This is a genomic window from Mangrovicoccus sp. HB161399 (genome assembly GCF_013184745.1).
Lineage (GTDB): Bacteria > Pseudomonadota > Alphaproteobacteria > Rhodobacterales > Rhodobacteraceae > Mangrovicoccus.
The window spans coordinates 1-55084 of the sequence record NZ_JAATVU010000023.1 but is presented as its reverse complement, the minus strand read 5'-3'; the positions used below and the strand labels follow the sequence as shown (position 1 = coordinate 55084).

The window sequence follows — 55084 nt, the reverse complement described above, 5'->3', positions numbered from 1 at the left end:
GCCGGAAGGCCGTTTCCGCCGAAAGCACGGGTTGATGGATGATCATGGCGCCCTCCCGAAGCCGTTGCCCCTGTTAGCCTTAACAGGAGCACAGCTTGCCCGAAGATGCCAGATCAGCGCAGGCCGGCCTCAGCCGCCGTGGATCAGCGAGCCGAAGAGCCGCGGCTCCAGCGAGACCTGCGCGAAGGTCGGCCCCTCGGTCAGCACCGAGACGGCATCATGGCTGTGCAGGCTTTCCTGATGGCTGGCCACGACGCGGAAATCGCCGACCCGCGGTTCCGCCAGCAGCATCCCGGCGAAGCTGCGCGCGGCATCCTCGACGAAGATCGGATTGGCTGCGTTGAGCTCGGCAAAGGCCTGCTCGTCCTCGCGCTTGACCATGACCTGGGTCTCGGTCGGCACGGCGCGGCGGCAGAGCTCCACAAGATCCTCGAACCACAGCACCCCGGCAGAGTCGTCCAGTTCAACCGATATGCGCGCGACCGAACGCTGCGAATGCGGGGTGGCCAGCTGGCCGCGCTCGCGGCGGGCATGCTCGCTGAGTTCCAGCGAGCACGGGCAGGTCGAGCTGTAGACGTAGTCGAGATGGACTATCTTCTGCCGGACGCCGTCCTGTTCGACGACTTCCAGGGCGATGTCGTAATACTGCCAGCCGGTCAGGCCCGAACGCAGGCTTTCCACCTGCATCGGGAAGCTCAGCCGCATCTGGATGCGGGCGTCGAAGCTGCCCAGGTCGGCCTTGTAGCTGTCAAGCACCGCCTCGATCACCTCGATCGAGAACGCCTCCTCCGCGCGCTTGTAGAAGCTGCGCATGATCCGAGACATGTTTATGCCCTTCTTGTCCGCCTCCAGGCTGACCGTGCCGGTGACCGACGTCTCCAGCACCATGTCACCCGAATCGCGGGTGCGGAAGCGGATCGGCAGGCGGAAATTCGAGATGCCGACATGCTGGATCCGGGCATTGGCGCCGCGGATCAGGCTGGACGGCCCGTTCTGCAGGTCGGGCAGCGTCGCGCGATACGCCTCGTCGGCGGCAAAATGGGCGGGAAACTGGCGCGACAGAACGGGATAGGCGTCGTTGCGGCCCGGCATCAGCCCCTCTAGCGCGGGATCGAGCGTCTCGATCTCGGCCGGGGTCGCATCCCCTGCCCAGCGGCGCAGGAGCGCCAGCGCCTCGGCGGCGTCCTCTCGGGTCGGTTCCCGTTCGGGCTTGGGCGTGTGGATGTTCATGACCTCCGGTCTCCGCTCTTTCGTCAACGCGGCTTTATGTGGGCTGCCGGCTGCCGTTGTCCAGTGAAGTTTCCGCGCTCTCACGACATGGCGACAAGGCGGAAACAAGTGATCCGGAAGGGCCGGAGCAACGTAAATGCCAATCCGGTGCCGCAGGATGCCGCCTTGCGCCGGACGCCCGCGCGCCTGCAGGGTGCCGTAGAGGCAGAACGGCAAGGGAAGGTCCGGCACGCATGGTCAAGGCTCCGCCCGGCAGGACGGCGCCCCGCGGGGCGCTGGGGCAGATCGCGGCGCGGCTGGGCGCGGCGCCCGCGCAGCTCGACTACCTCGTCAATCCCGATCCCCTCCGCCGCATCGCCTATGTCGAGACGCCGAAGGTCGCCTGCACCGCGGTGAAGGCCTTCATGCAGGACCGCGCCGGCGGGCGGAAGGACGGCGACGTGCATGACCGGGCGACCTCGCCCCTGCCGGTGCTGTCCGCGATGCCCCCCTCGACGCGCCGCGCCACGCTGTCGGGCCGCTGGCAGCGGTTCTCCTTCACCCGCAATCCGTATTCCCGGCTGCTCTCGGGCTATCTCGACAAGATCGTCGCAAATGACTGGGAGCGCGCGCGCCACTTGCCCCGGCTGGGCTTCGCCCCCGATGCCCGCCCTTCGCTGGCCGAGTTCCTCGGGGCGCTGGCGCGCATCCCCGAGCCGCAGCGCGACATCCATTTCGCGCTGCAGTCGCGCCTGCTCTGCCTCGGCGACATCGGCTACGGCTTCCTCGGCGCCTTCGAGAGCTTCGAGACGGATTTCGCGGAGATGAAGCGGCGGCTCTACGGCGATGCCTCGGGCGGCAGCTATGCCGCGATCGGCAAGCGCCACGCGACCGGCGCCGCGGAGAAGCTGGCGGCGCAGTTCGGCCCGCGGGAAACGGCGCTGGCCGCAGAGCTCTATGCGGCGGATTTCGAGCTGCTGGGCTATCCGCGCAAGCTGGCCGATGCCGCCCTGCCGCCCGAACGCTCCGCGCCGCCGGGCGTGTCCGCGCATCTCGCGGCGCGGCGCGAGGGCCTGCCGTCGCCCGTGGCAGGCCCCAAGGCATTTGCGGATGCGCTGGAAGACAGGGTCCGGGCGGGCAGCCTGCATCCCCTGCGCGCTGCGGAACTCGCGGCGCGGGCCGGAGCAGAGGTTCAGGCCGGCGCCGGAAGGTCCAGCCGCATCACGGAATAGCCCAGCAGGACGCCGCCCCGTTCGGCCTCGCCCTCCGATTCCACGGTCCAGCCGAAGCGGGCGAAGACCGGGCGGGAGACGTGGCTGGCATGGGTGACGAGACCGGCGAGGCCGCGGTTGCGCGCCTCGGCAACCACGGCATCGTGCAGCTGGCGCGAATGGCCCTGCCCGGCATGGTCGGGATGGACGAAGAGCAGGTCGAAGCAGTCGCCGTCCAGCGCGGCGAAGCCGATCGCCCCGACGCCGCTTTCGAGGATCCAGAGGTCCAGCCCCCCGATCCGACCGCGCCACTCCTGCGGCGTGCGGCGGGACTGCGCCCAGGCCAGGCGCTGTTCCGCCGAATAGGCGCCCTTGGTGCCGCGCAGGATCGCCGCGCGGAAGATCCGCGCCAGGGCGGGAGCGTCCTCCGCCCCGCCCCGGCGCAGCGTCACGGTCACGCCTGGTCCAGCGCCGCCAGCATGTCGGCCACCAGGTCGCCGCTGTCCTCGAGCCCGCAGGAGATGCGGATCAGCCCGGGCGCGATGCCAAGCTCCGCCTTCTGCTCGTCGGAGAGCCGCGAATGCGTGGTGGTCGCCGGATGGGTCACGATGGATTTCGCGTCGCCCAGGTTGTTCGAGATGATGAAGACCTCGAGCGCGTTCAGCACGCGGAAGGCCGCCTCCTGCCCGCCCTTGACCTCGATCGACAGCATCGTGCCCGGACGGCTCATCTGCGACTTCGCCAGCTCGTGCTGGGCATGTGAGGCCAGTCCCGGGAAAATCACCTTCTCCAGCTTCGGATGCCCGTCGAGCGCGGCGGCCAGCGCCTCTGCCGTGTCCGCCTGCGCGTCGCAGCGCAGCGCCATGGTCTCCAGCCCCTTGAGCAGCACCCAGGCGTTGAAGGGCGACATCGAGCCGCCGGTATGCTTCATGTAGGGTTCGAGCGTGCCGCGGATGAACTCCTTGGTGCCCAGCACGATGCCGCCCAGGACCCGGCCCTGCCCGTCCATGTGCTTGGTCGCGGAATAGATCACGACATCGGCGCCCAGCTCCAGCGAGCGCTGGAAGACCGGGGTGGCGAAGACGTTGTCGACGAGGACCAGCGCGCCGTTGTCATGCGCGATCTTCGAGATGCCGCGAAGGTCGGCAACTTCCAGCGTCGGGTTGGAGATGGCCTCGAGGAACACCGCCTTGGTATCGGGGCGCACGGCGGCCTTCCAGGCCTCCAGGTCGGTGCCGTCGACGAAGGTCACCTCGACGCCGTAGCGCGACAGGATGTTCTCCACCACGTAGAGGCAGGAGCCGAACAGCGCCTTGGCAGAGACGATATGGTCGCCCGCCTGCAGCATGGAGGTCAGCGCGCCCGACACCGCGGCCATGCCGGAGGCGCAGGCAAAGGCGTCTTCCGCGCCTTCCAGCAGCGCGGCGCGCTCCTCGAACATCGCGACGGTCGGGTTGCCGTAGCGGGCGTAGATGAACTCGTCGGGGCCGACGGTCTTGAACCGCGCCTCGGCCTGTTCGGCGGTCTCGTAGACGAAGCCCTGGGTCAGGAACATCGCTTCGCTGACCTCGTTGTACTGGCTGCGGCGGGTGCCGCCATGGACCAGCTTGGTCCGGGGCTGCCAGCCTGCCTTCCCGGAAACTTTCAGATCGTCCGCCATTGAGCGTCTCCTTGTCATGGCCCGGGAAGAGTGGGGAGGGCCCCGCCCTCGACCTCTTTAGCGGAATCTTTAACGTGGCCCGCAATCCGGTAACAAAGCGCCACGGGGCATGCCATTAGGACTCCGGCAGCCGGAGGTCAAGCGCGGCGCGTGCCAGCCCCGCCGCGGGCGGCACGGACGGGACCCGGCCGGCTATTTCAGCTGGCTGTCCTTCGAGCCCCGGCGGTTGAAGCCGCCTCGCTGCACCGGACGGCGGTCGCGGTCCGACTGGCACTCGATGCAGAGCTTCACGCCCGGGATCGCGGTCCGCCGCTTCTCGGGAATCGGCTCGCCGCATTCCGCGCATTCGGCCAGGCTGTCGCCGACCGGCTGGCGGCGCGCCTGCATGCGGCGCAGCTCGTCCTCGATCGAGGCCTCGATCTGTTCGTTCACCGCGCCGTCCTGCGCCCAGCCGCCTGCCATTGCCCGCTCTCCTTCTGCGGAATGCAGCGTAGCGCCGCCCCGGGCCGGCGGTCAATCTCCGGGACGCGGGACCGCGGGACTGCAACAAAGCTCGCGCCATTGCGCAGCGCCGGGGGTTGCGGCGCGCCCCCGCCGGTGCAGGATGGGCGCGACGCCAAGAGGAGACCCCAATGGCCCCGATCGACCTCTACTACTGGCCCACCCCCAACGGCTGGAAGATCTCCATCGCGCTGGAGGAGATGGAGCTGCCCTACGAGACCCATCTGGTGAATATCGGCGCGGGCGACCAGTTCGACCCGGCTTTCCTGGAAATCGCGCCCAACAACCGCATGCCCGCCATCGTCGATCCGGACGGACCGGACGGGGCGCCGGTCCCGATCTTCGAGTCGGGCGCGATCCTGCAGTATCTCGCCCGCAAGACCGGGCGCTTCTGCGGCCGCACCGAGCGCGAGCGCATCGCCGTCGACCAGTGGCTGATGTGGCAGATGGGCGGCGTCGGCCCCATGGCGGGCCAGGCGCACCACTTCCTGAAATACGCGCCCGATCTCGATCCGCCGCAGGTGCTGCCCTATGCGCAGGACCGCTACCGCGCCGAGGTCGGGCGGCTCTACCGCGTGCTCGACACCCAGCTGGGCAAGACCGAATACGCCGCCACCGGCGAGTTCACCATCGCCGACATGGCGATCTGGCCCTGGGCCTCGCTCTGGGAAGGCCAGCAGCAGACCCTGGAGGACAAGCCGAACCTCGCCCGCTGGCTGGACACGGTGGCCGCCCGCCCCGGCGTCGCCAGGGGCCGCGCGCTGCATGCCGATCTGCGTTCCGGCAGCAACGACCGCAAGGCGCAGGAGATCCTGTTCCGGACCAGGTGATCCGGCGGAGGGCGGGGCCGGTCCCGCCCGCCCAACCTTGACACGACTCGGGCAAATGCCGCTCCCTTTCCGCGGGAAACCGGAGGAAGACCATGCCCGACATTGACGACATGGGGTTCGTGAACCGGACTCAGGGAGTCTGCGGCTTCGCGGCCGCGCTCTACGCGCTCTACGCGCACAGCCCGACCCTGAAGGACCAGCAGGCACTTTCGGACGCCGCCCGCTGGGACACCCGCATCGCGGCCGAGATCAAGACCTATCTGATGATCCTAAAGGCAGAGCGGAACGAGCGCCTGCTGGGCATGATCCAGACTTTCTGCGCGGGGTATCCGGGTCTCGGCGGCTTCACGATGAGCGGCTACATCGAGAAGATCAATTCCATCCCGGAGAACGTGCCTGTCGGCGCGTCGATGGCCGACAAGGAGATTTCCGTCACCATCGCGCTGCCCCCGCCGGTGCTGGCCGACTACCTGCGGCGGGTCTGCGGGTTCCGCAATGCGACGGAGGTGGCCGCCGACAACGGCCGCAACGAGCTGATCGTCGGCGTGCAGAAGGGCGACCCCGCCTATACGATGTACGGTGGACTGTGCCACTACATCTACCGGCTCGGCGGGACTTGGTACACCTGGGGCGGCCGAGCCGGCTCGCTGGAACAGCTCAACCGCGACTACGACCGCCGCTATGTCCCCTGCTGCTACGTGTCGCCGGTCGGCTGAGGACTCCGGCCGCTCAGGCGCTGCCGCCGTCCTCTGTGCTGTGCCGCTTGAGAAGTCCCGCCTGCGAGACGAAGAAGGCCATCATCGCCGCCATCTGCCCGAACGTGTCCCAGGCGACGAAGACATCCGTCGAGAAGCCGCGCCAGATGATCTCGTTGGCGGCGGCGACGCCGGCGAAGAAGATCGCCAGCCGCTTCGTGAGGATCATCCAGCCTTCGTGGGTGATCGGCAGTGCGCCGTCCATGATGAATTCCAGCCAGGACTGGCCGCGGGCGATTCCCACCCAGAGCAGGCCGGAGAAGATGCCGAAGGCGAGCGTCGACTTCATCTTGAAGAACCGCTCGTCGTTCAGCCCGACGGTGAGTCCGCCGAAGACGACGGCGAGCACCAGGGTGAAGATCTGCATCCGGCTGACCTTGCCGGAGATCTTGTAGAGCAGCCAGTTGGTGAGCATCAGCAGCGGGATGAAGCAGGCAGTCACGATGACGAAGCCCTCGTATTCGCGGCCGCCGATCAGGAAGCTCTTCTCCCTCACCAGCAGGTAACCCGCCACGAAGAGCAGCACCGGGCCCAAGTCCAGCGCCTGCTTCCGCCAGTCGTTCTGATCGCTCATGCTCAGCCTCCAAGGATGGTCAGGGCACCGGTTAGGACAGTGGCGCGCCGGAATCCAGCAATCTTGCAGCCTGCAGGCGAATTCGTGACCTCGCGGTTACCGTCGGCGCGCTAACCGCCTGCCTCGACAATCACCGCGCCGAGGGCGATCAGCGCCATCAGCGCGACGCGGCGCGGGCCGGTCGACTCGCCCAGCAGCACCCAGCCGATCAGCGCGGCGAAGACCGTCGACGTCTCGCGCAGAACCGCTGCCTCGCCGACGCTGTCGAGCCGCGTCGCCAGCATCACCGTGCCGAAGCTGCCATAGGCGATGATCCCGCCGACCAGCCCGCGCAGCATCAAGGGGCCCGGCGCGGGCGGGTCGGCCATGCGGCGCCAGCGGATCAGGGCCACCACCGGGAAGACCGCCCCGTCGATGAAGAAGAACCAGGCGAGGAAGGTGAACGGGTCCGCCGTCGCGCGGATGCCGTAGGCGTCCACCGTCGTGTAGAGCGCCACGAAGACCCCCGTCGCCACCGCGAAGAGCAGCGCCGGCACCAGCGTGTGGCGGTTCACCGTGACATGGACGAGGTTGTAGGCGGCCAGCCCGTAGATGCCCGCGAGCAGCACGCCGAGTCCGCCCCATTGCACCCAGGTGAAGCGCTCGCCGAAGATCAGGACCGCGCCGATCATCGCGAAGAGCGGCCCGGTGCCGCGCACCACCGGATAGACGACCGTGTAGGCGCCCTTGGTGTAGGCCATGCCCTGCAGGATCTTGTAGACCACATGCACCGCGAAGCAGAGCGCGAAGATCGGCCACATGTGCGGCTCGGGCCGGGGCACCAGGAACAGCGCCACCGGCATCGCCATGATCCCGTAGCAGAAATCGATTGCGCCGCGGCTCAGCCAGGGATCGTGCCGCCCTTTCTGGAGCGCGCCGAAGATCGCGTGCAGCAGCGCCGCGGACAGAGCGAGAAGCATTGCCAGGGTGCGCCCCTGGTCGGTACCTTCGAGCGACAGGAGCCAGCCGGACATGATCACCTCGGAAAAGACACCCCAAGCCTATGCAGGCAACGCGCCCGGGCGCGCAACCCCGCAGGGCCGGCCGTGACCGGCCAGGGCCTCTGGCAGATGCTGCGCCACGAGCTGGGCGGCGGATTCTCGGCGACGCCATTGCCGGTGGCGGCGCTGAGGCTCTGCGCCGCGCTGGTGCTGGGAGGCGCGCTCGGCATCGAGCGGCAGGTCCGGCACAAGGCGGCCGGGCTGCGCACCCACATGCTGATCGCGATCGCCGCCTGCCTGTTCACGCTGATCGCGCTCGACCTGATGGCGCTGCCCGGCGACACCGCCACGCTGCGCACCGATCCGCTGCGGCTGATCGCGGCGGTGACCTCGGGCGTGGCCTTCCTGGCCGCCGGGACGATCATTTTCCAGGGCGACCGGGTGCACGGGCTGACCACCGGGGCCAGCATGTGGATGGCCGGCGCCGCCGGGCTGGCCTGCGGGATCGGCAACATCCCGATGGGCGCGCTGGCCACCGCCCTGGCGCTAGTGGTGCTGGAGGCCGTGCGGCGGCTGGAACACCGCGGCTGACGCCGCGGCGGCCGGGGTCAGACCTCGAGGCCGGTCAGCGCGGCGGCGAATTCCTCCGGATCGAAGGGCGCGAGGTCGTCGATCTGCTCGCCCACCCCGATGGCGTGGATCGGCAGGCCGAAGCGGTCGGCCAGCGCCACCAGCACGCCGCCCTTGGCGGTGCCGTCGAGCTTGGTCATCACCAACCCCGAGACATCGGCCAGCCGCTGGAACTCCTGCACCTGGGTCACCGCGTTCTGGCCGGTGGTCGCGTCGAGCACCAGCAGCGTGTTGTGCGGCGCCTCCGGGTCCTTCTTGCGGATCACCCGGACGATCTTGGCCAGCTCCTCCATCAGGTCGGCGCGGTTCTGCAGCCGCCCGGCGGTGTCGATCATCAGCAGGTCCGCGCCGTCGCGCTGCGCCTTTTCCATCGCCTCGTAGGCAAGGCTCGCCGGGTCCGAGCCCTCGGGCGCGGTCAGCACCGGCACGCCTGCGCGGCTGCCCCAGACCTGCAGCTGCTCGACGGCCGCGGCGCGGAAGGTGTCGCCCGCGGCAATCACCACGTTCTTGCCGGCCGCACGGAACTGCGAGGCGAGCTTGCCGATCGTGGTGGTCTTGCCCGAGCCGTTGACGCCGACGACCAGCACCACCTGCGGGGTCTTCGGATAGAGCGGCAGCGGCCGCGCCACGGGCTCCATGATCCGGGCAATTTCCTGCGCCATGACCTGCTTCAGCTCGGCGGTCGACAGCCGCTGCCCCATCCGGCCCTCGGCCATGTTCGCGGTCACGCGGGCAGCGGTTTCGACCCCCATGTCGGCGGTGATCAGCAGATCCTCGATCTGCTCCAGCATGTCGTCGTCGAGCGCGCGGCGCATCGCGCTGGACTTGTCGGCACGGCCCAGCATCCGGGCGAAGAGGCCGCCCTTCTTCTCCGGCCCTGCCTCCGCGGCGGGCTGCGGCACGGGATCCGGGACCGGCATTGGAGCAGGCGCGGGCGGCACCGGCGCTGCGGGCGCCGCGGCAGGAGCCGCGGGCGCGGGGGCCGGTGCCGGTGCAGGCGGCTCCGGCGCGGGCGGCGGCGCGGGCGCGTCGACCGAGCCTTCCTCCTCGACGATGGCCTCGAGCCCGTCCTCGATCTTCGAGGAAGACTTGAACATCCGGTCTTTCATTTTCTTGAAGAACGACATGGAAACGGCTCCGTCTGGGTCCGGGCCTGCCTAAACGTCCTTGCGGGCCAAGGGAAGACCCCGGCGCCGAAACCGCGCCTTGCGGCGGGTCTGCCTGCCGGAACGGCATCCCCCGGGGCCCCCGCCTGCCGGAGCGACGGAAGGCAAACCGCGGGGGCGGGACGGATTTGAGAATGCACCGTTTCTTGGCGGCCCCCGCTTGCGCGTCAGGCTTCTCCATGCAGCCACGATCAGCCTGACGGTCGACGTGCAGGGAGCGCGGCGCGGGCCATCCGCAGCGTCACCCATGCGGCAAGGAGCGATTTCGGCCCCGGCGCACCGGCGCCGGAGTTCGGCGTCCGGCTGGGCACAGGCCCCTCCACCTGTCCGAAGGCCTCCGCCTCGGGCACCGCCTCAGGCATGGCGGCCCCGTCACCTCAGGAGGCAGCTGGGGTCCGTCCCGCTCCCGCGTCTGCGCGGTCGGCTGCGTCGGCCCGGTGCTGCCCGCCGAGACCAGCTTCTCGAACCCGTCCGGCGGCGCGGCGCCTCTGCGAGACCGTCGATCCGGACATGGGCAGCGCAGCGGCCTTCAACGCCATGATTGCGGTGGAAGGCCGACCCGCCAACCTGGCCACGGCAAGTCCCGGCAGCTCCAGCATGGCGGCGGCACGGACAAGGGGCGGCCAGCGACGGCCAGCGGCTTCGCCCTCCGCTGCGGCACTGGACTGAAAGGCTGCCTCGCAGACCCCGTCGACCCCGGACGGCGCACGGCCCGATGCAAGCCACGCCATCGGGCTCGACCTGGAGGCCGCCGCAGGTGGGAGCCGCCGGCCGTCGCGGGCCGCAATTCCGCCGGCCAGCCCCGGCACCGCAACTTCCGCCTTTTCCGCCGCAAGCGGAACCGCCCGGGCCAAGGTGCCCCTGCCCGCGGCGCTGCCGCTGTGGCTGGCTGCGATCCCGTGCCCCGCGGGCGCGGTGCGGCTGCACAGGCGGCAGCGATGAACGCCGCCCGGCCTACGGGCCGGACCCGCCGTTGCCGAGGACCGCCATCTGCGGGTCCGCAGCGTTCCCGCAGGCGTCCGGACGGCAACTTTCCGTGATGGAAACCATCACCATTTGGCGTTTGACGGAACGGGAAAACGGCGCCATTGCATGGCAATGACCCGTGCCCCCCTTGTGACCCCCGTCCTGATTTCCGGCTGCATCATCATGCTGGTGAGCTTCGCCATCCGCGCGAGCTTCGGCGTGTTCCAGATCCCCGTCGCCGAGGAATTCGGCTGGATGCGCAGCGAATTTTCCCTGGCCATCGCCATCCAGAACCTCGCCTGGGGCATCGGCCAGCCGATCTTCGGCGCGCTGGCCGAGAAGATCGGCGACCGCAAGGCGATCGTCATGGGGGCCGTGCTCTATGCCGCGGGCCTGGTGCTGTCCTCGGTCTCGACCCTGCCGCTGCAGCACCAGCTGCTGGAGGTCGCGGTCGGATTCGGCATCGCCGGGACCGGCTTCGGCGTCATTCTCGCCGTTGTGGGACGCGCCTCCGCGCCAGAGCACCGCTCCATGTCGCTGGCCATCGCCACCGCGGCGGGCAGCGCGGGCCAGGTCGTCGGCGCGCCGGTCGCCGAATGGCTGCTGTCGATGATGGCCTGGCAGCAGGTCTTCGTGGTCTTCGCCGCCGCGATCCTGCTGGTGCTGTTCGCCCTGCCGATGATGCGCGCGCCGGTCGCGCCGCGTGCGGAGCTGGAGGAAACCCTCGGCCAGATCCTCAAGCGGGCGCTGCGCGATCCCTCCTATGCGCTGATCTTCATCGGCTTCTTCTCCTGCGGCTACCAGCTGGCCTTCGTCACCGCGCATTTCCCGGCGCTGGTGACCGAGATGTGCGGCCCGATCGCGGATGGCTCGCTGCTGGCCGGGCTGGGCATCAACAGCACCTCGGCGCTCGGCGCGGTTTCCATCGCGGTGATCGGCATGGCCAACATCGCGGGCACGCTGACCGCGGGCTGGCTCGGCAACCGCTTCCAGAAGAAGTACCTGCTCTCCGGCATCTATGTCGGCCGGACGCTGATTTCGGCCTGGTTCATCCTCACGCCGATCACGCCGGCGACCGTGCTGGTCTTCTCGGTGGTGATGGGCGCGCTGTGGCTGGCCACCGTGCCGCTGACCTCCGGCCTCGTCGCGCATCTCTACGGGCTGCGCTACATGGGCACGCTCTACGGCATCGTGTTCTTCTCCCACCAGCTGGGCAGCTTCCTCGGCGTCTGGCTGGGCGGGCGGATGTATGACCTGACCGGGGACTACACCGCCGTCTGGTGGGTGGGCGTGGGCGTCGGCGCGCTCAGCGCCGTGGTGCACCTGCCGGTGCGCGAACGCCCGCTGCCCGTGGCGGCCTAGGCCGCCTCCTCCGCGCTCAGGAGCCCCTTGGCAACGAGGGTCTCCGCCCAGCCCTCGGGCCCGGTGAACTGGTGCACCTGCCAGCCGCGCGCCGCCGCCGCCGCGATGTTGTCCGCGCGGTCATCGGCGAAGAGCAGCGCCGACGGCGCGATGCCGCAATCCTCCTCCACCATCTCGTAGATCCTCGGGTCCGGCTTGATCACCTGCATGTGCCCCGAGATGTAGCGGCGGTCGAATTCGGCCAGGAACGGATACTTGGTCTCGGCATAGGCGAAGCTGCCGATGCCGAAATTCGACAGCGCGAAAACCGGCACGCCCTTGGCGCGCAGCGCCCGCAGGAGCCGGATCGAGCGCGGAATCTCGGGGCTCGCCAGCTCGATCCAGTTGTCGTGCCATTGCCGGATCTCGCCGCGGAATTCCGGATACTTCTCGGCAGCGGCATAGATCGTCGCGGTAAAATCGCCGCCCCGGTCCACCTCGTCGTTCATGCCGTGCAGATCGACGCTGGCGAACATCTCGCGGCGGCGCGCCTCGCCCACCACCCGGTCGTAGTACCGTTCGGGCTGCCACTCGATCAGCACGTTGCCGATGTCGAAAATCACTGCTTCCACTGTCATCGCCGTCTCCTGCACCGCTCGCGACCGCCCCGTGATAGCGCAGCGCGCCCGCCGCGGCATCGGGCATCGGGTCGCGGCCCGGCGCAGTGAACCACATGGTTCACTTCCCGCGGCGGACCCGGCATACTATCTGATGGACAGGGGCCGGAGGGGATGCCGCGCCCGCCAGCAGTCACGGTTGCCCAGGAGGACCGAGCTTGAACGATCTCAGCCACGACGTGAAACGCGGCCGGAAATACGACCAGGTGGTCGCGGGCGCCCGCGAGATCTTCATGCAGGAAGGCTACGAAGGCGCCAGCGTCGATGCCATCGCCAAGGCCGCCGGGGTGTCGAAGGCGACGCTCTACAGCTATTTCGCCGACAAGCGGCAGCTGTTCCTGGAAGTCGCCCGCTGCGAATGCCAGCGCCAGAGCGAGCAGGCCCGCGCCCTGGCCCAGACCGGGCGCACCGTGCGCGAGACCCTGACCGACATCGCCCAGCGGCTGACCGCCTTCGTGCTGTCGGAATTCGGCCAGAGCGTGTTCCGGCTCTGCGTCGCCGAGGCGGAACGCTTTCCCGAGCTCGGCCGCGCCTTCTACCGCTCGGGTCCCGAGCAGGCCCGCCGCAGCATCGCCGATTTCTTCCGCAAGGCGGTGGAGGCCGGCGAGCTCGACATCGAGGATTGCGACTTTGCCGCCGAGCAGTTCACCGAGCTCTGCAAGGCGCATCTGTGGTCGCGGCTGATGTTCAACATGATCTCGGAGGTCACAGAGGAGGATGTCGAGCGGATCATCACCTCCGCCGTCGACATGTTCCTCGCCCGCTACGGCACCGGGACGACGCGCTGAGCCGCGCGCGGCCCGGAGGCCTCACTCCAGGCTGGAGAAATACGCCCAGAGGTCGCGGGCATCCTGCTCCTCGCGCAGCCGGAAGGTCATCTTGCTGCGCGACTTGTGTTCCAGCATGTCCGACAGGTAGGCGTTGGGGTCCTGCACGTAGGTGACGAAGGCCTCCTCGTCCCAGGACCTGCCGGTGGCCTGCGCCTCCTCGAAGGCGTCCGAATAGGCGAAGCCCTCTTCCGAGCCCATCACCCGCCCGGGCAGCCCGTAGAGATTCGGTCCGGTCTTCGCCGTCTTGCCCGCCAGCACTTCGCCTGCGCCGTTGCGCACGACGTGGCAGGCCTGGCATTGCCGGAATGCCTTCTCGCCGGCGGCCGGATCTCCTCCGGCCAGGGCCGGGGCGGCCAGCAGGAACGCGGCAAGGGCGGAAACTGTGCGGTACGGCATGGCAAGGCAACCTTTCCTGTCTGCGCGGTGCCGGAACATCGCGGGCTGTCTGCGGCCAGAGTTAGCGGGGATTGCCCCCCGAGGCCAATGCAAATGCCGCGCGATCGGGCAAAAGCCGACGAAAGCAGCACCGGCCGACGGTCCGCCGCCACCTTGGTCGCGCTGCCGCCTGCCGCCGGGTTCCCCTGCGGCGGCAGGGGCTTGGCCTGTGTCATGATGTCGGCGTGCAAAGCCGGGGCAACCCCGCTTAGATTGCTCCCAAGCCGCCTGAGGCTCCCGCAAGATACCCCGCGCTCCGCGGATTTCCGGGCCGAAAGCCCTCCGACCAGTACCAGAGTCCCGCAACCAAGACCGACGCATGACAGACAAGATCCCGGCATGGGTCAATGGCAAGCTGACGCCTCTCGACAAGCTGGAGGTGCACCGCAACGGGCTGAAGCACCCTGCGGTGTCCGTCTTCGTGATGGACGGCCAGAACGTCCTGATCCAGCGCCGGGCGATGTCGAAATACCATACGCCGGGGCTCTGGGCGAACACGGTCTGCACCCATCCGAAGTGGAACGAGAAATCCTCGGACTGCGCGGTCCGGCGGCTGCGCGAGGAACTGGGCATCACCGGGCTGTATCCCGCGCTGCGCGACACGGTGGAATACCGCGCCGACGTGGGCAACGGCATGGTCGAGCACGAGGTCGTGGACATCTTCCTGGCCCATGCCAACAAGCAGATCCCGGTCAAGCCGAACCCGGAAGAGGTGATGCAGGTCGAATGGATCGGCATCTACGATCTCGCCGCCGAGGTTGCCCGCCGCCCGGCGCGGTTCACGCCCTGGCTGCGCATCTACATGGACGAGCACAAGGACCGGATCTTCGGCACGCTCGTGAAAGTCTGACATGTCCAGGGAGGGCGCCCGGGTGGAGGAGCACCAGGCAATCCACGATCTCTACCACGCGCATCACCGCGATGGCTGGGGCTCGGTAGCGGTCGACGAGCTGGAATTCTTCCGCTCGGTGATCGCCGCGGAGCGGCCGGAGAGCTTCATCGAGATCGGCACCGCCTCCGGGCTTTCCGGGGGCTTCATCGCCCGATTCCTCGCCGCCAACGGCGGCAGGCGGCTGGTGACGCTGGATGCCGAGGAATGGTTCTTCGGCGACCGCACGAAGCCCACGGGATTCCAGATCGACCCGGTGAAGGGCGACGCGGCCGTCGAGGTGCAGCGCTTCGCCGGGATCACCCTGCTCGGCCTGCCGGAGGACGTCACCGGCTTCGACATGGGATTCGTCGATGCCAACCACCAGCATCCCTGGCCGCTGCTCGACACGCTGCTTCTGCATCCGCGGATGCCGTCGGGGGGCAAGGTCTTCCATCACGACCTGAAGCTCTACCGCGACGACGGGCATTTCAACTCGATCGGGCCGAAGCACTGCTTCGACCAGTTCCCCGACAGCCGCCGCTACGTCTCGCCCGCCCGGGACGGCAACAGCTACTGGCTGGACCTGGCGATGCCGCGGGAGGAGCTGGGACGGATCGGCGCGGCCGGTCTCCTGATCCCGTGGACTCTGATGGAGCCGCTGGAAGACGCGCAGATCGAGGACGCCGCCGCCCAGCTCGGACGGCATTACGGCCCTGCCCTGCGCGACACCTTCCTGACGGCGGCGCAGCGCTTCAACTGGATCCGGATCTCGCGCCCGAAGCGCGCCATCGACAAGCTGAAGCGGCGGTTGCGGCGGGAGTGAGCCCGCCGCACGGCGGTCACTGGCCGCAGCGGCGCTCCGCGTCCTCGTAGGCGGCGGTGAAGCCCATCAGCGAGAACGTGTCCTGCGTGGTCGTGCCCGAGCGCTGCGACAGGCCGGTCACCTTGGCCTCCGCCCCGGCCTTCATAGCCGAGGCGATCTGGCGGTCCTGCTCGCCCGAAGTCGCCCAGGCGACGTTGCCCTCGGCGAAGAGGTCGAACTTGGAGTCGCCGATTTCCAGCGTGACGGGCTCGCCTTCCGCGAAGTCATAGCCGCCCATGAAGGACACCTCGCCCATGCCGCCGCCGCCATTGGCGTCCTTCGGCCAGAAGGAGACGAAGAGGAAGATGTCGCCGCGCTTCACCGCGACAGGGCGGCCGCCGCGCGTGGCGGTGGACTTGCCTGCCTGCGGCGCCGCCACGACCCAGCACTGCTTGGGATCGTCCTCGACATAGATCGTCCAGTCGGTCTTCGCCCCGACCGGATTGTTGGCAACCTGCGCCACGGCGGGGGTCAGCCACATGCCGAGCCCCATCCCCAGTCCGAGAACCAGCCGGTTGATCAATTCCGCCTCCTAAACCTCTTCGTTCCGGAACGGCCCGCTCTTGGCGGGGGCCTGCCCGGCACATGCCTCAGTCGCCGCGACGATAGCGCAGCTTTCCGCTGATTCCAAATGCAGCCCCCGCGATGTGACCCCGGGCAGCAGCCTTCACGCCACGAAATCCGCCTTCGCGTAGCCCTGCAGGTACAGCAGCGCCGTCAAATCTCCGTGATTCACCCGGATGCCGGCCTGGGCCGCGACCGAGGGCTTGGCATGGAGCGCAACCCCTGCCCCCGCTTCGTGCAGCATGCCCAAATCATTGGCGCCGTCGCCCACGGCGATCACCTCGGCCGGGGTGAATCCCAGCCGTGCGCTGATCTGGTGCAGCGCCTCGACCTTGGCCTCGCGCCCGAGGATCGGCCGCCCGACATCGCCGGTCAGCACGCCGTCCTCGGCAAGCAGCGTGTTGGCGCGGTGCTCGTCGAAGCCCAGTTCCGCCGCGACGCGCTCGGTGAAGGCGGTGAAGCCGCCCGAGACCAGCGCGGCATGGCCGCCATTGGCCTTCATCGTCGCGATCAGGACCTTGCCGCCCGGCGCCATGGTGATGCGCGCGTCGTAGACCTCGGCGATCACGCTTTCCGGCAGGCCCTTCAGCAGCCCGACCCGCTCGGTCAGGGCGCCCTCGAAATCCAGCTCGCCGTTCATCGCCCGGGCTGTGATGTCCTTCACACGCTCGCCCACGCCCGCCATGTCGGCGAGCTCGTCGATGCATTCCTGGCCGATCATCGTGCTGTCCATGTCGGCGAGCAGCATGCGGCGGCGGCGTCCGGCAGTTTCCTGCACGGCGAGGTCGATGCCCCGGGCCTGCAGTTCCTCCCAGCGGGCCCAGAGATCCTCCGGCACCGCGTCCAGCGCGAATTCCGCGGCCTCGCCCTCGGCCAGCCAGCCGAGCGGCCCGCCGCCCCAGGCCTCGGCCAGCGCCCCGGCCGTGGCGGCATCGAGGCAGGGCGCGGCGGGATTGGTCAGGAGCGTGGCGGTGTACATGGGAGGCCTCCGGATCGGTTCGGCGCCCCTATCCCATGGCTGCGGCGGAAAAACCAGTCCCGGCGTGAGGCGGCCCAGCAGCCCCGCAAATTCAACAGCTTGGCACCGTAGTGGTCCGGAATCCTCACCGGAATCGGGACCGGAAATCCCCACGTGATTTACCAAAGCAACTTTAGTATTATTGACTGCGATTACATCGCAACATTATTTCTTGCTGACCGTTAACAAAATGATAACGACGGTACACGTGACCAAGGAGGTTCCCATGCCCGTGCCCCGCATTACCTACGACGCCCTCGTCCGGATCTTCGGCGAAGAGCTGACCGCCCGGTTCTACACGCCCATCTCGATGGTGAGGCGCTGAGCGCCGTCCGGCGGCGTTTCTGACTCCTCCAGGAGCGCCGCCCCGAGCGACAGTTCGAACGCATAGGATTCGCGGTCGAACACCGCCCAGACGAAGAACATGACGGCCGCCGCCACGGCAAAGCAGGCCGCCAGGACCGCGGCATTGACCGCAACGGGCGCCTGCCCGCCGGTGCCCGGCGCGGCCAGGCCGGCCAACACGGCCGCCAGCAGGAAATTCACCGCGAAGCCCCGCGCCACCCGGTCCCGCGACCTGCGGCCCGTCAGTTCCGCAGCAAGGTCGCCATGCTTCCCGTAGAGAATGCCGAGAACCCGCGCGCGGGCCAGCATCTGCGCGCTCCGCTGCTCCGGCGTGGCGGCGGGGCCGCGGTAGAACGGATTGCGCTCGACCGGCAAGGCATCGAACCGGTGCGCCCGGTGTTCGGGCCGGAGGCTGGCCAGCCATTGCAGGCTGAGGGTCTGGGCGGGCACCTTCCCGGTCAGGAGCTTGGCAAGCCGGTCCACCACCATGCCGAGGCCGTAGACCAGCGGAAGCAGCATCAGCACCGCCCCCGCCGCATTGCCGTCCGGCAGGACCAGTTCCAGCCCCGAGATCCGCCGCAGCAGCGGCAGCAGCCAGATCAGCGCGACGGCGCCGTTCACCAGGTATTCGATCAGCAGTCCCGGCAATGCAGGCATGGTCACCTCCCCCGTCGGGCAAGTCGCTTTTGCACGCCGAAATGCCGCTTGCCGCGATTTTCGATCTTGCCCGACTCCCCTGCCTCGCGTAAAGGCGGCGGCGGGACACGCTGCCCCAACGCAGCGCGTATATCTGGAAGGGTACTACAGATGGCTATCTCCGCCCCGGCAACGCGTCCGGCCAATCCGCGTTTTTCGTCTGGCCCCTGCGCCAAGATTCCCGGCTTCGAGCTGAGCATGCTCGCCGATGCAGCTCTCGGCCGTTCGCACCGCGCGAAGATCGGCAAGGACAAGCTGAAAGCCGCGATCGAAACCACCCGCGAAATTCTGGGCGTGCCTGCGGATTACCGCATCGGCATCGTGCCCGCCTCCGATACCGGCGCCGTCGAGATGGCGCTGTGGTCGCTGCTCGGCGCCCGCAAGGCCACCATGGTCGCCTGGGAATCCTTCGGCGCCGGCTGGGTCACCGACGTGGTCAAGCAGCTGAAGATCGACGCCGAAGTGAAGACCGCCGAATACGGCGAGATCGTCGACTTCGCGACGCTCGATTTCGACACCGATGTCGTCTTCACCTGGAACGGCACCACCTCGGGCGTGCGCCTGCCGAATGGCGACGCGATCCCCGCCGACCGCGCCGGTCTGACCATCTGCGACGCGACCTCCGCGGCCTTCGCGCAGGACCTGCCCTTCGACAAGCTCGACGTCGTCACCTTCTCCTGGCAGAAAGTGCTGGGCGGCGAAGCGGCGCACGGCATCCTGATCCTCAGCCCCCGCGCCGTCGAGCGGCTGGAGACCTACACCCCCGCCTGGCCCCTGCCGAAGATCTTCCGCATGACCAAGGGCGGCAAGCTGATCGAGGGCATCTTCGTCGGCGAGACCATCAACACCCCGTCGATGCTTTGCGTCGAGGACTACCTGGTGGCGCTCGACTGGGCGAAATCCGTCGGCGGGCTGAAGGGCCTGCAGGACCGCGCCAACGCCAACGCCCAGGCGATCTGGGACTTCTGCGCAGCGCGCGACTGGATCGACAACCTGGCCGTCGACCCGGCGACCCGCTCGAACACCTCGGTCTGCCTGAAATTCACCGATCCGCGGATCACCGACGGCGCTGCCTTCGCCAAGGCCGTGCAGAAGCGGCTGGAAGCCGAGGGCGTCGCCCTTGACGTCGGCGCCTACCGCGATGCGCCGGCAGGCCTGCGCATCTGGTGCGGCGGCACGATCGAGACCTTGGACATCGAGGCGATGCTGCCCTGGCTGGAATACGCCTTCGAGGCGGAAATCGCCGCTCTGGCCGAAACCGCGTAACCGGTTCCCGGGGCCCCGCGCCCCGGTTCTTTTCCCCGAGATACCGCTCCCCGCCGCTTCCGGCGGGGTCCCGCTCCGCAAGCCGGACGGCGGCCCGATGCCCCGTTCCCGGCCCCCGCTTTGAAGGACAAAGACCATGCCCAAGGTTCTCGTCTCCGACGCCCTCTCCGAAACCGCCGTCCAGATCTTCCGCGACCGCGGCGTCGAGGTCGACTTCATGCCGAAGCTCGGCAAGGACAAGGCCAAGCTGCTGGAAATCATCGGCGAGTATGACGGCCTGGCGATCCGCTCGGCCACCAAGGTGACCGCCGACGTGCTGGAAGCCGCGACCAACCTGAAGGTCATCGGCCGCGCCGGCATCGGCGTCGACAACGTCGACATCCCGCTCGCCTCCAAGAAGGGCGTGATCGTGATGAACACGCCGTTCGGCAACTCGATCACCACTGCCGAGCATGCCATCGCGATGATGTTCGCCGTCGCCCGCCAGATCCCCGCCGCCGACGCCTCCACCCAGGCCGGCAAGTGGGAGAAGTCGCGCTTCATGGGCGTCGAGATCACCGGCAAGACCCTGGGCCTGATCGGCTGCGGCAACATCGGCTCGATCGTCGCCTCCCGCGCGCTCGGCCTGAAGATGAAGGTCCTGGCCTACGACCCCTTCCTGTCCGAAGAGCGCGCCGACGAGCTGGGCGTGACCAAGGTCGAGCTGGCCGACCTGCTGCCGAAGGCCGACTTCATCACGCTGCACGTGCCGAAGACCGAGAAGACCGCCAACATCCTGTCGGCCGAGAACCTCGCCAAGACCAAGAAGGGCGTGCGGATCATCAACTGCGCCCGCGGCGGCCTCGTCGACGAAGCCGCGCTGGCCGAACTGCTGAAATCCGGCCATGTCGCGGGCGCAGGCTTCGACGTGTTCTCCGTGGAACCGGCGACCGAGAACCCGCTCTTCGGCCTCGACAACGTGGTCTGCACCCCGCACCTGGGCGCCGCCACCACCGAGGCGCAGGAAAACGTCGCCCTGCAGGTCGCCGAGCAGATGTCGGACTACCTGATGACCGGCGCCGTCACCAACTCGCTGAACATGCCCGCGGTCACCGCCGAGGAAGCCAAGGTCATGGGCCCCTGGATCAAGCTCGCCGAGCACCTGGGCAGCTTCGTCGGCCAGCTGACCGACGAGCCGGTGAAGTCGATCAACATCACCTATGACGGCGTCGCCTCCGAGATGAACCTCAAGGCGCTGGACTGCGCCGTGCTGGCAGGCTTCCTGAAGCCGACCACGCCGGACGTGAACCTGGTCTCCGCGCCGGTGATGTTCCGCGAGAAGGGCGTCCAGATCAGCCAGACCAAGCAGGACAAGTCGGGCTCCTTCGAAGGCTACATCAAGCTGACCGTCGAGCTGGAAAGCCGCACCCGCACCGTCGCCGGGACCGTGTTCTCCGACGGCAAGCCGCGCTTCATCCAGATCAAGGGCATCAACATCGACGCCGAAGTCGCGCCCTACATGCTCTACACGACCAACAAGGACGTGCCGGGCGTGATCGGCTCGCTGGGCATGACCGTCGGCGAGGCAGGCTACAACATCGCCAACTTCACCCTCGGCCGCACCGGCAACGGCGCCGACGCGATCGCGCTGATCCACCTCGACGAGGAAGTGAAGCCCGACCTGGTGCAGAAGCTCGAAAGCCTCGGCAAGTTCCAGCTGGTCAAGCCGCTGGCCTTCGACCTGGCCTGATCCCGAGGCGCCCGCCCCGCGCGGGCGGGAGCGAACATGCAGGGCCCTGGCGGCACGCGGGACATCCCACCGCGCGCGGCCGGGGCCCTCTTGTGTCCGGAGCCGGGAACGGGGACAGTCGGCGGGGACGCAGCCTCCGGAGGTTCCGCCTTGTTCCGCTCCCATAGACCCGCGCGCGGCTGGGGTGCCATCCGGCGCCTGCCCCGCATCGTCCGGCACCGCGTGACCGACCCGCGCTGGACGCTGCCCCCGCTGCGGGCGGCAATTCTGTCGGACCTGCATGTCGGCGCGCCCTGGGTTTCGCTCGGCCTGCTCGAGCGCATCGTCGCGCAGGTCAATGCGCTGGAGCCCGACATCGTCCTGCTGCCCGGCGACCTCCTGCTTGACCGCAACATGTGGCGCTTCTCCCGCTTCGTCCCGGCCGGGCAGATCGCCGAACGGCTGGCGGCGCTGCGCGCGCCCTTGGGCACGTGGTCGATCCTCGGCAACCATGACTGGGTCGATTGCGACCTTGCGCGCGATACGGACCACCTGCGCAACTCGGTGATCGAAGCGCACGCCGCCCACGGCCTGCCGCTGCTGCGCAACGAGGCCCGGCACATCCCGCATGGCGCAGGCGGCTTCTGGCTGGTCGGCACCGACAGCCAGCGGGCGCGGAAGTCCCGCGAGGGCGGACAGCGCCGCTACACCAGCTATCTCGATGCCGGGGCCGCCTTTGCCGGCGTTCCGGATGGCGCCCCCGCCATCCACATGGCGCATGAGCCGGACTATTTCGCCAGCGCGGATCCCCGCGCATTCCTCCAGATCAGCGGCCATACCCATGGCGGGCAGATCAAGCTGTTCGGCCGCTACCCGAAAGTGCCCTCGGACTACGGCAGCCGCTACGCCGGCGGGCACATATGCGAAAACGGCAATCATTTGATCGTCTGCCGCGGCATCGGCTATTCCGGCATCCCTTTGAGGATTGGCGTGCCCCCCGAAATCGCTATCGTCGCGCTGGGGTAGAAACAGGAGGGAATCCCATGGAGGAAGTCGTCATCCTGGACGGCGCGCGCACGGCGATCGGCGGCTTCGGCGGCAGCCTGGCCGGGACCGCGCCGATCGCGCTCGGCGCCATTGCGGCCAAGGCAGCGCTGGAGCGTTCGGGGGTGGAGCCGGGCCAGATCGGCCATGTCGCCATGGGCCACGTGATCAACACCGAGGCCCGCGACATGTATCTTTCGCGCGCATCGGCCATGGAGGCGGGCATCCCCGACGGCACGCCCGCGATGAACGTCAACCGGCTCTGCGGCTCGGGGCTGCAGGCGACCGTGTCGGTGATCCAGTCGATCGCCATGGGCGACGCCGAATTCGGCCTTGCCGGCGGCGCCGAGAACATGAGCCGCGCGCCCTATTCCAGCCAGGCCGTGCGCTGGGGCCAGAAGATGGGCGACATGGGCATGCAGGACATGATGGTCGGCGCGCTCACCTGCCCCTTCGGCACCGGACACATGGGCATCACCGCCGAGAATGTCGCGGCCGAGCACCAGATCAGCCGCGAGGACCAGGACGCCTTCGCGGCGGAAAGCCAGGACCGGGCCGCCAAGGCCATCGCCGCGGGCCGCTTCAAGGACCAGATCGTGCCGGTCATGGTCCGGGTGAAGCGCGACGAGGTCGCCTTCGACACTGACGAGCATCCCAAGGCGACCACGCTGGAGAAGCTCGCCGGGCTGCGCCCCGCCTTCCGCAAGGACGGCTCGGTCACGGCCGGCAATGCCTCGGGCCTCAATGACGGCGCGGGCGCGCTGGTGCTGGCCTCGGCGGAGGCGGCGGCGAAGGCCGGGCTGAAGCCGAAGGCGCGGATCCTCGGCTATGCCCATGCGGGCGTGCGCCCCGAGGTGATGGGCATCGGCCCGATTCCCGCGGTCGAGAAGCTGCTGGCGCGGACCGGCCTGACGGCGGCGGATTTCGACGTGATCGAGTCGAACGAGGCCTTTGCCGCGCAGGCGCTGGCAGTCAGCCGCGGACTGGGGCTCGACCCGGCCAAGGTGAACCCGAACGGCGGCGCCATCGCGCTCGGCCATCCGATCGGAGCGACCGGCGCGATCATCCTGATCAAGGCGCTCTACGAGCTCGAGCGTACCGGCGGCAAGCGCGGGCTGGCCACGATGTGCATCGGCGGCGGCCAGGGCATCGCGCTGGCCTTCGAACTGCTCTGATCCCGGACCGCGGGCGGGGGCAGCCCGCCGCCCGCGTTCAGCCTCTGTTCATCCCCCTCGATTAAGCATTTCCGCGGAGAGCCCCCGAGGATGCGGATGACGAAGGAGCAAAGCCCCAGCTTGCAGGAATTGCTGGCTGCCGAACGGCGCGCCCGGCTTGCTGCGGAGCAGCTCCTCGAAACCAAGCATGCCGAACTGACCCGCGCGAACCGGCGCCTCGGGCTGCATGCCCGCCAGCTGACCGAGGAAGTCATCCAGCAGCGTCGCGAGGTGCGCGAGGTGCGCACCGAGGCCGAAGTGCTGAAGGGCCAGGCAAGCAAGGCGCAGAAGGACCTGGAACGCGCCCACCGCCAGGCCACCGTGGCCGAAAGGCGGCTGTGGGACGCGCTGGAGACGATCCAGGACGGGTTCGCCGTGTTCAACCGCCGCGACCAGCTGCTGATCGCCAACCGCTCCTACCTGTCGATCTTCGACGGGCTCGACGGCATCCGCCCCGGCATCACCTATGGCGAGCTGCTGCAGCTGCTGCTCGACGAGGGCATCGTCGACATCGGCGCCGAGACGCCCGGCGCCTGGCATGACGCGATGCTGGAGCGCTGGACCGGCGAGCAGATCGAACCGATCGTGCTGCGGCTGTGGAACGACACCTATGTGAAGCTGATGGACCGGCGCGGCCAGGACGGCGACCTGGTCAGCCTGGTGCTCGATATCACCGACACGATCCGCTATGAGCGCGACATCGAGGATGCCCGCCAGCGCGCCGAGGCCGCGGCCCGCGCCAAGGCCGCCTTCCTCGCCAACATGAGCCACGAGATCCGCACGCCGATGAACGGCGTGGTCGGCATGTCGGAACTGCTGATCGAGAGCGAGCTCGACGAGGAGCAGCGGCTCTATGCCGAGACGATCAAGAACTCGGCCGAGGCCCTGCTGGTGATCATCAACGACGTGCTCGACTATTCCAAGATCGAGGCGGAGAAGCTGGTCCTGCATCCCGAGCCTTTCGACCTGGAGCGGGCGATCCACGAGATCCTGGTGCTGCTGCAGTCCAGCGCCGCCGACAAGGGCATCGACCTGCTGGTCGATTACGACATGTTCCTGCCGACGCGCTTCGTCGCCGATCCCGGCCGCATCCGCCAGATCCTGACGAACCTGATCGGCAACGCGGTGAAGTTCACCCCGGCGGGCCATGTCCTGGTGCGGGTCACCGGCTATCCCCAGGACCACGGCAGCAGCTTCAACCTGCATGTCACGGTGGAGGATACCGGCATCGGCATTGCCGCCGACAAGCTGGAGCTGATCTTCGGCGAATTCAGCCAGGTCGAGGACGAGCGCAACCGCAAGTTCGAGGGCACCGGGCTGGGGCTCGCCATCACCCAGCAGCTGGTCGGCATGATGGGCGGCGAGATCTGGGTCGACTCGGTCCCGGGCGAAGGCTCCTGCTTCGGCTTCCAGCTGACCATCGAGGCGGTGGAGCCGCCGCTGCCGCAGGATTTCTCCCTGCCCGAGGGGCTGCGCTCGGCGATGGTGGTCGACGACCTGCCGATCAACCGGATGATCCTGGAGAAGCAGCTCTCGACCATGGGCCTGCGCGTGGCGACCTACCGCTCCGCCGGGGCGGCGCTGAACGACGATCCCGGCCGGTTCGACCTGGTGCTGTTCGACAACGACATGCCGGAGATGGACGGCCTGGCCTTCGCCGAGCGGCTGCGCGCGCGCAGCTGCAACAACCCGGTGATCCTGATGACGGCCAATCCCTCGCATCTGGCCGCACAGGAGCAGGAGAGCCGGGCAATCTTCGCGGTGGTGCAGAAGCCGATGCTGCGGCGCGACCTGCACATGCGGCTGCGCGAGCTCGCCGTGGCGATGGAGGCCGCGGCCGCCCAGGCGGTCCTGGTGCCTCGCGAACGGATGCGCATCCTGGCGGCGGAGGACAACAAGACCAACCAGCTGGTCTTCTCGAAGATGCTCAAGCAGCTGGAGCTGGAGATCACCTTCGCCAATGACGGAATCGAGGCGGTCGAGAAATTCCAGACCCTGCGGCCGCACCTGGTCTTCATGGACATCTCGATGCCGCGGATGGACGGCAAGGAGGCAACCCAGAAGATCCGCGGCATCGAGAGGGCCGAGGGCCTGCCGCGCACGCCGATCTGCGCGCTGACCGCCCATGCGCTGGACGGCGACGACCAGGGCATTCTGGAGGCCGGGCTGGATTTCTACCTGACGAAGCCGCTCCGGCGGCAGGAGATCGTCGAGCGCATCCGCGCCCATGTCCCCGAGGGCATGGAGATCGATCCGCCCGGCGAACAGGCGGCCGCCCCGCCCCGTGCGCCGCCCCCGCCCGACGCTGCCGCCCCGCGCGGATCGCCGGCCTAGATCGCCTCGCGCACCGCGCTGAGGAATTGCTGGGTGCGCTCCTTGCGCGGGTTGGAGAACAGCTCGGCCGGCGGCCCCTGCTCCTCGATCCGCCCGCCGTAGAAGAAGCAGACCCGGTCGGAGATGTCCCGCGCGAAGCCCATCTGGTGGGTGACCATCAGCATGGTGAGGCTGTATTCCGCGACCAGCTTGCGGATGACATTGGTGACCTCGCCGATCACCTCCGGATCGAGCGCCGAAGTCACCTCGTCGAACAGCATCACCTTCGGCCGCATGGCCAGCGCCCGGGCGATGGCGACGCGCTGCTGCTGCCCGCCCGAAAGCTGCGCCGGATAGTGGCCGAGCTTGTCCGCCAGCCCGACCAGTTCGAGCAGCTCCGCCGCCCGCTCCCGCGCCTCGGCCTTCTTCAGCCCCAGCGCCCGGACCGGCCCCTCCATGCAGTTCTGCAGCGCCGTCATGTGCGGGAACAGGTTGAAATGCTGGAAGCACATGCCGATGTTGCGGCTCATCCGCCGCAGGTGCGCCTTGCCTGCCGGGACCAGCGCGCCGTTCCGCTCCATGTGCGTCAGCGGCGCGCCGTCGACATGGATCACGCCGCCGTCGATGCCTTCCAGCGTCATCAGCACCCGCAGCACCGTGGTCTTGCCCGACCCCGATGGCCCGATGATGGAGACCATCTCGCCGGGGGCGACCTCCAGGTCGAGATTGTCCAGCACGGTGAGCGCGCCATAGCGCTTGGTGACGCCCGCGAAGCGGACCATCGGCTGGGTGACGGGCATTTCCATGGTCATCTGTCGGCCTCCTGGGGCGTTCCGGCGGGGTGGCGGGCGGTCCCCGGCGGGAGACCGATGCGGATGGTGTCCGTTGCGGGGCGCGCGCAGCAGAGCAGCACGCGGCCGGGATCGGGCGGAACGATTCCGGCGGGATAGGCCACCGCCCCCTCCTCAAGCGCCGCCTCGCAGGTCCGGCAGAGGCCGGAGCGGCAGGCGGCGGGCGGGCGCAGGCTGCTGCGCGCCTCCAGCCAGTCGAGCAGCGCGCCGTCCGGCGGCGTCCATTCCGCGCCGATGCCGGTTCCCGCGACCGAAACCTCGGCCCGCCCGGCCGTGCCGGCGCCGTCCCCGGCGGGCGGCAGCCCGAACAATTCGAAATGCAGCGCCTCCGGGGGGCGGCCCTGGGCGGCGAAGGCGCGGCGCACGTCCTCGATCATGGCGAGCGGGCCGCAGGCGAAGACCTCTGCATCGGGGCGGAAGCGCGCAAGGAAGGCCCCGAGATCCGGGCGCCCGCGGGCATGGCCGACCGCGGCCGCCTGTCCCGACCCGGTCAGCCAGATGTCCGCCTCCATGTCCGGAAGGGTCCGGGCCAGACCGGCCAGTTCCTCCGCATAGACGGCGGACCCGGCGCTGCGGACGACATAGACCGCCGCGATGCGCCTGTCCGGCCGCGCGCGGCGGAGCGCACGCAGATGCGACAGGACCGGGGTGATGCCGATGCCCCCGGCAATGTAGACCAGCGGCGCGGTCCCGCGCACCGGCAGCAGGAAGTCCCCGGATGGCGGATAGAACAGCGCGGTCTGCCCGGCGGCATCGCCATGCACGAGCCGCGCCGAGAGCGACTCCGCCGGACCGGCACCAGCCCGCGCCCGAACGGCAATCGTGTAGGGCGCATCGGGAGCGTCCCCTGCCGGGCCCGCGATCAGGGAATAGCACCGGTAGACCGGCGCCGCGCCCGGGAAGGCATGGCCCAGCGTGATGAACTGCCCCGGCTGCCATCCCGGCGGTGGCGTCCCGAACGGCGCGATGTCGATCTCGGCCGCGTCCGGGGCGATGCTGCGGCGGGCGGCGATGAGGCAGGCGAGCGGCCCGGAGGCAAGCTCCGGCCGGAAGCGCGCGACGCGCTCGCGGACGATCTCCGCGGCGCCGGGCAGAAGGTCCGGCGAGGCGAGCACCCGCTCCACCAGGTCCGGATCCAGATCGAATCCGGTCAGCACCGCGTTCAGCTCGGCGACCGTGGCATTGCGCGGATCGGTGGAGATGCGCGCCACCGCGTCGCCGACGCCGATCTCGCCCGCGCGATGGACGGAGGTGTAGACCCCGGTCCGCCCGCTGGCCGAAAACCGCGTGACGAACCCCTGCGGCGCGCCGAGGAAATGCCGCAGCTTGTAGCAGGGGATCCTGGGCGTGGTGACACGCAGCACGGCAGTGCCAAGCGCCAGCAAGTCGCCGATCCGCAGCCCGGTTTCGTCGGGCCCGTCGTAAAGGACGTTCTCCGCGAAGGACGCCGGGGGCAGCGCGCGGCCCAGCTCCGCCTCGTAGGCGGGGTAATGCGCGCGGCAGAAGAGATATACAGCATGGTTCTCCCGGCCGAGACGGCGGCTGTCCGCCAGCTCGTCGCCCAGCAAGCCCTCCCGGCCGACCGGAGCCGGCCGGTCCCACGCCTTGCGGCGATAGCCCGTGCGGCCGGGGCGGCCGTCGAACAGCTCGGGACGGGCGCGTCCGGAATAGACGCCGAGGACTCTGCCTTCCATCGAATGGCCGCTCCGTGATTGTCACGCGTCGTATACATCTTCTATGCCTGCAGCCATTAGGCGTCCAATTTTTTGACATTTTCAAAGGAAAAATTCTCAAGATGTATTTTTCTCTAGGTTCGGGAGGGATTCTCGCACAACCTTTCATCACCGGAACGGCGAACGGAACAACAGGGAGAACCCGATCATGAGAGGAACGCTGGCAACCGCGGGCGCAGTGTGTGCACTGGCCCTTTCGCAGCTGGCCACCGCTGCCGCCGCGCAGGAAACCCTGCTCGGCAAGTACAGGGAAGCGGGCGTCCGCGTCGGCATCGCAGGCTACGCGCCCTACGGCTACAAGCAGGCAGATGGATCCTTCACCGGCGAACAGGTGGAAGTCGTCCAGCATGTCCTGACCGAGATGGGCATCACCGACATCGAGTACATCGCGATGGATTTCGGCGCGCTCATCCCGTCGCTGGTGGCCGGGCGGATCGACATGTCGGCGGCCGGGATGTACATCCGGCCGGAGCGCTGCGAGCAGGTGCTGTTCGCCGAGCCGACCTTCGGACAGGGCGCCGCCTATGTCGTGAAGGCCGGAAATCCCAAGAACCTGCACAGCTTCACCGACATCGCGGAAACCGACGGCGCGATCCTTGCCGTCCTGGCCGGCGGCACCGAAGAGGACCTCGCCCTCAAGGACGGCGTGCCGGAGGACAAGCTGCTGAAGGTTTCGGACAAGGCGGCCGGCATCTCCGCGGTGCTGTCGGGCCGCGCCGACGGCTTCGCGCTCTCGGCCTTCGCCATCGCCGACATCGTGCGGACCGCGGGCGAGCTGATCGGCGTCGAAAGCTCGGGCTCGATCACCGAAATCGCCGGCGAGGTCTACAAGGGCCACGGCGCAATCTCCTTCCCCAAGGGGACGGGCGACGACATGGCCGCCAACCTGGAGTTCCGCGACAGCTTCAACGCCATCCAGACCGCCTATATCGAGTCGGGCGGCTATGCCGAGATGGCGTCGGCCTGGGGCTTCACCCCCGCGGACGGTCCCGCCTACGACATGGCCACGCTCTGCGGCAGCGGCCTCTGAGCAGGACCTCGGGCCGGGGCGCGGCGCACGTGCCCCGGCAGGCATCCCGACAGGAGCGCTGACATGTCCATCCGGGCGCTAAGCCTCACCCTTCTCTGCACGGTCCTGCTCGGCGGGGTCTATTTCGCGCGCTCGCCCTTCGCCGGCAGCGCGGCCGTCTTCCTCGACGGGGCGAAGACCACGCTCGCCATCTTCTCGGCCTCGGCGGTGCTGTCGACGGCGATCGCCTTCGCCGCCGGGCTGGGCCGCCTGTCGCCGGTGCGGCCGCTGCGCTGGCTCGCCATCGGCTATGTCGAGATCTTCCGCGGCACTTCGGCGCTGGTGCAGCTGTTCTGGCTCTTCTACGTGCTGCCGCTCTTCGGCCCGCGGATCGAGCCGATGACCGCGGGCATCCTCGGCGTCTCGCTCAATGTCGGCGCCTATGCGGCCATCGTGGTCGAGGCTTCGGTGCGGGCGGTGCCGAAGAGCCAGACGGAAGCGTCCATCGCGCTCAGCCTCGGCGAATTCACCCGGCTGCGCCGGATCATCCTGCCCCAGGCCATACGGATCATGATCCCGCCTTTCGGCAACCTGGCGATCCAGCTCTTCAAGCTCACCGCGCTGGTTTCCTTCATCGGCCTGTCGGACCTGACCTACACGGCCTACCAGCTGAACCAGACGACCTATCTGACGGTGGAGGTCTTCACCATCATCCTGTTCATGTATTTCGCCATCGGCCTGTCGATCACCATCCTGATGAAGCTGCTGGAACGGCGGTTCTCGCGCGGCCATGCGGGGGCAACGGCATGATCTGGGACTGGGGCTACGCCTTCGAAATACTGCCCGCCATGGCCAGCGCCTCGGTCGTGACGCTGGAAATCACGGTCGCGGGCTTCGCCGTCGCCGCGCTGCTGGGGCTGGTCTGGGCCGTCATCGGCCTGCTGGAAATCCCGGCGGTCAGCTTCGCCGTGCGGCTGGGCTGCGAGTTCGTCCGCTCCACGCCGCTGCTGATCCAGCTTTTCGCGGTCTACTACTTCCTGCCTGGCTACGGCATCGTGCTGCCTGCCTTCCTGACCGGGGTGGTGGTGCTGGGCGTGCATTACTCGGCCTATTGCGCCGAGGTCTACCGTTCGGGCTTCCTGCAGGTGCCCAAGGGCCAGTGGGAGGCCGCGATCGCGCTGAACCTCGGCACGCGCGACGTGCTGGCCCGGATCATCCTGCCCCAGGCCGTGCCGCCGGTGATCCTGCCGCTCGGCAACTATTTCGTCGCGCTCTTCAAGGAGACCCCGGTCCTGCTGGCGATCACCATCATCGAACTGGTGGCGACGGCGCGCATCATCGGCAACGACACCTTCCGCTATACCGAGCCGGTCACGCTGGCCGGCGCCTTTTTTCTCGTCCTGAGCCTCGCGGCCGCGCAGGCAGTGCGCTATCTCGACCACCGGATGGCGCTTCGGACGAGGATTTCGCGGGCATGATCGATATGACCGGCCGCATTCGGGCCACGGAGAAGGGCGGCAGCGATGCCGCCGCCGGCGGGGGGCACCGCCCCGAGCAGATCTATGCCGCCCTCAGGCAGCGCATCTGCACCAACCGGATCACCCCGGGCGAGACGCTGCGCGAAGAGGTGCTGGCGAAGGAATTCGACGTCAGCCGCTCGCCGATCCGCCGGGCGCTGGCCAAGCTGGAGCACGAGGGGCTGGTCGAAGTGCGCCACGGCGTCGGCACGCGGGTCACCGAGATCGACAAGGCGGCCCTGGCGGGCATCTACGAAATCCGCATGATGCTCTGGGTGCAGACGGGCCCCTATTTCCAGAAGGACCTGCCCGCGGACCTGGCCGACCGGCTGGAAGGCCATCTCGCCGCCTTCCGCGCGCTGGAACCGATGGATCTGCACGGCTTCGCCGACGTGAATGTCCGCTACTACCTGGACTTCACCTCCTGCGTGGCGAACGAATGCCTGCGCGAAATGCACCGCAGCCTGTTCTTCAGCACGTCTCGCATGTGGCTAATCCAGCTGCCCATGGTCGACTGGGCGGAGATGATCGCCTCGATCGGCAGCGAGATCGAGGACATGATGCGGGCGATCCGGGCGAACGACCCCGACGGGCTCGGCTACATCGCCCGCAATGCCATCGCGACGAATGTCGTGCCCTATCTCGGAATCGGCTAGGCCCCGCGCCGTCTGGGACGGACCGTGCGGGGGCCGGGGTGCCGCCGGTCAGGCTGCGGCCGCGGCCTCGGCGCTGCGCAGGAAGACCGGGCGCTCGGGCGTGCTTTCCGACGGCTGGTAGCGGTAGCCGCCGGCATCGAACCCGGCCAGCGCCTCGGCCCGGTCGATCCGCCGCTCCATCACGAAGCGGGCCATTGCGCCGCGGGCGCGCTTGGCGTGGAAGCTGATCACCTGTGCCGCGCCGTTCTTCTCCTCGAGGAAGACCGGGGTCACCACCGGCACGGCCAGCGCACCGGTGTCGACCGCGCTGAAATATTCGATCGAGGCGCAGTTCAGCAGGACGTCCGCGCCGGCCTCCTCGGCATCGGCATTCAGTGCCTCAGCGATTCGGCTGCCCCAGTATTCGTAAAGGTTCTTCCCTTTCGCCGTCTTCAGGCGGCTGCCCATCTCCAGGCGGTAGGGCTGGATCAGGTCATAGGGGCGCAGCAGGCCGTAGAGGCCCGAGAGGATCCGAAGATGGCCCCGCGCCCAGTATTGCGCGTCCTCGTCCAGCGTCTTCGCCTCGAGGCCCTGGTAGGTATCCCCGGCGAAGGCACGCACGGCCGGACGCGCATCCGCGGGCGTCTCCGCGCGATAGGCGGCAAAGCGGTCGCGGTTCAGCCTGGCCAGCGGCTCGCTGATCGACATCAGCTTGCGCAGGTCGTCCGCGGACAGATCCGCAGCCACTCCGGCAAGATACGCCGCGTCCCCCAGAAAGCGCGGCTCGGTCACCTCGGCAATGCCGGGATCTGTCCAGTCGAGCTTCTTGGCCGGGGAAACGGTGACGAGCATGGGAATCTCCATATCTTGCGGGACATGGGAATATAACCCCATCAGCTAGAGTGTCCAGCGCAGGATCACTCCAGAATGCGGGCCTCGTCGATCAGCATGATCGGGATGCCGTTGCGGATCGGGAAAGCCAGCCCCGCGCCGCGGGACACCAGTTCCTGGCGCTCGGAATCGTAGGACAGCGTGCCCTGCGTGCAGGGACAGACCAGCGCCTCCAGCACGCGGCGGTCCACGGTGGGCGTTGCCTCCGGGTCCTTGCCGCCGCCTTCGCCGTTCACTGCATGATCTCCTCGCCCTGGCCGCCGCCGCGCAGCGCGAACTCGATCAACGTCACGAGGGTCTCGCGCCGGGTCGACAGCGACGGCGCCTCGAGAAGCGCCTGCTTGTCCTCCGGATCGAAGGGGCAGAGCATCGAGAGCGAATTGACCAGCAGCTCGTTCTCGGCCTCCTTCAGGCTGTCCCAGTCGGTCGACAGCCCGGCCTGGTCGAAATAGCGCCCGAGGAGCCCGAGAAAGCGTTCGCGGTGGAACCCGGCATCCGTCTCGGCCGGTCCGAGATCGCGGCCGAAGCCTTCCCAGCTGACATCCATGCGGCGGTAGGCGGTGAAGCCCGAGGCCTCCTTCTGGATGCGGAAGCGCGAGATCCCCGAGAGGGTGATCATGTAGCGCCCGTCCTCGGTCTCCGAGAAGCCGGTGACCCGCCCCGCGCAGCCGATCGCGTGCAGCCCCTTCTCCTTGCCGCCGGGCGCCTCGCAGGGCTGGATCATGCCGATCAGCCGGTGCGAGGTCTTCAGGGTGTCGTCGAGCATCGCCAGGTAGCGCGGCTCGAAGATATGCAGCGGAAGCCGCGCCCGGGGAAGGAGCAGCGCCCCGGGAAGCGGAAAGACCGGAATGGTCGGCGGCAGATCTGCGGCAGAGAACATGACCTGATGGTAGTCCCGAGCGGCGCTCAGGCAAATATCATCGAGGAAAGTTTCCGGCGCCCCTTCTGGGCAATCGGATCCGTCGGCTTCAGCGCGTCGAAAATGGTGAAGAGCTGCGTCTTCGCCGCCCCGTCGTTCCATTCGCGGTCGCGCCGGAACAGCTCCAGCAGCTCGTCCACCGCGCCCTGCACGTCGCCCGAGGCATGCAGCGCCGTGGCCAGGTCGAACCGCGCCTGGTGGTTGGCCGGATCGGCCTCGACCTGGGCGCGCAGCTCGGCCACCGGACCGGCATCCGCCGCCTGGCGCGCCAGTTCCAGCGCGGCGCGGGCGGTCTCGACCTCGGGGGCCTTGGCGATCTCGGCGGGAACCCCGGCCAGCAGCCCCTCGGCATGGTCGAGCTCGCCCATCGCGACATGGGCGCGGACCAGCCCGCCGAAGGCGCCCGCATTCGCGCCGTCCTCGGCCAGGACCGCGGCAAAGGTCTGCGCGGCATCGACCGCGGCGCCCTCGGCCAGCATCTCCTCGGCGGCGGCAACCGCCTCGCCCAGGCCGCCGTCGCCGACCAGGTCGGTCAGGCGCTTGACGAAGGCCTTGATCTCGGACCCCGGCACCGCGCCCTGGAAGCCGTCGACCGGCTGGCCCTGGTAGAAGGCATAGACGGTCGGGATCGACTGCACGCGCATCTGCCCGGCGATCATCTGGTTCTCGTCGACATTGATCTTGGCCATCCGGACCTTGCCGCCGGCGGCCGTCACCTCGGCCTCGAGCATCGGGCCCAGCGTCTTGCACGGGCCGCACCAGGGGGCCCAGAAATCGACGATGACCGGAACCTCCTGGCTGGCCTCGATCACGTCGGCCATGAAGGTCGCCTCGGAGACGTCCTTGATGAGATCGCCCGCAGCGGCGGCGGGCGCGTCGGTTTTCGTGCCGAATTCAAGCATTGGTGGTCCCCAGCTTCGTTTGGTTGGAGACTATATGCGCAGAATGGCGCGCGAGTCCAAGGGCGGGTTGGCGCGGTTTTTGTCCCGCGCCCCTTCCCCCTCCCCTCAGAGCTCGATGCGGGCCATCACCGGCGCGTGGTCGGAGGGCTGCTCCCAGCCGCGGGCCTCGCGCAGGATCTCGCTGCCGCCCATGGAGGGGGCCAGATCCGCCGTCGCCCAGACATGGTCGAGCCTGCGGCCCTTGTCCGCCGCCGACCAGTCGCGGGCGCGGTAGGACCACCACGAATAGAGCTTGCCCTCGGGGATGTCCTGGCGCGTCACGTCCACCCAGCCGCCCGCCGCCATCAGCTCGGCCAGCATCGCGGTCTCAACCGGCGTGTGGCTGACGATCTTCAGGAGCTGCTTGTGGCTCCAGACGTCGTCCTCGCGCGGGGCGATGTTGAGGTCGCCCACCAGGATGGACTTCTGCGGCTTGTGATCCGCGAACCAGCCGGTCAGGTCGGACAGGAAATCGAGCTTGTGGCCGAATTTCTCGTTCACCTCGCGGTCGGGCACGTCGCCGCCCGCCGGGATGTAGAAATTGTGGATGGTGACGCCGTTCGGCAGCTTCGCCGCCACGTGGCGGGTGTCGCCGCGGTCCAGCACGTCGCGGTGCGGCACCGGCTCCAGCGGCAGGCGCGACAGGATGGCGACGCCGTTGTAGCCCTTCTCGCCGCGCACCGCGGCATGGGACCAGCCCATCTCGGCGAAGGCCTCGTAGGGGAACTTGTCCTCCGGGCACTTGCATTCCTGCAGGCACAGCACGTCGGGGGCATGTTCCGACAGCAGCCGCTGCACCAGCCCCTGCCGCAGCCGGACCGAGTTGATGTTCCAGGTGGCGATCTTGATGCTCATGGGTCACTCCGTGTTGGCCCTCTCCTAGCCTCCCCGGCCGCGGGAGGAAAGCGCCCGGACGCGCCGGCACGGCACTTGCCGGGCGGCGGCTGCTTGCCCCCCGGCAGGGCATTGGCTAGCTTCCGCCCGAACCGATCCTGCAGGAGCCAGCCCATGCCGCGCCTTTCCGTCCTTCTCGCCCTCGCCCTTGCCTGTGCCGCGGGGCTGGCCCATGCCGAGCGCGCGCCGACTCCGGCGGAGCTGAAGAGCCTCGGCAAGGACGCGGATGCCTTCGCCCGCAACACCGAGCGGAACCGCGCGGCCAAGGTGATCGACGCCCTGCCCGAGCGGGTCATCCCCAGCGTCGCCGTCCAGGCCTCCACGCCGCCGAAGCTGATCCGCGACACGCTGATCGACCAGGCCAAGGCCTTCGGCAAGACCGCGAAGCCCGATGACGTGACCGCCGACCTGACCGGCGTGATGCTCGACGATGCCGGCGGGCTGACCTGGGGCGTGGTGCGGCTGAAGGGCACGTCGCTGTTCTCCGGGCAGCGGGTGCGCTTCGACACCAAGACCATCGCCATCCTCGAGGACGGCGAATGGCATTTCGCCCGGATCGACACCCAGGCCCAGGCCGACCTGATCCGTGCGGCCTATCCCGAGATCAAGGACCTGACCCCCGGGCAGTGAAAATGGCCAAGCGCGTCCCCCTGAAGAAGCGGCTCAGGCGGCTCGAAGTCCGCATCCAGCGCGATCCCCGCTTCCAGCGGGCGGTCCGGAACGGCTATGCCCGCTACATCCGCTTCGTCGAGCGCACCGTGCGCTGGACCTATCTGGGGCTCGACGCCTGGGGACCCGGCGGCGAGCGCGGCCCGATCATCTTCTGCGCCTGGCATGCGCGGCTGGCCTGCACGCCCTATGTCGGGCCGCTGACCGGACGCCATGCCAAGGTGCTGGTTTCGGACCATGCCGACGGGCAGATCGTCGTGGAACTGCTCAAGGCGGTCGGGGTGGACCCGATCCTCGTGCAGACCTCGCGCAGCAAGACCGGCTCGGTGCGCGCCTCGCTGGAGGCACTGCGCGCGGGCTACACGCTGGGGATCACCCCGGACGGGCCGCTTGGCCCGCCGGAACGGTCGAAGCCGGGGGCGGTGATCCTCGCCGGACTGTCGGGCGTGCCCATCGTGCCGCTGGGCTATGCAGCACGCCCGGCGCTGCGCCTGCCGAGCTGGGACCGCTTCGTGATGCCGCTGCCCTGGGGGCGCGGGGTGATGTCGGCGGGCCCGCCGATCCTGATCGGCCGCGACGCGCTGGACGAGGCCTCCGTCGACGCCGCCTGCCGCCGCCTCGACGCGGCGCTCTCGGCAGAGGTCGCCCGCTGCGAGGCGGCCCTGCGGCGCTGATGGTCCCCCGCGGCAGACCGGCAGCCGAAGGTCCGCCGCCGCGAGGGCCGCTCGGTAATAGCCGCGGCGGTCACATGGCAGGCCTCGCTGGCATTTGGATGGCGGGCGGTTCCCATCCCGGCCCGCCCGGGCATGGGACGCCATCAGCCGATCGCGCGCCTAGGCGCCGGGACCCCGCGGATGCGCCCAAGCCCGGAAATGGCTGTCACGGCAGACGGCGACGCCCGCACTGCCCGGCGAAACCCCGATGCACGGCAGCGCCGTCTCGGGCAGCTCCGGCCATGACCGGCGGAGCGCCGGCATATGGCGCCGCCCTTCTGTCCTGAGACGGGCAAGGCGGACCGGGAGCCGAGGCCGCGCGCCGCCATCGAGCCGGCGCGCGGAGCAACGCCCGATGGCACGCTTCAAAGCCGAGGCCCTGCGCCAGCATCCCCTGCCAGTCTTCCGCGCAATGACCCCGGCCTTCCCGTCGTCGGCAGCACCGGGAACGCGGGGCCCGGCATGCGGATCAGCCGTCCCTGCCCCGAAAGACCGCCGCCTTTCCCATGGCGCTCCTGCTTCCGAACAGTCTTCCTCCGGGAGCCGGCTGTGTACAGTTGCCCGGAGGGGCGGCCCGGAGCCAGGGGCCACGGCGCAGCCTCGGCGGACATCCGGCCATGCTCCCGTTGCCGACTGCGTTTGACCTGGAATTCAACCTCCCAAGGCAAACCGGACCGCTGCGGCGCCAGTGACGCCTGCTTTCGGCAAGCTGCAAATTCAGGAGGACGCACTGCCCCGGGGCGACCGCCCTCTGGCAGCCTTGCATGCTTCGCCGCGGCGCTGCTTCCTTCCCCGCAGGCCGGAGCGACGCTGCTTTCGGAAGGAACCGTCCGCGGCACATGGACTTGCATTGGCCCGGTCGCGGCGGCCCGTCAGGACGGCAGCCTGTCCGGGCGCCGCATGGCCCGAACGCCGCCGCCGGACGTTGCCCGGCCAGAGACGGAAAGACCCGGCCGGAGGTCTCCGGCATGACGGCGACATCCGGCACGCGCTCCGAAGTGCGGCAGCCCGCCCCGCCGGGTCAGCCCGTGGTGGGCCGCCGCTCGCCGTCGGTGATCCCGTGGATCAGGTAGTGGTGGTAGGGCTTGAGATCTTCGAAGCCGTTGAACGGCGTCGCCCAGATGTCGGTCCGCTTCTTGAGATAGCTGATATGGTCGAAATCCGCCGGGCTGGGGATCGCGAAGCAGGCCTCGCGCACGATCCGCGCGCGCGTCTCGGGATCATCGAGCTGGTGCAGCCGCGCCACCAGCGGCTCCAGCACAGCGCGCCGGTCCTCGGGCAGGTCGCTGCGCACGGCCGCCAGCAGCGCCCCGACCACATGGTCGCGGTCGGTCTGCAGCAGCACGCCCAGCGGCTCCTCGGTCTCGGCGGGCACCACCGGCCCCGGCGAGGACGCCGCCGCCTGGCTGCCCAGCCGCTCCTCCAGCGCCGCCAGCTTCTGGTCGGTCATGTTGAAGCGGTGCTCCAGGATCCGCACCAGATGGGCCTGGGCCAGCACCGTCGCGACGCTGGGCGGCAGGTTGCCGTCGCGGATCAGGTCGTTGACCACCACCGGAAAATATTCCGCATGGACCGAACGGCCGCCGATCACGCTGTTCTGGTAGACGCCGCTGACCGAGTTGCCGTTGCCGACATCGCGGTGGTGGTAGTAGGACAGGTATTCCTCGATGAAGCCGATATTGGCACGGGCGAGGAACTCGATGTTGAAGCGCCAGTCGCCCAGCACCGGAAGCTTCTCGTGATAGCCGCCGATGTCGTCATAGACGCTGCGGCGGTAGACGAAGCTGATCGGCGCGAAGAAATTGCCGATCGCCATCTGGAACAGGGTCACGTCGTTGACCCAGGGCTGGAACGGGGTCTGGCCGTGATGGATGACCTTGCCGTCGCGGATCTCCTCGGAAACGCACCAGGCGCGGGTCAGCACACCCTCGAACCCGGCCGAGCGCGCCGAAGGCGAGGACAGGAAGCCGACGCAGCGCGACAGGAATTCCGGGTGCCAGCTGTCGTCGTCGTCATGGATGACCACGAATTCGGTATCGACGGCCCGCACGCCCAGGTTGGAGGCCGCCTCCATCCCGACGCTGCGGTCGTTCGAGACCAGCGTGATCCGCCGCCGGTCGATCGGCGCCCTTGCGATGATCTCCTCGACCACCTCGCGGTTGCCGCCGTCATTGACGATCACCCAGTGGTAGTTGCGCCAGGTCTGGTCCGCCACCGAGCGCATCGCGCGCTCCAGGAGCAGCGGCCGGTCCTTGGTGCGGGTGACGATCGCGACCGACCCCTCGCGGGAGAATTCCTCGGCCTCGGCCGTTTCGCCGCCGCCATCCCCGGTATAGCCGGTGAAGTAGTTCGCCTGGTTGCCCAGCCCGACGATCCGCGCCTGCAGGTCGCGCGCCACGCTGGCAGGGTATTCCAGCGCGATCTGCCCCGGCTGCCAGAGCGAGCGCGACACCCGGGTCTCGGGCGTCTCGCCGTCGTCGAGCGGGCGGATCACAGGGACGAAGCCCTCGCGGCCGAAATCCGAGCTGCGCGGCTTGCCCTGGTAGTCCGGCACTTCTTCCGGCTTCGGGAAGATCAGGATCCGCTCCAGCTCCTTCATGGCGGCATGGGCCCGCTCGAGGATCACGTCGAGCGGATCGCTGCGATGCGCCTCGGTATAGGCCAGCACGTCGAGATAGAGCGCGTCGCTGCGGTCCTCCGCCCGGGGCTGCTCGCCCAGAACGGCGGCCAGCTGGCGCGCGGCGATGTCGGCGCAGGGCCCGCCGGCGATCTCCTCGACGCTGGGCGCCGCGGGTTCGTAGAGGCTCTCGATCAGGTGGCGGTGCACGGCGAGGCAGGTTTCCGGCCGCCCCTCGTGATAGCCGAGCGCGTCGAAGACCACGGCATGGCGCTCTTCCATCGGCGCATGGTCCATGACGCCGAAATACACGCCCGAGAAACGGATGTCGCCATAGGTCGACTGCAGCAGCCGCTGGATCGAGCCCTTCCAGCCGGTATCGACCAGCACCACATGGCTGCGCCCGCCGCGCAGCTCGTCGAGATGGCGGCGCATCGCGTCGTGGCTTTTCTCGAAATAGTCGCGGAACCAGCGCGAGGCCTCGTCATTGGCGGCCAGCAGCACGCGGAAATTGTCGCCCCGGAATTCGCCGCGCAGCGCCTTGAGCGCATGCAGCCGCGGATCGTGACCCGCAGCGAAATTCTTCAGGAAGGCGGCGCAGACATCGCCCATCGGCGTCGGCCCGAAGCTTTCCTGCGAAACCGAGAAGGCCTGGTCGAAATTGCGCAGGTAGCCCAGCCCCGCCTTCACCGCCGAGATCCGCGAGATGCCGAAGAGCTCGGCGTCGTAGCCCGGCTCCGGCCCGGCATAGATGTCGAGCTGCTCCTTGATGCGCTTGCCTGCCCGCGTGCAGAACAGCACCTTCGCCTCTTCGCGGGCATCGAGGAACCGGAGCTTGCGGTCCAGCTGGGCGATCCAGTTCAGAAGGATCGGGCCCAGGACGTCTACAGGTTTGGTCATCGTTACCTCACAGGGCCGGCGGAGCGATCGGCAGCGGCAGGGGGGACTCCCCGGCCAGCTCGGCCATCAGTCTGCGGTGGCTGTCCAGCCGCTGCCGCATCAGCGCCTTGGGCACCGGCAGGTGGATCGCCTCGAGGCCGCGGCGCTTGGCGGCGAGGAAGTCGCCCTCCAGCGAATCGCCCAGATGCAGGATCCGGCCCGGCTCCACGCCGCATTCCCCGCAGACGAGGTCATAGACCAGCCCCGAGCGCTTGTTCACCACCGTGTCCGCGCTGGAGAAGATGCGCGAAACCTTTTCCAGCGACATGCCGCAGGTCTCCACCAGCCGGGCGATCTCCTCGGCGGACAGGTACATGTCGGAGATGAAGATCACCGTCTTGCCGCGCGCCACGGCGAGGTCGACGAGGTTCTCGATGAAGGGGGAGCCGCGCAGCTGCGCTGCCTCGATCTCGAATTCCGAGGCGCGCCAGAGCTCCGCGAAGGGATCCTCGGGCAGCGAAAGCGAGGCGACCAGGTTGCGCACGATGTCGCCGAAGCGCCCCTCTCGGCAGCCCTTCACCGGCCGGCTCATCTGGTAGGCGGTCGAGGCGGCCAGCACCCGGGCCGCAAGGCAGGTGCGCACGGACGGCACCTGGCCATGGCCCGCGCGGCCGGCGCGGCGGACGAATTCGGCGGCCACGTCGGCAAAGCGCTCCAGCTCGGACCGGGCGTCGCGCAGCAGCACCGTGTCGAACACGTCGAAGGAACAGACATCCGCCCCTGCCAGCATGGCCTCGAACCGGTCCACCAGCGCCTGGGCACGGCCTGAGCCGTAATAGCTGTCGAAATCCGGGGCCTCGTAGATCTCGCGCTCTTCGCGCCCGTAAGTGGTTATCTCCGTGGCCAAATTATGTCCCCCGACAAGTCATGCAACCTAAGCTATAGTGACCGCAGGTTGCACGTTCAAGCCGAAGACACGGGCGGGCATCCGAATTTACCCATCCATATCAACCACCTGCAATATAGGACCATTGGCCACGGCCTGCGCCGCCGCGCCGCGGCAGCCCGCCCGCCCCATCAGGCCGCAGGGCACGCGGCCCGCGCCCCTCTTGCCTTTCCCCGCGGCCGCCGGCAAAACCGCGCCATGACCCGGACAGACGCCCTCCCCGCCCTCGTGACCGGAGCCTCCCGCGGGCTCGGCTTCGCCATTGCCCGCGCGCTTGCCGCCAAGGGCCATCACGTCATGGCCGTGGCCCGCACGATCGGCGGGCTCGAGGAGCTCGACGACGAGATCAAGGCCGCCGGCGGCTCGGCCACGCTGGCGCCGCTCGACATCACCGACGACGGCGCGATGCAGCACCTGTGCCGCTCGATCCACGACCGCTGGGGCGGCGTCTCGCTGTGGGTCCATGCCGCGATCCACGCCGCGCCGCTGACGCCGGCGCAGATGATCGCCGCCAAGGACTGGGACAAGTCGCTGTCGGTCAACGTGGATGCAACGCGGAGGCTGATCGTCTATGTCGCGCCCCTGCTGGGCGAGACCGGGCGGGCAATCTTCTTCGACGACCCCGGCGTGAAGGGGAAGAAATTCCACGGCAGCTACGGCGCGACCAAGGCCGGGCAGATCGCGCTGGCGCAATCCTGGGCCGCGGAGACGGTGAAGACCGGGCCGCGCGTGCAGGTCCTGACCCCGCCGCCGATGCCGACCGCCACCCGCGCGCGGTTCTTCCCGACCGAGCGCACCGACGGCATGGCGACGATCCACGAGGCCGCCGCCGCGCTGCTGGCCGAAGCCGGGATCTAGCCGCGGCGGTAGCGCTGCGCGAGCTTCGCCGGGTCCGCACCGGCAAGGTAGCGCGCCAGCAGGCCCAGGTTCTTCGTGCCGCGGACCAGCCAGCCCTCGGCCTCGTAGCGCGCCGCGCTGGTCTCGGCGAGACCGTCGAGCGCGCGCAGCCGTCCCCTGAGCTTCCGCGCCAGCGCCACGTCCTCCATCAGCGGGATGTCGGGATAGCCGCCCAGCTCGTCATGCAGCCGCTTCGCCAGGAACAGTCCCTGGTCGCCATAGGGCAGCCCCAGCACGCGCGAGCGCCAGTTGGCCCAGCCCGCGACCCAGGCCGGCATGATCCCCGAGGCGCGGAAGCGCAGCGGGAAATACCCCGCCCGGTCCGGCGCGCCCGCCATGTGCCCGGCCAGCGCCTGCACCCAGTCGCCGGTCAGGTGCGTGTCGGCATGCAGCACCAGGATCCAGCTTCCCGACGCCGCCGCGATGCCGCGGGCCAGCTGCCCGCCGCGCCCCGGCGGCCCGGAGACCACCAGCGCCCCAACCTCGTCGGCAATCTCCAGCGTCGAATCCGCGGAACCGCCGTCGGCGAAGATCAGCTCGTGGATCAGCCCTGCAGTCAGAGCGGGCAGGATCGCCTGCAATGTGCCCGGCAATACATCACCGGCGTTCAAAACCGGCATCACCACGGAAATCGGCGCCGCCATGACCTTTCCTTTCCTGAGCGTTTAGGTCATCTTTGACCCGGAACGCGCGCCCCCTTACCGGGAGACCTAAATTGGTGCCAGAACAAACTCAACGGCCACGGACGGTGCTGCGCATCGCCGGGCCGGACGGACGGACCTTCCTGCAGGGCCTGATCACCAACGACACGAAGCGGCTCGACGACGGCGCGGTCTATTCCGCGCTGCTGACGCCGCAGGGCAAGTACATCTCGGATTTCTTCCTGATCCCGGAAGGCCCCGACTCGATCCTGATGGATCTGCCTGCGGAACATGCCGAAGCCGTGACCAAGAAGCTGTCGATGTACAAGCTCCGCGCCAAGGTCGCAATCGAACAGACGGACCTGTCGGTGGAACGCGGGCTGGGACCGGTGCCCGCGGACGGCTTCGCCGATCCGCGCCATCCCGGTCTGGGCTGGCGCCGCTACGGGCAGGACCTGGCCGAGTCCCCCGAGGTCGCCGAGGCGATCGAGGCCAAGCGCGTCGAGCTGGCCGTCCCCGAGGCGGGCGTGGAGCTGATCCCGGGCGACACCTACATCCTCGAAGTCGGGCTCGACCGGCTCAACGGCGTCGATTTCCGCAAGGGCTGCTTCGTCGGCCAGGAGATCGTCGCGCGGATGAAGCACAAGCTGGAGCTGCGCAAGGGGCTGAAGCGGGTCTCGGTCTCCGAACCCGTGCCGGTGGGCACCGAGATCCTCTCGGACGGCCAGGCGGCAGGGACGCTCTACACCCAGGCTGGCGGCGCGGGGCTTGCCTTCCTGCGCTTCGACCGGCTGGGCGAGGCGATGACCGCAGGCGCCGCATCGGTCGCGGTGCTGGAAGAGGCGTGAACCCCGCAGGGCAGCTTGCCAAGGCGCTGCCCGGCGCGGAGATCCGGCGGCTGGTGCCGCTGCAGGGCGGCGACCTCTCGGAGGTCGCCCGCGCCGATCTTGCAGATGGCCGCATTGCCGTGCTGAAGCGCGGCCCGCTGGCCGGGCGCGAGGCCCGGATGCTGCGCGCCATGGCGGCCGCCGGGGCACCCGTCCCGGACGTTCTGGGCTTCGATGACGGCCTCCTGGTGCTGGACTGGCTGGAGCCCGGCCCGTCCGATGCCGCCGCCTGGACGGCCTGCGGCGCCGGGCTGCGCCGCCTGCATGGCAGTCTCGCGGCGTCTTGCGGCTGGGACGAGGACTATGCCTTCGGCCCCGTCGCGATCCCCAACGGCCGGATGGAAAGCTGGCCCGGCTTCTGGGCCGAGCGCCGCCTGCTGCCCTTCCTTCCGCATCTGCCCGCGTCCCTGGCTCGGCGGGTCGAGACCCTCGCCCGGCGCCTGCCGGACCTGCTGCCTGCCCGCCCCCCGGCCGCGCTGCTGCATGGCGACCTGTGGCAGGGCAACATCCATTTCAGCGGCGGCACCGGGATGCTGATCGACCCGGCCTGCTATCACGGCGATGCCGAGGCGGACCTGGCGATGCTGGACCTGTTCGGCCGCATTCCGGCGGCCTTCCTCGACGGCTACGGCACGCTGGCACCGGGCTGGGAAGGCCGCCGCCCGCTCTACCAGATCTGGCCCGCGCTGGTGCATTTGCGGCTCTTCGGCGGCAGCTATGCCGGCCTCGCCGGCAGGCTGCTGGAGCGCTGCGGCGCTTAACCTTGCATTGACCGGATTCCCAAGACTCATTTGAAAAAATGCCCAGCTTGGGGGTAATTACGCAGCGTCACATGCCCCCAAGGAAATCTGCCATGACCAGCAACCGCCCGCTTCTCGCGGCTCTCTCCGCGTATCTCACTGCCTCCGCTTCCCTCGTTTCCGCAGCCGCCTACCAGGAGGCCCGCGACCGCGAGCCGACCGGCCCGAAGGCTGCCAACGGCGCGCCCTATTTCGAGCTCGTGCTGCGCGACAACGGCGCGGAATACCGCGCCGCCTGACACGTCCGGACCCGGGCCGGTGCAGCCCGCACCGCGCCCGGACGGCCGCATCCGGCAATCTTTCGACACTTGATGCAATTGCAGCCGCCTGTCCCCGCTGGCGGCAGGATCCCGGCGCGACTTCCCGGGAGCGGCGCGTGAACCTGCCATTCTTCCGGCAATCCCGGCCGCAGGCCCGGCCGGTTTCTCGGCTGCCGGTGCTGTGCCGGTCCAGCCGGCCGCGGGTTGGTTCCGCGACAGGGGCGCCGACGGGACCGGCGATTTCGAAGTCAGCGGCCCAGCCAGGCAATCACGCCGCCCGACAGGGACGGCGACGGCATAGACGCGGCGCAGGCCCGTCGACGATCTCGGCCACGGCGTCTGACATTCCCCACCGGCAGGACCGCGCCGCTGGCCGGGCCCGCTGCCGCCGGGAGCGCCTTTACCAGCGCGTTCGCCCTCTCCGGCAGATCCCCGCTCAGCGTCGAGGCGCTGGTCTTCCCGGCAAGAGGGATGCAAATCGGCTGCGCACGGATGTCGCGGCGCCAAGTCTGCCGGCGTCTCCGCGGCCGACCGCACCGTCCTCTTGATCCCCGGCACCATCGCATGACCCTGCCGATTTGGACAACCGCAGGGGCATGGCCGCCACCGGAAATGTGCCGTCGAGGCTGTTCCGGAGGCGCCCCCGCCCGCCGCCCTGACGCTTTCCGGCGCGGGCCAAGCCCGGGCCGGGCCGCAGGGGCCGAGGCTCAGCCCTCCCAGATGATCTCCAGGAAGGCCGCCCCGAACCGCTCGGTGCGCCTTTCGTCGAGCAGCGCCTCCAGGTCCCCCAGATCGCGCGGCCGGATCTCTGCGACCCTGGCGATCTGCCCCGCCGAGCAGGTCAGCGGCTTCAGCGTGCCGCATTCGCCGCGGGCAAGCTCGGCCTGCGCCGCCAGCAGCCGGTCATAGAGCGAGCCGGACTCGCGCCCCGCCAGCCGCCGCCGCGCCGGATGCAGCCGTTCGGACGCGCCGGCAATCACCTCCAGGAAGTCCGCACCGTAGCTTTCCAGCTTCTTCGCGCCGACGCCGTTGATCCGCGCCATCGCGTCCAAGCTTTCCGGACGGGTCTCCGCCATCTCGGCCAGCGTCTTGTCGTTGAAGACCATGTAGGCCGGCAGGTTCTGCGCCGCCGCCAGCGCCGAGCGCTTGGCCTTCAGCGCGGAAAACAGCGGCGCGTCCTCGTCGGCGACCATCGCCCGCACGGCGGGGCGCCGGTCGGCCTTCTTCTCCATCACGTCGCGGCGCAGCTGCACCCCGGCCTCGCCCTTGAGCACGGGGCGCGCCGCCTCTGTCATGTAGAGCGCGCCGTGGCGTTCGGTGTCCGGGCGCAGCAGGTCGCGGCCCATCATCTGCCGGATCAGCCCCTGCCACTGGCCCTTGGAGAATTCCTTCCCGCAGCCGAAGGTCGGCAGCCGGTCATGGCCGCGCTGCTTCACCTTCTCGGTCTCCGACCCGGTGAGAATGTCGATCAGGTGGCCCGCGCCGAAGCTTTCGCCGGTGCGCAGCGCCGCCGAAAGCACCTTCTGCACCGCCACGGTGCCGTCGATGATCTCGGGCGGGGTCTGGCACAGATCGCAATGGCCGCAGGGCTCCGCCGCCTCGCCGAAATAGCCCAGCAGCACCTGGCGGCGGCACCCCAGCGCCTCGGCAAGGCCCAGGAGCGCGTTCAGGCGGCCATGGTCTGCATCCTTGCGCTCGGGCGGCGCGGCGCTCTCGTCGATCTGGGCGCGCCGGAGGCGGATGTCGTCGGGTCCGTAGAGCGTCATCGTCTCGGCCGGTCCGCCGTCGCGCCCCGCACGGCCGATCTCCTGGTAATAGGCCTCGATGGATTTCGGCAGGTCGGCATGCGCCACCCAGCGGATGTCGGGCTTGTCGACGCCCATCCCGAAAGCGACCGTGGCCACGACGATCAGCCCGTCCTCGCGGCTGAACCGGCCCTCCACTTCGCGGCGCGCCTCGGCATCCATGCCGCCGTGGTAGGCGACCGCCACATGGCCGTCCTTGCCCAGCGCCTCGGCGATCTGCTCGGTCTTGGCGCGGGTGCCGCAATAGACGATGCCCGACTGGCCCTTGCGGGCTGCGGCGAAGTCCAGGATCTGGCGGCGCGGGCTGTCCTTCGGGCGGAAGGCCAGGTGGATGTTCGGCCGGTCGAAGCCGCGCAGGAAGGTTTCAGGCTGCACGCCGTCGAACAGCCGGGTGACGATCTCGGCCCGCGTTTCCGCATCGGCCGTGGCGGTGAAGGCGGCGACCGGCACGCCCAGATCGGCGCGCAGCGCGCCGATGCGCAGGTAGTCGGGACGGAAGTCATGGCCCCACTGGCTGACGCAATGCGCCTCGTCCACCGCGATCAGGCCGACGCCGAGCCGCTGCATCAGCTGGCGCGTGCCCGAAGCGGCAAGCCGTTCCGGCGCCATGTACAGGAGCTTCAGCCGGCCTTCGTCGATCGCGCGGAAGACCTCTTCGGTCTCTTCCCCGGTGTTGCCGGAGGTCAGCGCGCCCGCCTCGACCCCTACCGCGCGCAATGCCCGGACCTGATCGCGCATCAGCGCGATCAGCGGCGAAATCACCACGGTCACGCCGTCGCGGCACAGCGCAGGCAATTGATAGCACAATGATTTTCCGCCGCCCGTCGGCATGATGGCCAGCGTGTCGCGGCCCGCGATGACGGCGTCGACGATCTCCTCCTGTCCGGGACGGAAGGCACCGAAACCGAAGATCTCCGACAGCAAGTTGCCGGGGGACCGGAAAAGCCCGTCAGGCATGGGGGAAAGGCCTGTTCTTGTCTGCTGCTCGTTATGGCATAGTTGTGGCACATCAAGCCCCGGTTAACAAGCAAGGGACCGATGCCTCCCCGTTTCGCCCGCTATGTCGCGCCCGCCCGGGCGCATGCCGCGCTCTGGCGCACGTTTCTCGGGATACTGCTGATCCCGGCGCTGGCCGTCGGGCTTCAGGCGGCAGCGTTCGGCGCCGCCCTCCACCTCTATCCCGGGGACCGCGGCGCCGCGCTGGCGATGCTGGCCTCGGGCGCCACGCCGGGCTCGGTGCTGGCGCTGCTGGCCAGCTTCCTGCCGCTGGCGGCGTCGGTCATGGCCGTCACCTGGCTGCTCCTGCGGCGCGATCCCGCGACGCTCTGGGGCGAGGGCTGGCTGCCGGACTTCCTGCGCGCGCTGCTGGTAATGGCGCTGGCCATGGCCGTTTTCCTCTGGCTCGGCGCCGCCGGGGACGAGCCTCCCTCGTTCAATGTCTCCCCGGCGCTCTGGGCGGCGCTTCTGCTGCCGGCGCTGGTGCTGATCGGGGTGCAGACGCTGGCGGAGGAGCTGTTCTTCCGCGGCTTCCTCCTGCAGCAGCTGGCCGCCCGCCTGCCTGCCTGGCCGCTGGTGTGGTTCTGGCTGCCGCCGGTGCTGTTCGCGGCGGCGCACTACGCGCCCGGCATGGGCTTCATGTCGCCGCTCGCCATGGGCTATGCCCTGGCCTTCGGGCTGGCCGCTGCCGACCTCACCCGGCGGAGCGGCAACCTCGGCACCGCCTGGGGGATGCATCTGGCCAACAACGCCTTCGCGATCCTCGTCTTCTCCAGCGAGAACCAGCTCTCGGGACTGGCGCTGTGGCACATGCCCTATCCGGTGGAGGAGCTGTTCGACCGCCCCTGGCTGGCGCTCGCCGACCTTGCGCCGCTGGCGGTGGCCTGGGCGATCCTCGCGCGCCCGGCGGCGCGCTGATTGCAATTCCCCCGCGGCCTGACTATCTGGGGCGCACCCGTGACACAGGCAGGCCAATGAACTGGATATCGAACTACGTCCGTCCCAAGATCAACTCGCTCTTCTCCCGCCGGGAGATGCCCGAGAACCTGTGGACCAAGTGCGACGAGTGCGGCACCATGCTGTTCCACCGGGAACTGCGCGACAGCCTGAACGTCTGCACCAATTGCGGCCACCACATGGTCATCACCCCCCGCGACCGCTTCATCGCGCTGTTCGACGGCGGCGTGTTCCAGGAGGTGAAGATCCCCGCCCCAACGCCGGACCCCCTGCATTTCCGCGACCAGAAGCGCTATCCCGACCGGATGAAGGCGGCGCAGCGCTCCACCCAGGAACATGAGGCGATGCTGGTCGCCACCGGCGAGATCGGCCGCACGCCGATCGTTGCCGCGGCGCAGGATTTCAGCTTCATGGCCGGGTCCATGGGCATGTATGTCGGCAATGCAATCATCGCCGCCGCCGAGACCGCGGTGAAGACCGGGCGTCCGCTGGTGCTGTTCTCGGCAGCCGGCGGCGCGCGCATGCAGGAAGGCATCCTCAGCCTGATGCAGATGCCGCGCACCACGGTCGCCGTGCAGATGCTGAAGGAAGCGGGCCTGCCCTACATCGTCGTGCTGACCCACCCGACCACGGGCGGCGTGACCGCGAGCTACGCGATGCTGGGCGACGTGCAGATCGCCGAGCCGAACGCGCTGATCTGCTTCGCCGGCCCCCGCGTGATCGAGCAGACCATCCGCGAGAAGCTGCCCGAGGGCTTCCAGCGCGCCGAATACCTGCTGGATCACGGCATGCTCGACCGCGTCACCCCGCGCGGCGAGATGCGCGACGAACTGATCACCATCACCCGCATGCTGATGGGCCTGCCGCCGGCGATCAAGGGCGAGCTGCCCGCGCCGGGCGAGCCCTCGGCGGAGACCCCGGCAAAAGAATGACCCAGAGCTCCGACGCGCTGCTCGAGCGCATGATGACGCTGCATCCGAAGGTGATCGACCTGACGCTGGACCGGGTGGAGCGGCTGCTGGCCGCGCTCGGGCATCCGGAGGAGAAGCTGCCGCCGGTGATCCACATCGCCGGGACGAACGGCAAGGGCTCCACGCTGGCGATGATCCGCGCCGGGCTGGAGGCTGCGGGCGGCAAGGTCCATGCCTATACCTCGCCGCATCTGGTGCGCTTCCACGAGCGCATCCGCCTGGCGGGCGAGCTGATCTCCGAGGACGCGCTGGCCGCGCTGCTCGACGACTGCCTGGCCGCGAACGGCCCGGATCCGATCACCTATTTCGAGATCACCACCTGCGCCGCCTTCCTCGGCTTCGCGCGCACCCCCGCCGACTGGTGCCTGCTGGAGACCGGCCTCGGCGGACGGCTCGACGCGACAAACATGGTCGCCAAGCCGCGGCTGACGATCATCACGCCGGTCAGCCTCGACCACCAGCAATATCTGGGCGAGACGCTGGGCGAGATCGCCCGCGAGAAGGCGGGCATCCTCAAGCCCGGCGTGCCCTGCATCGTCGCGCGCCAGCCCGAAGAGGCGCTGGAGGCGATCGAGGCACGCGCTGCGGAAATCGGCGCGCCGCTGATCGTCTGCGGCCGCGATTTCGACGCTTGGGAAGAGATGGGCAAGCTGGTCTTCCAGGACAAGTCGGGGCTGCTCGACCTGCCGAAGCCGGTGCTGCGCGGCCGCCACCAGATCGAGAATGCCGGCATGGCCGTCGCCGCGCTGCGCGCGCTCGGAATCCCGGCGGAGGCCTGCGACGCCGCACTGGCAGGAGCCGAATGGCCCGCGCGGATGCAGCCGCTGGTCGATACCAAGCTGAACGCGCTGGTGCCGAAGGCCGAGCTCTGGCTCGACGGCGGACACAACCCCTCGGCGGGCGAGGCGCTGGCCGCGACGCTGGCGACCATGCCCCAGAAGGAAACGATCCTGGTCTGCGGCATGCTCAACACCAAGGACCCGGTCGGCTATCTCAAGCCGCTGGCGGCCCATGTGCGCAACGTCATCGCGGTAGGCATCCCGGATGCACCGGCCACGCTGACCGCGGAAGAGACCGCAGCTGCGGCAGCGGAGGCCGGGATGCAGTCCAATGCCGCCGACTCGGTCGCCGCCGCGCTGGCCGCGCTGAACGACGTGGCGCCGAAGGCCCGGATCCTGATCTGCGGCTCGCTCTACCTCGCCGGATCGGTGCTGCGCGACGCCTGACCCTGGCGCCATGCGCTGACGGCACCGGGGAGGGCACGTCCCCGGGGCGGCGCCGCTTCTCCGCCTTCCCGATCCCCACCGGAACCGACCCGGACAGACTGCACGCCGAACCTGCAGGTGCCCCGCAGACGCCCTGCGCCGGATAGCGCCGGGCAGCGGACGGCACGGGCGCTACCGCGCGACAGGCTGGCGGCATGTTCGGGCAAGGACGCAGGCAACCTGCCGGAGCGGGACCGCATGCGCTGCGGCGGCCGCCGTCCAGGCCTGGAGTCCCTCGGCCCTCCACCGGCCACGCCATGATCGGGCAGGCATCCAGCTCGCAGCACGGCGCCCTTCATGGCGGCGCCCCGAGCCTCCAAAGCCGATGTTTGTGACAGTTCGCACTGACAACGGCAGCCCGGACGGGGTGGAGTGCGGCCTCACGGCCCCGAACGGCAAGCGCTGCGGCCTTGGCGTCTGCGGCGCCCTCAGGGAGCATTGGACGGAGATGATGCAATGAACGCAATGGCGGAGGCACAGAAGCTTTCCGGCAACTTCAAGGGGTCCTGGCTGCCCGCATCGCAAGGCGACATTCTGAAGGTTGCAGCCTCCACGGGAATGTCCGAGGCAAAGCGCGCCGGCGTGTGCTGGGAAGTCTGCCGCAGATGGGTCAGCGCCTGCCTGACGGGCCAGCTGACGGAAAGCACGATCTACGACATCCTGTCGCCTTCTGTGCCCGGCACGTCCTTCGGCAAATTCGACAAGGACGCGTTCCGCGAGCTGATCGAGGCCCATGCCGCGCGCAACCAAGGGGGAGTAGCCGAGAACTACCGGATCGACGGGCTGAAGAACCACAAGACGCTCTACCGGACATATGGCTGCTTCGGCGGGGCGGGCGGCCTGAAGAGCCGCAAAGCCGTCCTCGACGTCATCAGCAAGACCCCCGGCGCCTATATCTTCAGCTTCATCGCGACGACAGGCAGCGGCGGCGGCCATGCGGTGGCGTTCGATACCCGGCCGGGCGGCGCAAAACGGTTCATGGATCCGAATTCCGGCGAAGGAACCTTCCCGGACATGGACGCGCTCAAAGCGTTCTTCGACGCCTATTACGGCGCGCTCTACAAGAGCGATTACACCGGGGGCGAGCGGGAACTGACGCGCTATTCGCTCGGCTAGCCCGGCACGCTCAGCGCGGCACGGGACGGCGCAGCGCCTCGGCCAGCTGGGCGAGACTGTCGAGATTGTGGCAGGCGTGGAAGCTGTCGACCTGCGGCAGCAATGCCCTTATGCCCCCCGCCTTGGGCTCGAACCCGTCGAAGCGCAGCAGCGGGTTCAGCCAGATGATCCGGCGGCAGGATTTGCGAAGCCGCTCCGCCTCCGCCGCCAGCCCCTCGGGTTCCTCGCGCTCCAGCCCGTCGGTGATCAGCAGCACCACCGCCCCCTGCCCGAGCACGCGGCGCGACCAGTCGCGGTTGAACCGGTGCAGCGCCGCGCCGATCCGCGTGCCGCCCTGCCAGTCCTGCGCCTCTGCCCCCGCGCGGGCCAGCGCCGCATCCGGGTCGCGCCGGTCGAGCGCACGGGTCACGTTGGTCAGCCGCGTGCCGAAGGTGAAGGCATGGACCGGCCCCCAGTTGCCCTCGGGCGCATGCATCAGCCCGTGCAGGAAATGCATCATGATCCGCGAATAGACCGCCATCGAGCCGGAGATGTCGCACAGCGCCACCAGCGCGGGCGGGCGTTCCCGCGGCCCGCGCCGCATCAGCCGGTCGATCTCGCCGCCACGGCGCATCGAGCGGCGCAAGGTCGCCCGCAGGTCGGGGCGCGGGCCATGCGCCATCGGCGCCAGGCGGCGGGTCTTCAGGGGCGGCACCGGCAGGCGTAGGCGGCGGATCGCGGCCTCGGCCTCGCGGGTCTCGGCAAGGCTCATCTGCTCGAAATCCATCGCGCGCAGCCGTTCGCTGGCCGACCAGCTCAAGCTTGCCTCGATCTGGAGTTCCTCGCGCTCCTCCGGCTGGCGCTTCGGCTCCGGCGCATCGGTCAGCGCCTCCGCTGCGCGGCGCTCGGCGCTGCGCGGCTTCGCGCGCTCCTCGTCCTTGCGGATCGCCGGCGACAGCATGTGGATCATGTTCTCTAGGAATTCCGGGTCGCGCCAGAACATCGCGAAGACCTGGTCGTAGAGGTCGAGATGTTCGGCCCGGGTGATCAGGCAGGCGCGCAGCGTGTGGTAGAAGTCGCGCTTCTCGGTGAAGCCCGCCACGGCGACGGCCCGCACGGCATCCTCGACCTGGTTGGTGCCGACCTTGACCCCCGCCTTCCGCAGCGCGCGGGTGAAATGGACGATGTTGTCGGGCAGCCGCCCGGGCGTCTCGGGCAGCGCGGTCACGCCATCTCCCTCAGCCGCGCCTTCGCCTCCTCGAGAATGCGCGCAGCCTCGGACCCGGCGATGCGGGCGATGTCGTCCTGGTATTTCAGCACGGCCCCCAGCGTTTCCGAAATCAGGTCGGGGGTCAGCGCCACGGTGTCGAGAGCGATCAGGCAGCGCGCCCAGTCGATCGTCTCGGCGACGCCGGGCGACTTGAACAGGTCCTCGTCGCGCAGCCCCTGCACGAAGGCGACCACCTCGGCCGAAAGCCGGGCGGAAACGCCGGGGATGCGGGCCGAGAGGATCTCCATCTCGCGCTCGAAGCTGGGATAGTCGACCCAGTGGTAGAGGCAGCGCCGCTTCAGCGCGTCATGCACCTCGCGGGTGCGGTTGGAGGTCAGGATGACGATCGGCGGCTCGGGCGCGCGGATCGTGCCCAGTTCCGGCACGGTGACCTGGAAATCGCTGAGCGCCTCCAGCAGGAAAGCCTCGAACGGCTCGTCGGTGCGGTCGACCTCGTCGATCAGCAGCACCGGCGGCCCCGCCGGGCCGGGCGACATCGCCTGAAGGAGCGGACGGCGCACGAGGAAGTCATCGGAGAACAGCTCCGTCTGGAGCGCCTTGCGGTCGGCCTGCCCCGCCGCTTCGGCGGTGCGGATTGCGATCATCTGCGCGGCAAAGTTCCACTCGTAGATCGCCGAGGCGCTGTCGAGCCCCTCGTAGCATTGCAGCCGGATCAGGTTGCGCCCCAGCCCCGAGGCCAGCGCCTTGGCGACCTCGGTCTTGCCGGTTCCGGCCTCGCCTTCGAGGAACAGCGGCTTGCCGAGCTTCAGCGACAGGAAGGCCACGGTTCCCAGCGCGCGGCTGCAGACATAGTCCTCGCCCGCCAGCATCTCCAGCGTGTCCTCGATCGAACCGGGTATCCCTGCCACCTTCGTCCTCCCCGACGGTATCCCGTTTCCGTGGTATAGACCGGCCGTGCCGCTGTCCACGCCCGGACCTTGCCATTGGCCGCGCGGAGACCGACATTAGACCAAAGCAGCATGGAAGGACCGGCCATGAATTTCCTCAACCCGAGCTCCGTCCTCGCCCGCGACCCGGTGGAGGCGCTGGCCTCGGGCAGCGATGCGGCGGTGCTCGCCGTCATCACCGGCGTCGAGGGCCCGTCCTACCGCCCTGTCGGCGCGGCGATGGCGCTGTTCGCCAATGGCGAGCGCGCGGGCACCCTGTCCTCGGGCTGCATCGAGTCGGACATCATGATCCACGCGATGGAGGTGCTGGAAAGCGGAACGCCGGCGGCGATCCGCTACGGCCGCGGCTCGCCCTTCATCGACATCCAGCTGCCCTGCGGCGGCGGGCTCGACATCCTCCTGGTGCCGCGCCCAGATCCGGGCCTGATGCAGCGGGTCACGGCGCGGCGCTCGGCCCGGGTGCCCTGCGTGCTGCGGATCGCCCGCGCGACCGGCGCGATTGAGCTGGCCGACGAAGGCGCGACCGGCTGGGACGGAGACACGTTCTGCGTCCGCTACGATCCGCCGCTGAAATTCCTGGTCTTCGGCAAGGGACCCGAGGCCTGCACCTTCGCCGCGCTGGTGCAGTCGGCGGGCTATCCGAACCTGCTCCTGTCGCCCGATCCCGAAACGCTGGATCTGGGCCGCGGGGCGGGCTGCGCGACCGAGCAGCTCCTGCGCAAGGCGGTGCCCGAGGGGGTCGGGGCGGATGCCTGGACGGCGGCGGTGCTGTTCTTCCACGACCATGACTGGGAGCCGGAAATCCTGCGCGACCTTCTGGCGACGGAGGCCTTCTACATCGGCTCGCAGGGCTCGCAGCGGGCGCGGGACGCGCGGATACTGCAGCTGGAGGCGATGGGCGTGCCGGACGAGCAGCGCGCGCGGCTGCACGGTCCGGTCGGACTGATCCCCTCGGCCCGCGATGCCGGGACGCTGGCGGTGTCGGTCCTGGCCGAGATCCTCGCGGAGGCCAAGGCCGTGGCGAGCTGATCCGGACGGATCAGGGCCGCCGCCAGATCATTGGATTGCGCCGCTGCGGGCGGGCCAGGCGGCCGGGTTGAATTGGCCCTCCGCGGGCTTCCAGAGGAAGAATGCCCATGCCCGGACGCCACCGAGGCCGCAGCACCGGATTCAAGCGCCAGGTCGCCGCCGGGTTTCGGGGCGGCGGGACGCTCCGCGCGCTCGGCCGCCGCCGCGGCCCGCCGCGCAGCCTGATCCGGGTCCGGATCGAAAAGGCGGGGAACCGGCGCGCTCGACGGGGAGCGCGGCCCTGTCCGCCATTGGTCCGGGAACAATGGCCGGGCGCGGCAGCCGGGCCGATGGCCGGATGCGGAGCCCGGATCGTTGCGCCGGAGCGGCTTGCCGGGCGCCAGGCTCCCGGGACCGGGTTTCCGGAAAAGGGCTCAACGCTCC

At 69.2% G+C, this 55084-nt stretch carries 55 protein-coding genes and 1 riboswitch (1 of these 56 cut by a window edge); of the genes, 29 read left to right on the top strand and 26 right to left on the bottom strand.

Going from position 1 to position 55084, the window contains the following annotated elements:
* Together HCC78_RS14695 and folE2 are read right to left on the bottom strand one after the other, a co-directional pair.
* Window positions 1-46 carry the 5' portion of a heme-binding protein gene (locus HCC78_RS14695; RefSeq protein WP_172329542.1) on the bottom strand. 383 nt of this gene lie to the left of the window's left edge, so only the first 46 of its 429 coding nucleotides appear in the window; the start codon lies at window positions 44-46; its stop codon lies off the left edge, out of view.
* An 83-nt stretch (window positions 47-129) separates the two neighbouring features.
* A complete protein-coding gene (folE2, locus tag HCC78_RS14690; RefSeq protein WP_172329541.1) occupies window positions 130-1230 on the bottom strand; it encodes a GTP cyclohydrolase FolE2 in 1101 nt (366 codons plus the stop codon).
* A gap of 233 nt (window positions 1231-1463) precedes the next feature.
* Here folE2 and HCC78_RS14685 point away from each other — a divergent pair, with 233 nt between their 5' ends.
* A complete protein-coding gene (locus tag HCC78_RS14685) occupies window positions 1464-2441 on the top strand; it encodes a sulfotransferase family 2 domain-containing protein (protein ID WP_172329540.1) in 978 nt (325 codons plus the stop codon).
* Here the strand turns inward: HCC78_RS14685 and HCC78_RS14680 are convergent.
* The 3 genes from HCC78_RS14680 to HCC78_RS14670 all read right to left on the bottom strand — a co-directional run bounded on the left by HCC78_RS14680 (window position 2402) and on the right by HCC78_RS14670 (window position 4542).
* Entirely contained in the window at window positions 2402-2878 is a 477-nt protein-coding gene (locus HCC78_RS14680) for a GNAT family N-acetyltransferase (protein ID WP_172329539.1), read from the bottom strand. The two genes, HCC78_RS14685 and HCC78_RS14680, sit on opposite strands and share 40 nt — an antisense overlap.
* A complete protein-coding gene (gene metZ, locus HCC78_RS14675) occupies window positions 2875-4080 on the bottom strand; it encodes an O-succinylhomoserine sulfhydrylase (RefSeq protein ID WP_172329538.1) in 1206 nt (401 codons plus the stop codon). The genes HCC78_RS14680 and metZ overlap by 4 nt, the downstream gene beginning before the upstream one ends.
* Window positions 4081-4116: 36 nt before the next feature.
* A riboswitch (SAM riboswitch) is annotated at window positions 4117-4194 on the bottom strand.
* A 78-nt stretch (window positions 4195-4272) separates the two neighbouring features.
* Window positions 4273-4542, bottom strand: coding sequence for a DksA/TraR family C4-type zinc finger protein (locus tag HCC78_RS14670; RefSeq protein ID WP_172329537.1), 270 nt, complete (start codon window positions 4540-4542; stop codon window positions 4273-4275).
* Between the two features lie 170 nt (window positions 4543-4712).
* Here HCC78_RS14670 and HCC78_RS14665 point away from each other — a divergent pair, with 170 nt between their 5' ends.
* A complete protein-coding gene (locus tag HCC78_RS14665; RefSeq protein ID WP_172329536.1) occupies window positions 4713-5411 on the top strand; it encodes a glutathione S-transferase N-terminal domain-containing protein in 699 nt (232 codons plus the stop codon).
* Window positions 5412-5503: 92 nt separating this feature from the next.
* The gene (locus tag HCC78_RS14660) at window positions 5504-6127 is read left to right on the top strand and encodes a hypothetical protein (RefSeq protein ID WP_172329535.1); all 624 of its coding nucleotides are present in this window, start codon (window positions 5504-5506) and stop codon (window positions 6125-6127) included.
* A 13-nt stretch (window positions 6128-6140) separates the two neighbouring features.
* On the opposite strand, the gene HCC78_RS14655 is transcribed toward HCC78_RS14660, so the two are convergent.
* Window positions 6141-6740, bottom strand: a complete 600-nt coding sequence (locus HCC78_RS14655; protein ID WP_172329534.1) for an inner membrane-spanning protein YciB — start codon at window positions 6738-6740, stop codon at window positions 6141-6143.
* 110 nt (window positions 6741-6850) lie between these two features.
* Window positions 6851-7753 (bottom strand): EamA family transporter, encoded by a 903-nt coding sequence (locus HCC78_RS14650; protein ID WP_172329533.1) that lies wholly within the window; start codon window positions 7751-7753, stop codon window positions 6851-6853.
* A 72-nt stretch (window positions 7754-7825) separates the two neighbouring features.
* On the opposite strand from HCC78_RS14650, the gene HCC78_RS14645 reads away from it, so the two are divergent.
* Window positions 7826-8311, top strand: coding sequence for an MgtC/SapB family protein (locus HCC78_RS14645; protein ID WP_371743839.1), 486 nt, complete (start codon window positions 7826-7828; stop codon window positions 8309-8311).
* A gap of 17 nt (window positions 8312-8328) precedes the next feature.
* Here the strand turns inward: HCC78_RS14645 and ftsY are convergent, their stop codons facing one another.
* Entirely contained in the window at window positions 8329-9477 is a 1149-nt protein-coding gene (ftsY, locus tag HCC78_RS14640) for a signal recognition particle-docking protein FtsY (RefSeq protein WP_172329532.1), read from the bottom strand.
* Window positions 9478-10614: 1137 nt separating this feature from the next.
* Between ftsY and HCC78_RS14635 the strand changes: the two genes are divergently transcribed.
* A complete protein-coding gene (locus HCC78_RS14635; protein WP_172329578.1) occupies window positions 10615-11844 on the top strand; it encodes an MFS transporter in 1230 nt (409 codons plus the stop codon).
* Here the strand turns inward: HCC78_RS14635 and HCC78_RS14630 are convergent.
* Window positions 11841-12461, bottom strand: a complete 621-nt coding sequence (locus HCC78_RS14630; protein WP_172329531.1) for an HAD-IA family hydrolase — start codon at window positions 12459-12461, stop codon at window positions 11841-11843. The two genes, HCC78_RS14635 and HCC78_RS14630, sit on opposite strands and share 4 nt — an antisense overlap.
* Before the next feature lie 197 nt (window positions 12462-12658).
* Between HCC78_RS14630 and HCC78_RS14625 the strand changes: the two genes are divergently transcribed.
* Window positions 12659-13288 carry a TetR/AcrR family transcriptional regulator gene (locus HCC78_RS14625; RefSeq protein ID WP_172329530.1) on the top strand — a complete coding sequence of 210 codons (630 nt, stop codon included), beginning with the start codon at window positions 12659-12661 and terminating at the stop codon, window positions 13286-13288.
* A 21-nt stretch (window positions 13289-13309) separates the two neighbouring features.
* Here HCC78_RS14625 and HCC78_RS14620 read toward each other — a convergent pair whose 3' ends face one another.
* Window positions 13310-13726, bottom strand: a complete 417-nt coding sequence (locus HCC78_RS14620; RefSeq protein ID WP_172329529.1) for a cytochrome c family protein — start codon at window positions 13724-13726, stop codon at window positions 13310-13312.
* A gap of 358 nt (window positions 13727-14084) precedes the next feature.
* Here HCC78_RS14620 and idi point away from each other — a divergent pair, with 358 nt between their 5' ends.
* Both idi and HCC78_RS14610 read left to right on the top strand, forming a co-directional pair.
* Entirely contained in the window at window positions 14085-14615 is a 531-nt protein-coding gene (idi, locus tag HCC78_RS14615) for an isopentenyl-diphosphate Delta-isomerase (protein WP_172329528.1), read from the top strand.
* A gap of 1 nt (window position 14616) precedes the next feature.
* Window positions 14617-15459 (top strand): class I SAM-dependent methyltransferase, encoded by an 843-nt coding sequence (locus tag HCC78_RS14610; RefSeq protein WP_172329527.1) that lies wholly within the window; start codon window positions 14617-14619, stop codon window positions 15457-15459.
* Between the two features lie 16 nt (window positions 15460-15475).
* Here the strand turns inward: HCC78_RS14610 and HCC78_RS14605 are convergent, their stop codons facing one another.
* The 3 genes from HCC78_RS14605 to HCC78_RS14595 form a co-directional block, all read right to left on the bottom strand.
* Window positions 15476-16021 (bottom strand): invasion associated locus B family protein, encoded by a 546-nt coding sequence (locus tag HCC78_RS14605; RefSeq protein WP_371743838.1) that lies wholly within the window; start codon window positions 16019-16021, stop codon window positions 15476-15478.
* 144 nt (window positions 16022-16165) lie between these two features.
* Window positions 16166-17041: a phosphoserine phosphatase SerB gene (gene serB, locus HCC78_RS14600; protein ID WP_172329526.1), complete on the bottom strand. Its 876-nt coding sequence runs from the start codon at window positions 17039-17041 to the stop codon at window positions 16166-16168.
* A 333-nt stretch (window positions 17042-17374) separates the two neighbouring features.
* Entirely contained in the window at window positions 17375-18082 is a 708-nt protein-coding gene (locus HCC78_RS14595; protein WP_172329525.1) for a hypothetical protein, read from the bottom strand.
* A gap of 150 nt (window positions 18083-18232) precedes the next feature.
* Between HCC78_RS14595 and HCC78_RS14590 the strand changes: the two genes are divergently transcribed.
* The 5 genes from HCC78_RS14590 to HCC78_RS14570 all read left to right on the top strand — a co-directional run bounded on the left by HCC78_RS14590 (window position 18233) and on the right by HCC78_RS14570 (window position 25687).
* Entirely contained in the window at window positions 18233-19387 is a 1155-nt protein-coding gene (locus HCC78_RS14590) for a phosphoserine transaminase (RefSeq protein WP_172329524.1), read from the top strand.
* 136 nt (window positions 19388-19523) lie between these two features.
* A complete protein-coding gene (gene serA, locus HCC78_RS14585; RefSeq protein ID WP_172329523.1) occupies window positions 19524-21116 on the top strand; it encodes a phosphoglycerate dehydrogenase in 1593 nt (530 codons plus the stop codon).
* 150 nt (window positions 21117-21266) lie between these two features.
* Window positions 21267-22121: a metallophosphoesterase gene (locus HCC78_RS14580; RefSeq protein WP_172329522.1), complete on the top strand. Its 855-nt coding sequence runs from the start codon at window positions 21267-21269 to the stop codon at window positions 22119-22121.
* Between the two features lie 17 nt (window positions 22122-22138).
* Window positions 22139-23314 (top strand): beta-ketothiolase BktB, encoded by a 1176-nt coding sequence (gene bktB / locus HCC78_RS14575; protein WP_172329521.1) that lies wholly within the window; start codon window positions 22139-22141, stop codon window positions 23312-23314.
* Between the two features lie 96 nt (window positions 23315-23410).
* Window positions 23411-25687 carry a response regulator gene (locus tag HCC78_RS14570; protein ID WP_172329520.1) on the top strand — a complete coding sequence of 759 codons (2277 nt, stop codon included), beginning with the start codon at window positions 23411-23413 and terminating at the stop codon, window positions 25685-25687.
* Here the strand turns inward: HCC78_RS14570 and ehuA are convergent.
* Both ehuA and HCC78_RS14560 read right to left on the bottom strand, forming a co-directional pair.
* Window positions 25684-26478, bottom strand: coding sequence for an ectoine/hydroxyectoine ABC transporter ATP-binding protein EhuA (ehuA, locus tag HCC78_RS14565; RefSeq protein WP_305848691.1), 795 nt, complete (start codon window positions 26476-26478; stop codon window positions 25684-25686). The genes HCC78_RS14570 and ehuA overlap by 4 nt on opposite strands.
* Window positions 26475-28211 (bottom strand): MOSC domain-containing protein, encoded by a 1737-nt coding sequence (locus HCC78_RS14560; protein WP_172329519.1) that lies wholly within the window; start codon window positions 28209-28211, stop codon window positions 26475-26477. Before HCC78_RS14560 ends, ehuA begins: the two co-directional genes overlap by 4 nt.
* Window positions 28212-28398: 187 nt before the next feature.
* On the opposite strand from HCC78_RS14560, the gene ehuB reads away from it, so the two are divergent.
* From ehuB to HCC78_RS14540, 4 genes are all read left to right on the top strand, one after another.
* Complete coding sequence (gene ehuB, locus HCC78_RS14555; RefSeq protein ID WP_172329518.1) at window positions 28399-29280, top strand: ectoine/hydroxyectoine ABC transporter substrate-binding protein EhuB; 882 nt, start codon at window positions 28399-28401, stop codon at window positions 29278-29280.
* A gap of 63 nt (window positions 29281-29343) precedes the next feature.
* Complete coding sequence (gene ehuC / locus HCC78_RS14550) at window positions 29344-30069, top strand: ectoine/hydroxyectoine ABC transporter permease subunit EhuC (protein ID WP_172329517.1); 726 nt, start codon at window positions 29344-29346, stop codon at window positions 30067-30069.
* A complete protein-coding gene (ehuD, locus tag HCC78_RS14545) occupies window positions 30066-30737 on the top strand; it encodes an ectoine/hydroxyectoine ABC transporter permease subunit EhuD (RefSeq protein WP_172329516.1) in 672 nt (223 codons plus the stop codon). The genes ehuC and ehuD overlap by 4 nt, the downstream gene beginning before the upstream one ends.
* Window positions 30734-31432, top strand: coding sequence for a GntR family transcriptional regulator (locus HCC78_RS14540; RefSeq protein WP_172329515.1), 699 nt, complete (start codon window positions 30734-30736; stop codon window positions 31430-31432). The genes ehuD and HCC78_RS14540 overlap by 4 nt, the downstream gene beginning before the upstream one ends.
* Window positions 31433-31480: 48 nt before the next feature.
* Here HCC78_RS14540 and yaaA read toward each other — a convergent pair whose 3' ends face one another.
* The 5 genes from yaaA to HCC78_RS14515 all read right to left on the bottom strand — a co-directional run bounded on the left by yaaA (window position 31481) and on the right by HCC78_RS14515 (window position 35017).
* Window positions 31481-32263: a peroxide stress protein YaaA gene (yaaA, locus tag HCC78_RS14535; protein ID WP_172329514.1), complete on the bottom strand. Its 783-nt coding sequence runs from the start codon at window positions 32261-32263 to the stop codon at window positions 31481-31483.
* Window positions 32264-32328: 65 nt separating this feature from the next.
* Window positions 32329-32538: a Trm112 family protein gene (locus tag HCC78_RS14530; RefSeq protein ID WP_172329513.1), complete on the bottom strand. Its 210-nt coding sequence runs from the start codon at window positions 32536-32538 to the stop codon at window positions 32329-32331.
* On the bottom strand, window positions 32535-33182 hold the full coding sequence (locus HCC78_RS14525; protein ID WP_172329512.1) for an LON peptidase substrate-binding domain-containing protein: 648 nt from the start codon (window positions 33180-33182) through the stop codon (window positions 32535-32537). Before HCC78_RS14525 ends, HCC78_RS14530 begins: the two co-directional genes overlap by 4 nt.
* Before the next feature lie 26 nt (window positions 33183-33208).
* A complete protein-coding gene (locus tag HCC78_RS14520) occupies window positions 33209-34123 on the bottom strand; it encodes a co-chaperone YbbN (RefSeq protein WP_172329511.1) in 915 nt (304 codons plus the stop codon).
* 105 nt (window positions 34124-34228) lie between these two features.
* Window positions 34229-35017 carry an exodeoxyribonuclease III gene (locus tag HCC78_RS14515; RefSeq protein WP_172329510.1) on the bottom strand — a complete coding sequence of 263 codons (789 nt, stop codon included), beginning with the start codon at window positions 35015-35017 and terminating at the stop codon, window positions 34229-34231.
* A gap of 153 nt (window positions 35018-35170) precedes the next feature.
* On the opposite strand from HCC78_RS14515, the gene HCC78_RS14510 reads away from it, so the two are divergent.
* Together HCC78_RS14510 and HCC78_RS14505 are read left to right on the top strand one after the other, a co-directional pair.
* Window positions 35171-35686 (top strand): hypothetical protein, encoded by a 516-nt coding sequence (locus tag HCC78_RS14510; RefSeq protein ID WP_172329509.1) that lies wholly within the window; start codon window positions 35171-35173, stop codon window positions 35684-35686.
* 2 nt (window positions 35687-35688) lie between these two features.
* On the top strand, window positions 35689-36399 hold the full coding sequence (locus HCC78_RS14505) for a lysophospholipid acyltransferase family protein (RefSeq protein WP_172329508.1): 711 nt from the start codon (window positions 35689-35691) through the stop codon (window positions 36397-36399).
* A gap of 1060 nt (window positions 36400-37459) precedes the next feature.
* Here the strand turns inward: HCC78_RS14505 and HCC78_RS14500 are convergent.
* Both HCC78_RS14500 and HCC78_RS14495 read right to left on the bottom strand, forming a co-directional pair.
* Window positions 37460-39955, bottom strand: coding sequence for a glycosyltransferase family A protein (locus tag HCC78_RS14500; RefSeq protein ID WP_172329507.1), 2496 nt, complete (start codon window positions 39953-39955; stop codon window positions 37460-37462).
* 7 nt (window positions 39956-39962) lie between these two features.
* Window positions 39963-40841, bottom strand: a complete 879-nt coding sequence (locus HCC78_RS14495) for a hypothetical protein (protein WP_172329506.1) — start codon at window positions 40839-40841, stop codon at window positions 39963-39965.
* A gap of 237 nt (window positions 40842-41078) precedes the next feature.
* On the opposite strand from HCC78_RS14495, the gene HCC78_RS14490 reads away from it, so the two are divergent.
* The gene (locus HCC78_RS14490; protein ID WP_172329505.1) at window positions 41079-41738 is read left to right on the top strand and encodes an SDR family oxidoreductase; all 660 of its coding nucleotides are present in this window, start codon (window positions 41079-41081) and stop codon (window positions 41736-41738) included.
* Here the strand turns inward: HCC78_RS14490 and HCC78_RS14485 are convergent.
* Entirely contained in the window at window positions 41735-42421 is a 687-nt protein-coding gene (locus HCC78_RS14485; protein WP_172329504.1) for a TIGR04283 family arsenosugar biosynthesis glycosyltransferase, read from the bottom strand. The genes HCC78_RS14490 and HCC78_RS14485 overlap by 4 nt on opposite strands.
* Window positions 42422-42495: 74 nt before the next feature.
* Here HCC78_RS14485 and HCC78_RS14480 point away from each other — a divergent pair, with 74 nt between their 5' ends.
* The 3 genes from HCC78_RS14480 (at window position 42496) to HCC78_RS14470 (ending at window position 44344) form a co-directional block, all read left to right on the top strand.
* Window positions 42496-43266, top strand: a complete 771-nt coding sequence (locus HCC78_RS14480) for a folate-binding protein YgfZ (protein WP_172329503.1) — start codon at window positions 42496-42498, stop codon at window positions 43264-43266.
* Entirely contained in the window at window positions 43263-44066 is an 804-nt protein-coding gene (locus HCC78_RS14475; protein ID WP_172329502.1) for a fructosamine kinase family protein, read from the top strand. The genes HCC78_RS14480 and HCC78_RS14475 overlap by 4 nt, the downstream gene beginning before the upstream one ends.
* A gap of 92 nt (window positions 44067-44158) precedes the next feature.
* Window positions 44159-44344 carry a hypothetical protein gene (locus HCC78_RS14470; RefSeq protein ID WP_172329501.1) on the top strand — a complete coding sequence of 62 codons (186 nt, stop codon included), beginning with the start codon at window positions 44159-44161 and terminating at the stop codon, window positions 44342-44344.
* 728 nt (window positions 44345-45072) lie between these two features.
* Here the strand turns inward: HCC78_RS14470 and recQ are convergent.
* Window positions 45073-47127: a DNA helicase RecQ gene (recQ, locus tag HCC78_RS14465; protein ID WP_172329500.1), complete on the bottom strand. Its 2055-nt coding sequence runs from the start codon at window positions 47125-47127 to the stop codon at window positions 45073-45075.
* An 81-nt stretch (window positions 47128-47208) separates the two neighbouring features.
* Between recQ and HCC78_RS14460 the strand changes: the two genes are divergently transcribed.
* From HCC78_RS14460 to HCC78_RS14445, 4 genes are all read left to right on the top strand, one after another.
* Window positions 47209-48084 (top strand): CPBP family intramembrane glutamic endopeptidase, encoded by an 876-nt coding sequence (locus HCC78_RS14460; RefSeq protein ID WP_172329499.1) that lies wholly within the window; start codon window positions 47209-47211, stop codon window positions 48082-48084.
* Window positions 48085-48140: 56 nt separating this feature from the next.
* Window positions 48141-49055 (top strand): acetyl-CoA carboxylase, carboxyltransferase subunit beta, encoded by a 915-nt coding sequence (gene accD / locus HCC78_RS14455; RefSeq protein ID WP_172329498.1) that lies wholly within the window; start codon window positions 48141-48143, stop codon window positions 49053-49055.
* Complete coding sequence (locus HCC78_RS14450; protein WP_172329497.1) at window positions 49052-50320, top strand: folylpolyglutamate synthase/dihydrofolate synthase family protein; 1269 nt, start codon at window positions 49052-49054, stop codon at window positions 50318-50320. Before accD ends, HCC78_RS14450 begins: the two co-directional genes overlap by 4 nt.
* A gap of 495 nt (window positions 50321-50815) precedes the next feature.
* The gene (locus HCC78_RS14445) at window positions 50816-51475 is read left to right on the top strand and encodes a YopT-type cysteine protease domain-containing protein (RefSeq protein WP_172329496.1); all 660 of its coding nucleotides are present in this window, start codon (window positions 50816-50818) and stop codon (window positions 51473-51475) included.
* 10 nt (window positions 51476-51485) lie between these two features.
* Here the strand turns inward: HCC78_RS14445 and HCC78_RS14440 are convergent, their stop codons facing one another.
* Together HCC78_RS14440 and HCC78_RS14435 are read right to left on the bottom strand one after the other, a co-directional pair.
* On the bottom strand, window positions 51486-52682 hold the full coding sequence (locus tag HCC78_RS14440; RefSeq protein WP_172329495.1) for a VWA domain-containing protein: 1197 nt from the start codon (window positions 52680-52682) through the stop codon (window positions 51486-51488).
* Window positions 52679-53554 (bottom strand): MoxR family ATPase, encoded by an 876-nt coding sequence (locus HCC78_RS14435; protein WP_172329575.1) that lies wholly within the window; start codon window positions 53552-53554, stop codon window positions 52679-52681. Before HCC78_RS14435 ends, HCC78_RS14440 begins: the two co-directional genes overlap by 4 nt.
* Before the next feature lie 165 nt (window positions 53555-53719).
* Between HCC78_RS14435 and HCC78_RS14430 the strand changes: the two genes are divergently transcribed.
* Both HCC78_RS14430 and HCC78_RS33180 read left to right on the top strand, forming a co-directional pair.
* The gene (locus HCC78_RS14430; RefSeq protein ID WP_172329494.1) at window positions 53720-54661 is read left to right on the top strand and encodes an XdhC family protein; all 942 of its coding nucleotides are present in this window, start codon (window positions 53720-53722) and stop codon (window positions 54659-54661) included.
* 107 nt (window positions 54662-54768) lie between these two features.
* Window positions 54769-55084 (top strand): hypothetical protein (locus tag HCC78_RS33180; RefSeq protein WP_216671163.1); only part of this gene is annotated, 316 nt, incomplete at its 3' end.

Bases quoted from the DNA above. Each gene is read 5' to 3' on its own strand.
- folE2 (WP_172329541.1), bottom strand. From the start codon at position 1,230: ATGAACATCCACACGCCCAAGCCCGAACGGGAACCGACCCGAGAGGAC.
- HCC78_RS14685 (WP_172329540.1), top strand. From the start codon at position 1,464: ATGGTCAAGGCTCCGCCCGGCAGGACGGCGCCCCGCGGGGCGCTGGGG.
- metZ (WP_172329538.1), bottom strand. From the start codon at position 4,080: ATGGCGGACGATCTGAAAGTTTCCGGGAAGGCAGGCTGGCAGCCCCGG.
- HCC78_RS14670 (WP_172329537.1), bottom strand. From the start codon at position 4,542: ATGGCAGGCGGCTGGGCGCAGGACGGCGCGGTGAACGAACAGATCGAG.
- HCC78_RS14665 (WP_172329536.1), top strand. From the start codon at position 4,713: ATGGCCCCGATCGACCTCTACTACTGGCCCACCCCCAACGGCTGGAAG.
- HCC78_RS14660 (WP_172329535.1), top strand. From the start codon at position 5,504: ATGCCCGACATTGACGACATGGGGTTCGTGAACCGGACTCAGGGAGTC.
- HCC78_RS14655 (WP_172329534.1), bottom strand. From the start codon at position 6,740: ATGAGCGATCAGAACGACTGGCGGAAGCAGGCGCTGGACTTGGGCCCG.
- HCC78_RS14650 (WP_172329533.1), bottom strand. From the start codon at position 7,753: ATGTCCGGCTGGCTCCTGTCGCTCGAAGGTACCGACCAGGGGCGCACC.
- ftsY (WP_172329532.1), bottom strand. From the start codon at position 9,477: ATGTCGTTCTTCAAGAAAATGAAAGACCGGATGTTCAAGTCTTCCTCG.
- HCC78_RS14635 (WP_172329578.1), top strand. From the start codon at position 10,615: ATGACCCGTGCCCCCCTTGTGACCCCCGTCCTGATTTCCGGCTGCATC.
- HCC78_RS14630 (WP_172329531.1), bottom strand. From the start codon at position 12,461: ATGACAGTGGAAGCAGTGATTTTCGACATCGGCAACGTGCTGATCGAG.
- HCC78_RS14620 (WP_172329529.1), bottom strand. From the start codon at position 13,726: ATGCCGTACCGCACAGTTTCCGCCCTTGCCGCGTTCCTGCTGGCCGCC.
- idi (WP_172329528.1), top strand. From the start codon at position 14,085: ATGACAGACAAGATCCCGGCATGGGTCAATGGCAAGCTGACGCCTCTC.
- HCC78_RS14610 (WP_172329527.1), top strand. From the start codon at position 14,617: ATGTCCAGGGAGGGCGCCCGGGTGGAGGAGCACCAGGCAATCCACGAT.
- serB (WP_172329526.1), bottom strand. From the start codon at position 17,041: ATGTACACCGCCACGCTCCTGACCAATCCCGCCGCGCCCTGCCTCGAT.
- HCC78_RS14595 (WP_172329525.1), bottom strand. From the start codon at position 18,082: ATGCCTGCATTGCCGGGACTGCTGATCGAATACCTGGTGAACGGCGCC.
- HCC78_RS14590 (WP_172329524.1), top strand. From the start codon at position 18,233: ATGGCTATCTCCGCCCCGGCAACGCGTCCGGCCAATCCGCGTTTTTCG.
- serA (WP_172329523.1), top strand. From the start codon at position 19,524: ATGCCCAAGGTTCTCGTCTCCGACGCCCTCTCCGAAACCGCCGTCCAG.
- bktB (WP_172329521.1), top strand. From the start codon at position 22,139: ATGGAGGAAGTCGTCATCCTGGACGGCGCGCGCACGGCGATCGGCGGC.
- HCC78_RS14570 (WP_172329520.1), top strand. From the start codon at position 23,411: ATGACGAAGGAGCAAAGCCCCAGCTTGCAGGAATTGCTGGCTGCCGAA.
- ehuA (WP_305848691.1), bottom strand. From the start codon at position 26,478: ATGACCATGGAAATGCCCGTCACCCAGCCGATGGTCCGCTTCGCGGGC.
- HCC78_RS14560 (WP_172329519.1), bottom strand. From the start codon at position 28,211: ATGGAAGGCAGAGTCCTCGGCGTCTATTCCGGACGCGCCCGTCCCGAG.
- ehuB (WP_172329518.1), top strand. From the start codon at position 28,399: ATGAGAGGAACGCTGGCAACCGCGGGCGCAGTGTGTGCACTGGCCCTT.
- ehuC (WP_172329517.1), top strand. From the start codon at position 29,344: ATGTCCATCCGGGCGCTAAGCCTCACCCTTCTCTGCACGGTCCTGCTC.
- ehuD (WP_172329516.1), top strand. From the start codon at position 30,066: ATGATCTGGGACTGGGGCTACGCCTTCGAAATACTGCCCGCCATGGCC.
- HCC78_RS14540 (WP_172329515.1), top strand. From the start codon at position 30,734: ATGATCGATATGACCGGCCGCATTCGGGCCACGGAGAAGGGCGGCAGC.
- yaaA (WP_172329514.1), bottom strand. From the start codon at position 32,263: ATGCTCGTCACCGTTTCCCCGGCCAAGAAGCTCGACTGGACAGATCCC.
- HCC78_RS14525 (WP_172329512.1), bottom strand. From the start codon at position 33,182: ATGTTCTCTGCCGCAGATCTGCCGCCGACCATTCCGGTCTTTCCGCTT.
- HCC78_RS14520 (WP_172329511.1), bottom strand. From the start codon at position 34,123: ATGCTTGAATTCGGCACGAAAACCGACGCGCCCGCCGCCGCTGCGGGC.
- HCC78_RS14515 (WP_172329510.1), bottom strand. From the start codon at position 35,017: ATGAGCATCAAGATCGCCACCTGGAACATCAACTCGGTCCGGCTGCGG.
- HCC78_RS14510 (WP_172329509.1), top strand. From the start codon at position 35,171: ATGCCGCGCCTTTCCGTCCTTCTCGCCCTCGCCCTTGCCTGTGCCGCG.
- HCC78_RS14505 (WP_172329508.1), top strand. From the start codon at position 35,689: ATGGCCAAGCGCGTCCCCCTGAAGAAGCGGCTCAGGCGGCTCGAAGTC.
- HCC78_RS14500 (WP_172329507.1), bottom strand. From the start codon at position 39,955: ATGACCAAACCTGTAGACGTCCTGGGCCCGATCCTTCTGAACTGGATC.
- HCC78_RS14490 (WP_172329505.1), top strand. From the start codon at position 41,079: ATGACCCGGACAGACGCCCTCCCCGCCCTCGTGACCGGAGCCTCCCGC.
- HCC78_RS14485 (WP_172329504.1), bottom strand. From the start codon at position 42,421: ATGGCGGCGCCGATTTCCGTGGTGATGCCGGTTTTGAACGCCGGTGAT.
- HCC78_RS14470 (WP_172329501.1), top strand. From the start codon at position 44,159: ATGACCAGCAACCGCCCGCTTCTCGCGGCTCTCTCCGCGTATCTCACT.
- recQ (WP_172329500.1), bottom strand. From the start codon at position 47,127: ATGCCTGACGGGCTTTTCCGGTCCCCCGGCAACTTGCTGTCGGAGATC.
- HCC78_RS14460 (WP_172329499.1), top strand. From the start codon at position 47,209: ATGCCTCCCCGTTTCGCCCGCTATGTCGCGCCCGCCCGGGCGCATGCC.
- accD (WP_172329498.1), top strand. From the start codon at position 48,141: ATGAACTGGATATCGAACTACGTCCGTCCCAAGATCAACTCGCTCTTC.
- HCC78_RS14450 (WP_172329497.1), top strand. From the start codon at position 49,052: ATGACCCAGAGCTCCGACGCGCTGCTCGAGCGCATGATGACGCTGCAT.
- HCC78_RS14445 (WP_172329496.1), top strand. From the start codon at position 50,816: ATGAACGCAATGGCGGAGGCACAGAAGCTTTCCGGCAACTTCAAGGGG.
- HCC78_RS14435 (WP_172329575.1), bottom strand. From the start codon at position 53,554: ATGCTGGCGGGCGAGGACTATGTCTGCAGCCGCGCGCTGGGAACCGTG.
- HCC78_RS14430 (WP_172329494.1), top strand. From the start codon at position 53,720: ATGAATTTCCTCAACCCGAGCTCCGTCCTCGCCCGCGACCCGGTGGAG.